At 69.9% G+C, this 56,074-nt stretch carries 51 protein-coding genes (1 of these 51 cut by a window edge); 25 read left to right on the plus strand and 26 right to left on the minus strand.

The features are described from left to right. Positions 1-194 precede the first annotated feature (194 nt). Positions 195-1,079 (minus strand): LysR substrate-binding domain-containing protein, encoded by an 885-nt coding sequence (locus VM685_RS08235; RefSeq protein WP_325459658.1) that lies wholly within the window; start codon positions 1,077-1,079, stop codon positions 195-197. 174 nt (positions 1,080-1,253) lie between these two features. Between VM685_RS08235 and sdhC the strand changes: the two genes are divergently transcribed. The 8 genes from sdhC (at position 1,254) to VM685_RS08275 (ending at position 7,299) form a co-directional block, all read left to right on the plus strand. Beyond that, positions 1,254-1,661: a succinate dehydrogenase, cytochrome b556 subunit gene (sdhC, locus tag VM685_RS08240; protein ID WP_325459659.1), complete on the plus strand. Its 408-nt coding sequence runs from the start codon at positions 1,254-1,256 to the stop codon at positions 1,659-1,661. Continuing rightward, positions 1,661-2,053, plus strand: coding sequence for a succinate dehydrogenase, hydrophobic membrane anchor protein (gene sdhD, locus VM685_RS08245; RefSeq protein WP_325459660.1), 393 nt, complete (start codon positions 1,661-1,663; stop codon positions 2,051-2,053). The genes sdhC and sdhD overlap by 1 nt, the downstream gene beginning before the upstream one ends. A 4-nt stretch (positions 2,054-2,057) precedes the next feature. After that, the gene (sdhA, locus tag VM685_RS08250) at positions 2,058-3,845 is read left to right on the plus strand and encodes a succinate dehydrogenase flavoprotein subunit (RefSeq protein ID WP_325459661.1); all 1,788 of its coding nucleotides are present in this window, start codon (positions 2,058-2,060) and stop codon (positions 3,843-3,845) included. Positions 3,846-3,858: 13 nt separating this feature from the next. Further along, a complete protein-coding gene (locus VM685_RS08255) occupies positions 3,859-4,641 on the plus strand; it encodes a succinate dehydrogenase iron-sulfur subunit (protein WP_325459662.1) in 783 nt (260 codons plus the stop codon). A 58-nt stretch (positions 4,642-4,699) separates the two neighbouring features. Further along, positions 4,700-5,929 (plus strand): NAD(P)/FAD-dependent oxidoreductase, encoded by a 1,230-nt coding sequence (locus VM685_RS08260; RefSeq protein ID WP_325459663.1) that lies wholly within the window; start codon positions 4,700-4,702, stop codon positions 5,927-5,929. Between the two features lie 30 nt (positions 5,930-5,959). Further along, complete coding sequence (locus tag VM685_RS08265) at positions 5,960-6,280, plus strand: 2Fe-2S iron-sulfur cluster-binding protein (RefSeq protein WP_325459664.1); 321 nt, start codon at positions 5,960-5,962, stop codon at positions 6,278-6,280. 216 nt (positions 6,281-6,496) lie between these two features. Beyond that, the gene (locus tag VM685_RS08270) at positions 6,497-6,874 is read left to right on the plus strand and encodes a VOC family protein (RefSeq protein ID WP_325459665.1); all 378 of its coding nucleotides are present in this window, start codon (positions 6,497-6,499) and stop codon (positions 6,872-6,874) included. A 209-nt stretch (positions 6,875-7,083) separates the two neighbouring features. Then, complete coding sequence (locus VM685_RS08275; protein WP_325459666.1) at positions 7,084-7,299, plus strand: hypothetical protein; 216 nt, start codon at positions 7,084-7,086, stop codon at positions 7,297-7,299. On the opposite strand, the gene VM685_RS08280 is transcribed toward VM685_RS08275, so the two are convergent. From VM685_RS08280 to VM685_RS08300, 5 genes are all read right to left on the minus strand, one after another. Further along, entirely contained in the window at positions 7,296-7,751 is a 456-nt protein-coding gene (locus VM685_RS08280) for a hypothetical protein (protein WP_325459667.1), read from the minus strand. The two genes, VM685_RS08275 and VM685_RS08280, sit on opposite strands and share 4 nt — an antisense overlap. A gap of 154 nt (positions 7,752-7,905) precedes the next feature. After that, positions 7,906-8,673 (minus strand): LytTR family DNA-binding domain-containing protein, encoded by a 768-nt coding sequence (locus VM685_RS08285; RefSeq protein ID WP_325459668.1) that lies wholly within the window; start codon positions 8,671-8,673, stop codon positions 7,906-7,908. A gap of 122 nt (positions 8,674-8,795) precedes the next feature. Further along, positions 8,796-9,188: a hypothetical protein gene (locus VM685_RS08290; RefSeq protein WP_325459669.1), complete on the minus strand. Its 393-nt coding sequence runs from the start codon at positions 9,186-9,188 to the stop codon at positions 8,796-8,798. Between the two features lie 346 nt (positions 9,189-9,534). Further along, complete coding sequence (locus tag VM685_RS08295) at positions 9,535-12,336, minus strand: BPTD_3080 family restriction endonuclease (RefSeq protein WP_325459670.1); 2,802 nt, start codon at positions 12,334-12,336, stop codon at positions 9,535-9,537. 4 nt (positions 12,337-12,340) lie between these two features. Continuing rightward, complete coding sequence (locus VM685_RS08300; RefSeq protein ID WP_325459671.1) at positions 12,341-15,034, minus strand: site-specific DNA-methyltransferase; 2,694 nt, start codon at positions 15,032-15,034, stop codon at positions 12,341-12,343. 86 nt (positions 15,035-15,120) lie between these two features. Here VM685_RS08300 and VM685_RS08305 point away from each other — a divergent pair, with 86 nt between their 5' ends. Beyond that, positions 15,121-15,834: a DUF2339 domain-containing protein gene (locus VM685_RS08305; RefSeq protein ID WP_325459672.1), complete on the plus strand. Its 714-nt coding sequence runs from the start codon at positions 15,121-15,123 to the stop codon at positions 15,832-15,834. Here VM685_RS08305 and VM685_RS08310 read toward each other — a convergent pair. Both VM685_RS08310 and VM685_RS08315 read right to left on the minus strand, forming a co-directional pair. Next, a complete protein-coding gene (locus VM685_RS08310; protein ID WP_325459673.1) occupies positions 15,831-16,310 on the minus strand; it encodes a Dps family protein in 480 nt (159 codons plus the stop codon). The genes VM685_RS08305 and VM685_RS08310 overlap by 4 nt on opposite strands. A 17-nt stretch (positions 16,311-16,327) precedes the next feature. Beyond that, positions 16,328-16,555 (minus strand): DUF2061 domain-containing protein, encoded by a 228-nt coding sequence (locus tag VM685_RS08315; RefSeq protein ID WP_325459674.1) that lies wholly within the window; start codon positions 16,553-16,555, stop codon positions 16,328-16,330. A gap of 207 nt (positions 16,556-16,762) precedes the next feature. Here VM685_RS08315 and VM685_RS08320 point away from each other — a divergent pair, with 207 nt between their 5' ends. Together VM685_RS08320 and VM685_RS08325 are read left to right on the plus strand one after the other, a co-directional pair. Next, positions 16,763-18,025: an LLM class flavin-dependent oxidoreductase gene (locus VM685_RS08320; protein ID WP_325459675.1), complete on the plus strand. Its 1,263-nt coding sequence runs from the start codon at positions 16,763-16,765 to the stop codon at positions 18,023-18,025. A gap of 11 nt (positions 18,026-18,036) precedes the next feature. Then, complete coding sequence (locus tag VM685_RS08325) at positions 18,037-18,816, plus strand: alpha/beta fold hydrolase (RefSeq protein ID WP_325459676.1); 780 nt, start codon at positions 18,037-18,039, stop codon at positions 18,814-18,816. Between the two features lie 6 nt (positions 18,817-18,822). Here the strand turns inward: VM685_RS08325 and VM685_RS08330 are convergent, their stop codons facing one another. Then, positions 18,823-19,539, minus strand: coding sequence for a CPBP family intramembrane glutamic endopeptidase, BDIM_20840 family (locus VM685_RS08330; protein WP_325459677.1), 717 nt, complete (start codon positions 19,537-19,539; stop codon positions 18,823-18,825). An 80-nt stretch (positions 19,540-19,619) separates the two neighbouring features. Beyond that, positions 19,620-20,684 carry a helix-turn-helix domain-containing protein gene (locus VM685_RS08335; RefSeq protein ID WP_325459678.1) on the minus strand — a complete coding sequence of 355 codons (1,065 nt, stop codon included), beginning with the start codon at positions 20,682-20,684 and terminating at the stop codon, positions 19,620-19,622. A gap of 99 nt (positions 20,685-20,783) precedes the next feature. Here VM685_RS08335 and VM685_RS08340 point away from each other — a divergent pair, with 99 nt between their 5' ends. Continuing rightward, positions 20,784-21,380, plus strand: coding sequence for an alpha-ketoglutarate-dependent dioxygenase AlkB (locus VM685_RS08340; protein WP_325459679.1), 597 nt, complete (start codon positions 20,784-20,786; stop codon positions 21,378-21,380). Here the strand turns inward: VM685_RS08340 and VM685_RS08345 are convergent. Further along, entirely contained in the window at positions 21,377-21,571 is a 195-nt protein-coding gene (locus tag VM685_RS08345; RefSeq protein ID WP_325459680.1) for a hypothetical protein, read from the minus strand. The genes VM685_RS08340 and VM685_RS08345 overlap by 4 nt on opposite strands. Before the next feature lie 198 nt (positions 21,572-21,769). Here VM685_RS08345 and VM685_RS08350 point away from each other — a divergent pair, with 198 nt between their 5' ends. The 5 genes from VM685_RS08350 to VM685_RS08370 all read left to right on the plus strand — a co-directional run bounded on the left by VM685_RS08350 (position 21,770) and on the right by VM685_RS08370 (position 26,561). Beyond that, on the plus strand, positions 21,770-22,186 hold the full coding sequence (locus VM685_RS08350) for a rubrerythrin family protein (RefSeq protein ID WP_325459681.1): 417 nt from the start codon (positions 21,770-21,772) through the stop codon (positions 22,184-22,186). Positions 22,187-22,267: 81 nt separating this feature from the next. Beyond that, positions 22,268-23,653, plus strand: a complete 1,386-nt coding sequence (locus VM685_RS08355; protein WP_325459682.1) for a heterodisulfide reductase-related iron-sulfur binding cluster — start codon at positions 22,268-22,270, stop codon at positions 23,651-23,653. 2 nt (positions 23,654-23,655) lie between these two features. Next, the gene (locus VM685_RS08360; protein ID WP_325459683.1) at positions 23,656-24,249 is read left to right on the plus strand and encodes a DUF3501 family protein; all 594 of its coding nucleotides are present in this window, start codon (positions 23,656-23,658) and stop codon (positions 24,247-24,249) included. Positions 24,250-24,306: 57 nt separating this feature from the next. Then, the gene (locus VM685_RS08365) at positions 24,307-25,512 is read left to right on the plus strand and encodes a parallel beta-helix domain-containing protein (protein WP_325459684.1); all 1,206 of its coding nucleotides are present in this window, start codon (positions 24,307-24,309) and stop codon (positions 25,510-25,512) included. Then, the gene (locus tag VM685_RS08370; RefSeq protein WP_325459685.1) at positions 25,509-26,561 is read left to right on the plus strand and encodes an SO2930 family diheme c-type cytochrome; all 1,053 of its coding nucleotides are present in this window, start codon (positions 25,509-25,511) and stop codon (positions 26,559-26,561) included. The genes VM685_RS08365 and VM685_RS08370 overlap by 4 nt, the downstream gene beginning before the upstream one ends. A 6-nt stretch (positions 26,562-26,567) precedes the next feature. Here VM685_RS08370 and VM685_RS08375 read toward each other — a convergent pair whose 3' ends face one another. The 6 genes from VM685_RS08375 to VM685_RS08400 form a co-directional block, all read right to left on the minus strand. Next, positions 26,568-27,857: a L,D-transpeptidase family protein gene (locus VM685_RS08375; protein WP_325459686.1), complete on the minus strand. Its 1,290-nt coding sequence runs from the start codon at positions 27,855-27,857 to the stop codon at positions 26,568-26,570. A 155-nt stretch (positions 27,858-28,012) separates the two neighbouring features. Beyond that, complete coding sequence (locus VM685_RS08380; RefSeq protein WP_325459687.1) at positions 28,013-28,219, minus strand: hypothetical protein; 207 nt, start codon at positions 28,217-28,219, stop codon at positions 28,013-28,015. Positions 28,220-28,323: 104 nt separating this feature from the next. Further along, positions 28,324-30,402: a PQQ-dependent dehydrogenase, methanol/ethanol family gene (locus VM685_RS08385; protein ID WP_325459688.1), complete on the minus strand. Its 2,079-nt coding sequence runs from the start codon at positions 30,400-30,402 to the stop codon at positions 28,324-28,326. Positions 30,403-30,456: 54 nt separating this feature from the next. After that, positions 30,457-31,398: a hypothetical protein gene (locus VM685_RS08390; protein ID WP_325459689.1), complete on the minus strand. Its 942-nt coding sequence runs from the start codon at positions 31,396-31,398 to the stop codon at positions 30,457-30,459. Between the two features lie 122 nt (positions 31,399-31,520). After that, positions 31,521-32,726, minus strand: a complete 1,206-nt coding sequence (locus VM685_RS08395) for an acetyl-CoA C-acyltransferase (RefSeq protein ID WP_325459690.1) — start codon at positions 32,724-32,726, stop codon at positions 31,521-31,523. A 144-nt stretch (positions 32,727-32,870) separates the two neighbouring features. After that, the gene (locus VM685_RS08400; protein ID WP_325459691.1) at positions 32,871-34,946 is read right to left on the minus strand and encodes a 3-hydroxyacyl-CoA dehydrogenase NAD-binding domain-containing protein; all 2,076 of its coding nucleotides are present in this window, start codon (positions 34,944-34,946) and stop codon (positions 32,871-32,873) included. Between the two features lie 144 nt (positions 34,947-35,090). Here VM685_RS08400 and VM685_RS08405 point away from each other — a divergent pair, with 144 nt between their 5' ends. From VM685_RS08405 to VM685_RS08420, 4 genes are all read left to right on the plus strand, one after another. Continuing rightward, a complete protein-coding gene (locus VM685_RS08405; RefSeq protein WP_325459692.1) occupies positions 35,091-35,870 on the plus strand; it encodes an SDR family oxidoreductase in 780 nt (259 codons plus the stop codon). A gap of 71 nt (positions 35,871-35,941) precedes the next feature. After that, positions 35,942-38,938, plus strand: coding sequence for an intermembrane phospholipid transport protein YdbH family protein (locus tag VM685_RS08410; protein ID WP_325459693.1), 2,997 nt, complete (start codon positions 35,942-35,944; stop codon positions 38,936-38,938). A 37-nt stretch (positions 38,939-38,975) separates the two neighbouring features. Beyond that, the gene (locus VM685_RS08415) at positions 38,976-39,173 is read left to right on the plus strand and encodes a YnbE family lipoprotein (protein ID WP_325459694.1); all 198 of its coding nucleotides are present in this window, start codon (positions 38,976-38,978) and stop codon (positions 39,171-39,173) included. Between the two features lie 14 nt (positions 39,174-39,187). Further along, a complete protein-coding gene (locus tag VM685_RS08420) occupies positions 39,188-39,550 on the plus strand; it encodes a YdbL family protein (protein ID WP_325459695.1) in 363 nt (120 codons plus the stop codon). A 1-nt stretch (position 39,551) separates the two neighbouring features. Here the strand turns inward: VM685_RS08420 and VM685_RS08425 are convergent, their stop codons facing one another. The 4 genes from VM685_RS08425 to VM685_RS08440 all read right to left on the minus strand — a co-directional run bounded on the left by VM685_RS08425 (position 39,552) and on the right by VM685_RS08440 (position 44,997). Continuing rightward, positions 39,552-41,261, minus strand: coding sequence for an ATP-binding protein (locus VM685_RS08425; protein WP_325459696.1), 1,710 nt, complete (start codon positions 41,259-41,261; stop codon positions 39,552-39,554). Between the two features lie 190 nt (positions 41,262-41,451). Further along, positions 41,452-43,050: a malate synthase A gene (aceB, locus tag VM685_RS08430; protein ID WP_325459697.1), complete on the minus strand. Its 1,599-nt coding sequence runs from the start codon at positions 43,048-43,050 to the stop codon at positions 41,452-41,454. Between the two features lie 125 nt (positions 43,051-43,175). Beyond that, on the minus strand, positions 43,176-43,382 hold the full coding sequence (locus VM685_RS08435; RefSeq protein ID WP_325459698.1) for a DUF4170 domain-containing protein: 207 nt from the start codon (positions 43,380-43,382) through the stop codon (positions 43,176-43,178). A gap of 22 nt (positions 43,383-43,404) precedes the next feature. Next, positions 43,405-44,997 carry an isocitrate lyase gene (locus VM685_RS08440; protein ID WP_325459699.1) on the minus strand — a complete coding sequence of 531 codons (1,593 nt, stop codon included), beginning with the start codon at positions 44,995-44,997 and terminating at the stop codon, positions 43,405-43,407. A 154-nt stretch (positions 44,998-45,151) separates the two neighbouring features. Between VM685_RS08440 and VM685_RS08445 the strand changes: the two genes are divergently transcribed. Then, on the plus strand, positions 45,152-46,591 hold the full coding sequence (locus VM685_RS08445; RefSeq protein WP_325459700.1) for a helix-turn-helix domain-containing protein: 1,440 nt from the start codon (positions 45,152-45,154) through the stop codon (positions 46,589-46,591). 70 nt (positions 46,592-46,661) lie between these two features. Beyond that, the gene (locus tag VM685_RS08450) at positions 46,662-47,891 is read left to right on the plus strand and encodes a TetR/AcrR family transcriptional regulator (RefSeq protein ID WP_325459701.1); all 1,230 of its coding nucleotides are present in this window, start codon (positions 46,662-46,664) and stop codon (positions 47,889-47,891) included. 3 nt (positions 47,892-47,894) lie between these two features. Here the strand turns inward: VM685_RS08450 and VM685_RS08455 are convergent, their stop codons facing one another. From VM685_RS08455 to VM685_RS08475, 5 genes are all read right to left on the minus strand, one after another. Then, complete coding sequence (locus tag VM685_RS08455; RefSeq protein WP_325459702.1) at positions 47,895-48,212, minus strand: low affinity iron permease family protein; 318 nt, start codon at positions 48,210-48,212, stop codon at positions 47,895-47,897. Positions 48,213-48,246: 34 nt separating this feature from the next. Continuing rightward, positions 48,247-49,731 carry an MFS transporter gene (locus VM685_RS08460; protein ID WP_325459703.1) on the minus strand — a complete coding sequence of 495 codons (1,485 nt, stop codon included), beginning with the start codon at positions 49,729-49,731 and terminating at the stop codon, positions 48,247-48,249. A 78-nt stretch (positions 49,732-49,809) separates the two neighbouring features. Next, positions 49,810-51,324, minus strand: coding sequence for an MFS transporter (locus tag VM685_RS08465; protein WP_325459704.1), 1,515 nt, complete (start codon positions 51,322-51,324; stop codon positions 49,810-49,812). A gap of 191 nt (positions 51,325-51,515) precedes the next feature. Then, complete coding sequence (locus VM685_RS08470) at positions 51,516-54,044, minus strand: TonB-dependent receptor (protein WP_325459705.1); 2,529 nt, start codon at positions 54,042-54,044, stop codon at positions 51,516-51,518. A 254-nt stretch (positions 54,045-54,298) separates the two neighbouring features. Beyond that, on the minus strand, positions 54,299-55,288 hold the full coding sequence (locus VM685_RS08475; RefSeq protein WP_325459706.1) for an NAD(P)H-quinone oxidoreductase: 990 nt from the start codon (positions 55,286-55,288) through the stop codon (positions 54,299-54,301). Between the two features lie 90 nt (positions 55,289-55,378). Here VM685_RS08475 and VM685_RS08480 point away from each other — a divergent pair, with 90 nt between their 5' ends. Together VM685_RS08480 and VM685_RS08485 are read left to right on the plus strand one after the other, a co-directional pair. After that, complete coding sequence (locus VM685_RS08480; protein WP_325459707.1) at positions 55,379-55,585, plus strand: DUF1192 domain-containing protein; 207 nt, start codon at positions 55,379-55,381, stop codon at positions 55,583-55,585. 97 nt (positions 55,586-55,682) lie between these two features. Continuing rightward, positions 55,683-56,074, plus strand: partial view of a DUF1465 family protein gene (locus tag VM685_RS08485; RefSeq protein ID WP_325459708.1) — the 5' portion only. Its footprint extends 118 nt past the window's final position; 392 of the gene's 510 nt are visible here — the first part of the coding sequence; the start codon lies at positions 55,683-55,685; its stop codon lies beyond the right edge, outside the window.

Consider the following 56,074-nt stretch of genomic DNA (forward strand, 5'->3'; position numbering starts at 1 on the left):
GCGCCCTGCACTCACCACCATCCCTACCCTTCCTCCATCGAGGAGGAAGGGGCGCCTGTCCCTGAGACTCTCCGCCACGCGGCGGCGCCGCGGACCACAGCCCTCCTCCTCGATGGAGGAGGGTTGGGTGGTGGTGGGGCCACTGAGGTGACGGTCTGGCGCGAGTGGGCGCCGACGTCCGAGAAGGGGCGAGCTCACCCCGCCCGCAAGCTCTCCACCAGCTCCCGCGCGTAGGGCCGAAGCTCGTCCATCGCGCGGACCACGATGTTCAGCTCGCGCACCGCCCAGTCGTCGGTCAGCTCCACCACCTCCAGCGCCGTGGTCTTCACCGCCCGGCTGGCGGTGGTCTGCGGCACGATGCCGACGCCCACGCCGCACTCCACCAGCCGGCAGACCGCGTCGAAGCTCCGGAGCTGCACGCGCAGGCGCAGCGGCCGGCCCTCCCGCGCGGAGCGGGCGGTGAGGAAGCGCTGGATCGAGCTCGCCCGGTCCAGGCCCACGAAGTCGTGCTCCAGCACCTCGGCGAAGGCGACGCGGCCCCGCGCCGCCAGCGGGTGGCCCTTGGCGGTCACCACCACGAAGCGGTCGGTGCGGAACGGATAGGCGGCCAGCGCGCCGACCTCCACCGTGCCGGCCACGATGCCCACGTCGCCGACGCCCTCGGCGATCAGCCCGACGATCTCGTCGGAGAGCCGCTCCTCCAGGTCGACGCTGACGTGCGGATGGTCGGCGAGGAACGAGGACAGCGCCTCGGGCAGGAATTCGGTCAGCGCATTGGTGTTGGCCAGCACCTTCACCTGGCCGGAGACCCCGCCGGCGAAGGCGCCCAGGTCCTCCCGCATCCGCGCGCTCTGGGCGAGGATGGCGCGGGCGTGCTTCAGCAGCAGCCGGCCGGCCGGGGTCGGCGTCACCCCCTGGCGCGAGCGGGCCAGCAGCGAGGCCCCAAGACTCAGCTCCATGCCGCGGATGCGCGTCGAGGCCGCCGCCAGCGCCAGGGCGGACTTCTCCGCGCCTGCCGTGATGGACCCCGCGTCAACCACTTCGCAGAACAGTCTGAGGTCGGTGAGGTCGAACCGCATCCTTCGCCTTTCGCGAAGGAACCCTACAGCAAAGACGCATTGCGCGGCGAGCCGAAAACAAGATGGTTCGGCCTTTGCGAAGGTAGCCCCCGTCTGGCCCGCCTTTAATTGACAGCATTCAGGGGCGGCCTAAAACCGGGGCCGCTTCCACGACAAAGAGCGAGCGGCAAGGACATGACCGACGCCACCAGGGCCCCGCGCGAGCGCCCGCTATCGCCACACCTCCAGGTCTGGCGCTGGCACATCACCATGTGGACCTCGATCCTGCACCGGGCGACGGGCGTGGCGCTGTATGTCGGCGCCCTGATCGTCGCCGCCTGGGCGGTGTCGCTCGCCAGCGGGCCGGAGGCCTATGCGACCTTCAAGGCCGTGCTCGGCTCGCCGCTCGGCAAGCTGGTCATGTTCGGCCTGACCCTGGCGGTCTTCTACCACCTGGCGAACGGCATCCGGCACGTGGTCTGGGACCTGGGCCACGGCCTGGACGTCAAGACCGCCAACGCCACCGCGGTGGTGGTCTTCGCCTTCACGGTCGCCGCCACCCTCGCCGTCTGGATCATCGCCGCCATGACGGGGGCGCTCTGATGGCCAGCTATCGCACCCCGCTCGGCCGCGCCCGCGGCCTGGGCGCCGCCAAGCACGGCGTCGGGACCTGGATCGGCGAGCGGGTGGGCGGCGTCGCCCTCGTCCCGCTGACGCTGTGGGGCGTGTTCGCCACCCTCAGGCTCGCCGCCCACGACTACGCCTTCGCCGTGGCCTGGATCGGCCAGCCGGTGAACGCCACGCTCATGGTGCTGCTGCTGGCGATCAGCTTCTGGCACATGCACACCGGCCTGCGGGTGATCGTGGAGGACTACATCCACAAGACCCTGTCCAAGGCCGGCCTGCTGCTCCTCAACCTCTTCGTCTGCGGCCTCGCCGGTGCGCTGGCGGTGCTCTCCATCCTGAAAGTCGCGTTCAGCGGCGGGGTCTACTGAAGCCATGGCGGCCTACGAATTCATCGACCACAAGTTCGACGTCGTCGTCGTCGGCGCCGGCGGCTCCGGCCTCCGCGCCGCGCTGGGCTGCGCCCAGGCCGGCCTGAAGACGGCCTGCGTGACCAAGGTCTTCCCGACCCGCTCGCACACCGTCGCGGCCCAGGGCGGCATCTCGGCCAGCCTCGGCAACATGAGCGAGGACGACTGGCGCTGGCACATGTACGACACCGTCAAGGGGTCGGACTGGCTGGGCGACCAGGACGCCATCGAATACCTCTGCCGCAACGCGCCGGCCGCCGTGTACGAACTGGAGCACTGGGGCGTGCCGTTCTCGCGGACGCCCGAGGGCAAGATCTACCAGCGGGCCTTCGGCGGCATGACCCGCAACTTCGGCGAGGCGCCGATCCAGCGCACCTGCGCCGCGGCCGACCGCACCGGCCACGCCATGCTGCACACCATGTACGGGCAGTCCCTGGCCAACGACACCGAGTTCTTCATCGAGTACTTCGCCCTCGACCTGATCATGGACGAAGGCGTCTGCCGGGGCGTCACCGCCTGGAAGCTCGACGACGGCACCCTGCACCGCTTCCAGGCCCAGCTCGTGATCCTGGCCACCGGCGGCTACGGCCGGGCCTACTTCTCCTGCACCAGCGCCCACACCTGCACCGGCGACGGCAACGCCATGGTGCTGCGCGCCGGCCTGCCGCTGCAGGACATGGAGTTCGTGCAGTTCCACCCCACCGGCATCTACGGGGCCGGCTGCCTGATCACCGAAGGCGCGAGAGGCGAAGGCGGGTATCTCACCAACTCCGAGGGCGAGCGGTTCATGGAGCGCTATGCGCCGTCCGTGAAGGACCTCGCGCCGCGCGACATGGTCTCGCGCGCCATGACCATCGAAATCCGCGAAGGGCGCGGCGTGGGCCCGAAGAAGGACCACATCTTCCTGCACCTCGACCACCTGGATCCGGCGATCCTGGCCGAGCGCCTGCCGGGCATCTCCGAGAGCGCCAAGATCTTCGCCGGCGTCGACGTCACCAAGGAGCCGATCCCGGTTCTGCCGACCGTCCACTACAACATGGGCGGCATCCCGACGAACTTCTACTCCGAGGTCGTCACCAAGGCCGGCAAGAACCCCGACCAGACGGTGCCCGGGCTGATGGCCGTGGGCGAGGCCGCCTGCGTCAGCGTCCACGGCGCCAACCGCCTGGGCTCCAACAGCCTCATCGACCTGGTGGTGTTCGGCCGCTCCGCCGCGCTGCGCGCCGCCGACACCATCAAGGCCGGCGCCAGCCAGCCGGAACTCAAGCCGCACATGACCGAGCGCCACCTCGCCCGGTTCGACCGGCTGCGCCACGCTTTGGGCTCGACGCCGACGGCCGCCCTGCGCCTCGAGATGCAGCAGGCCATGCAGGAGGACGCCGCCGTCTTCCGCACCGGCGAGAGCCTCGTCTCCGGCGTCAAGCGGCTCGCCGCCGTCCACGCCAAGCGCGGCGACATCAAGGTCACCGACCGCGGCCTGATCTGGAACACCGACCTGATGGAGACCCTGGAGTTCGACAACCTCGTCGGCCAGGCCACCGTCACCGTCAACGGCGCCGCCAACCGCACCGAGAGCCGCGGGGCGCATGCCCGCGAGGACTTCGCCGACCGCGACGACAAGGGCTGGATGAAGCACACGCTCGCCTGGTTCGACGACGCCACCGGCAAGGTGAAGATCGACTACCGCCCGGTGCACAACTTCACCATGACCAACGACATCGCCTACATCCCGCCCAAGGCGCGGGTGTACTGAGGACGCGCGCCCCATGGCCCAGTTCGTACTGCCGAAGAATTCCCGCATCACCGCCGGCAAGCACTATCCGGCGCCGGCCGGCGCGGGGCGGACCAAGACGTTCAAGATCTACCGCTGGGACCCCGAAACCGGCGACAACCCGCGCTGGGACACCTACGAGGTGGACGTCGACGCCTGCGGCCCCATGGTCCTGGACGTCCTCATCCACATCAAGAACACCATGGACCCGACGCTGGCCTTCCGCCGCTCGTGCCGGGAGGGCGTCTGCGGCTCCTGCGCCATGAACATCGGCGGCCGCAACACGCTGGCCTGCACCCACGGCTGGGAGGAAGTGCCCGGCAAGGAGTGCCAGATCGGCCCGCTGCCGGCCACCGCCGTGGTCAAGGACCTGGTCCCGGACCTGACCCTGTTCTACGCCCAGTACGCCTCCATCAAGCCCTGGCTGCAGACCGAGACACCCGAGCCGCAGACCGAGTGGAAGCAGTCGCCTGAGGACCGCGAGAAGCTCGACGGCCTCTACGAGTGCATCCTCTGCGCCTGCTGCTCCACGAGCTGCCCGAGCTACTGGTGGAACCAGGAGAAGTACCTGGGCCCCGCCGCCCTGCTGCACGCCTACCGCTGGATCATCGATTCCCGCGACGAGGCGACCGGCGAGCGGCTGGACGAGCTGGAGGATCCCTTCAAGCTCTACCGCTGCCACACCATCATGAACTGCGCCCAGGTCTGCCCCAAGGGCCTGAACCCGGCCAAGGCCATCGCCGAGATCAAGAAGTCGCTCGCCGAACGGGTGAGCTGACCTCCGCCCGGCGGGTTCAAGTTGACGCCGGCGTCACTTTTGGGCATCGGGTAGGGCAATGTCGGGACCAGGCGAGCATGTGGTGATCCTCGGCGCGGGCCACGCCGGCGGCACGGCCGCCGCGCTGCTGCGCCAGTACGGCCACGAGGGCCCGATCACCCTGGTGGGCGACGAGCCGATCGCCCCCTACCAGCGCCCGCCGCTCTCCAAGGCCTGGCTGAAGGGCGAGGCCGACGCCGACGCGCTGGCGCTGAAGCCGCTGGAGTTCTACGCCGAGCACGCCATCGACTTCCGGCCCGGCGTCCGCGCCGTGAAGATCACCCGCGGCGCGAAGACCGTGGAGCTCTCCGACGGCTCCACCCTCACCTACGACAAGCTGATCCTCGCCACCGGCGCGCGGGCCATCGCGCTGCCCATCCCCGGCGCGGAGCTTTCCGGCGTCATGGCGCTGCGCACCGCCGCCGACGCCGAGGCGCTGAAGGCGGCGCTCGGTCCCGGCAAGCGGCTGGCCGTGGTCGGCGGCGGCTACATCGGCCTGGAGGTCGCCGCCTCCGGCCGCGCGCTCGGCGCCGAGGTCACCGTGCTGGAGCGCGAGAGCCGCATCCTGGCCCGCGTCGCCTGCCAGGCGCTCTCCGACTTCTTCCAGGCCTACCACCAGAAGCACGGCGTCGCCTTCGAGCTCGGCTGCTCGGTCACCGGCTTCGTGGGCGAGGCCGGCCGCGTCACCGGGGTCACCCTGGCCGACGGCCGCACCATCCCCTGCGACGCCGCTGTGGTCGGCGTCGGCGCCGCGCCCAACGACGAGCTCGCCGCCGACTGTGGCCTCGAGACCGCCCGCGGGGTGGTCGTCGACCTCGACGCCCGCACCTCCGATCCCGACATCTTCGCCATCGGCGACGTCGCCCACCGGCCGATGCCGATCTACGACCGCATGTTCCGCATGGAGAGCGTGCCCAACGCGCTCGAGCAGGCCAAGCAGGCCGCGTCCGCCATCACCGGCCGCCCGCGGCCGGCGGGCGAGTGCCCCTGGCAGTGGTCCGACCAGTACGACCTCAAGCTGCAGATCGCCGGCTACGCCTTCGACGTGGACGAGATCCTGGTGCGCGGCGACCCCGCCTCGGGCAGGTTCGCCGTCTTCCACCTGAAGGGCGACCAGGTCCAGGCGGTGGAGGCGATCAACGCCCCGCCGGAATTCATGATGGGCAAGATGCTCATCCTCAACCGCAAGCCGGTCGACAAGGCGAGGCTTGCGGACCCGAACGTTTCCATGAAAGAGGTCGCCGCCTAGAAGAGCGGCCGCCTAAGGGGCAGGACAGAGATGGCCAAGATCACCTACATCGAGCACGACGGAACCGAGCACGCCATCGAGGTGAAGACCGGCCTCACCGTCATGGAAGGCGCGGTGAAGAACAACATCCCGGGCATCGACGCCGACTGCGGCGGGGCCTGCGCCTGCGCCACCTGCCACGTCTACGTCGACGAGGCCTGGACCGCCAAGACCGGGACCAAGTCGGCCATGGAGGAGTCCATGCTCGACTTCGCCGAGGGCGTGGAGCCGAACTCGCGCCTCTCCTGCCAGATCAAGGTCACCGACGACCTCGACGGCCTCGTGGTCCGCATGCCCGAGAGCCAGCACTAGAGCCCGTCAGCCTCCCCCTGCGCCGCAAGCAAAGGCGCCCTTCCTCCTCGATGGAGGAAGGGGAGGGATGGTGGTGAGGGCAGGGCATCGGGCGAAGGGCGCTTTCGGCGCCGGCGCCTCCAGGAGCCATCTGCCTCACCTCACTGTCCGCACCACCACCCAACCCTCCTCCATCGAGGAGGAGGGCTTGAGAAGAACCCAGGAGGAAACCCCGGCATGTTCTCGCACATCATGGTCGGCACGAACGACCTCGACCGCGCCAAGGCCTTCTATGACGCGACCTTCGCCGCGCTCGGCGTGAACCCCGGCTTCGTGGACCGCCACCGGGTCTTCTGGCGCTCGCCCACCGGCGTCTTCTCCGCCTCCCTGCCGATCGACGGCCAGCCGGCCTGCCACGCCAACGGCGGCACCGTGGGCTTCGCCTGCGCCTCGCCCGAGCAGGTGGACGCCTGGCACGCCGCGGGGCTTTCCGCCGGCGGCGCCGCCATCGAGGACCCCCCGGGCGTCCGCGAAGGCCCCTCGGGGAAGATGTACCTCGCCTACCTGCGCGACCCCGACGGCAACAAGCTCTGCGGCCTCTACCGCTACCCGTAGCGCCCTGAACCCTCCCCCTCCGGGGGAGGGCAGGGTGAGGGCGGCGGAGGACGCGGAAACCGCGCTCCCGCGGGACCCGCGTGGTCTCCCCCGCACGCCCCCCCTGCGACCCACCGCCGCCTCCGTAGCGCCCCGGATTGCGGGCCCGCCGCCGCGGGACCATCTCCTTGCCAAGCGCGCCCGACCGCGCGCGCGAGTGGAACCGCGTCATGTCCCTGTCCAGCTACGCCGACGTCTTCAACCTCCCGGTCCCCGAGGCCCCGGCCGAGCCCGTCGCCCCCGGCGACCTCGTGCGCACCGGCCCCAACCTCTTCCCCCACTACGAGGTTCTCGCCGTCTCCGGCGACAAGGCCTGGCTGCGCAACGTCCAGACCGGCGAGGACCACCTGGCCGCCGTGGACCGCTGCCGCAAGGTCGAGGGCTAGCGAGCGGACGCCCCGCCCGCCCGCTGCGGCCGGCGCTGCGCCACCATCGGGTACAGCACGCCGCCGTGGTAGGTGACGGTCCCGCACATCCGGTCCCCCGCGGCGGAGAGCGCGGCGTCATAGGCGACGTCGCCCTCGCCCGAGCCCACGATCATCCGCACCTTCCCGCCGCTCACCGCCAGGCTCCGCACGACCACGGGCGCGGTCCGCACGGGCGTCAGCGTCCCGGCATGGCGCCCGTCGAGCCGGCCGATCGTCAGCAGGCCGAAGCTCGGCGCGCCGCCCACGTCCATGTAGAAGTCCCACAGCCCGGACAGGTCCGGCTCGCTCGCGGCCGCGCCTGAGGGTCCGGGGGCGCAGCTCGTCGTCAGGACGGTGGTGACCTGCGCCTGCCCCGCGGCGGGCATGGCGGCGGCGAGCATGAAGGCGCAGGCGAAAAGCGGGTGTCGCATCGGATCTCCGGTGGAGCGGGCTGGGGTTCGCCGCCCTCTCCCTCGGCCCGCCGGTCCCGGCAACGGCCCAATCCGCCAACGCCATTCGCGCGCCGGCATTTTGCGGCAACGCCACAGCCGCCGGGGGCCCGGCGTCCCGGCACCGCCCGCGCGGTCAGCCGCCCGGCGCCTCGAGCCCCGCGCGGACCGCCGCGAGATAGGTCCGGCCGACCGGCACGGTCAGGCCTCCCGTCAGCTCGATGAGCGTCCGGTCACCCTCCCGGCGCCACCCGGCCACCGCCTGGCGCGCCACCCACCAGCGCCGGTGCGCCCGCAAGCCCAGCCGCGGCGGCAGGATCTGCACCGCCTCGCTAAGCTGCATGGAGATCAGCGCCGAGCCCCGAGGCGTGTGGACCATCAGGTAATGGTCCTGCGCCTCCAGGGCCAGGAGCTCCCGCCCCAGCCGCTCGGGCACGCGCGCGAAGAACCGCTCGGCGTCCGGCTCCTCCTCCGGCCGCGCGGCGCCGCCGGCCGCCAGCACCGGCCACGCGGCGATGGCGGCGATGACCAGCTGCACCGACGCCACCGAAAGATAGAGCGACACCAGCCGTCCCGGCGGCGTCGAGCGCCCGAACACCACCTCGAGCGCCCAGGCGACGACGAACATCATCGGCAGCGTCGAGACCAGGCCCACGACGACCGCCGCCGCGACGCCGGGCAGGCGGGCGAACGCCGCCGCGGGCCGCAGGACCTGCAGGGTCGCCACCGCCAGCCCGTAGCCCGCCGCCACCAGGGCGAACCAGAAGGCGTAGCGCTGCGGCGGCGCGAGCGACTGGAACGAGCCGAACGGCCCCGCGAACCCCAGGAAGACCCCGAGCGCGACCGCCCCGCAGAGGCTGGTGAAGAACGGCGAGGCCCAGGCCCGAAGGGAGATCGATGGCATCTTGCGTCGCTGACGAAAGCCCACCGCACGCTAGGGGCGCCCCCCGCCCATGTCGAGCCGAGCCGAGCCGGGCCGAGCCGAGCCGAGCGGAGGGGAGCCTGGCGCCCGCTGGAGCGCCGGCCTCAGAACACCGTCAGCTGCTCGTTGGTCCGCCGCCAGAACTGCGGCGTCTCGTAGTTCTCGTCGAGGATCACCGCCCGCTTGCGGCGGATCAGCACCCGCGCCGACGAGCGGATCCCGAACGGCTCGTAGTTGTAGACGTCCACCTGCCAGTGGATGACGTTCGCCCCCGTGGGCTTCATGTCCGCGGAGATGTCCACCACCAGCTCGTGGGTCCCCAGCCTGTCGGGCACGTCGAACACGTGCTCGGGCCCGTCGTTCACCCGCACCCGCATCGCCTTCTCGAAGCCGCTGGTCTGCGGCCCGTGCGACCAGTAGCGCAGCGTCGCCGTGTATTCCGGGCTGTCGTCCCGGGGCGCCGCCGCCAGCTTCGCGATGTGGTCCTGGATGTCCATGGGGTCTCCTGAAGGGGTCAAGCGTCCGTCCGCCACTCCGGCCGGCCCCGCATCCTCTGTCAATCGCCCCCGCCGCCCCCGTGACGCCCATCACACGCGCGCCCCTCTCCCTCCGGGAGAGGGCAGGGTGAGGGCGACGCCGGCCGCGCCGCCCCCCTCCCGTGGGACCCGATCGCGCCCCCGCCGCCCCACACCCCCCGTGTCATCCCGGAAGCCGCGCCAGCGGCTATCCGGGACTAGAGCCCCCACAAAGGCGTTCCGGTCCCCCTCCGCAGCCGCCCAGCCGCCGCGGAATGGGCGCGGGAGGTGAGGCTCGGGCGGGGACGCTGGCGGAGGACTGCGCGCGTTAGGCTGCAGGTTCGGCTACGGTGACCTTTGCGTGCCCGCTGACGATGTCCTGCACATCAGCCGGCTGGAAGGCGACATCCCAGGCCCACTGTCCAAATCCGCCGAAGCTGTTCACCGCATTGACCCATTCGTTCAGTGCGTCGCGCTTGGCCTTGTTCTGTGGGCTATCGGTTCCCTTGATTTCCAGAACAAGCGTCTTGCCGCCAGATAGCCGGACGAGAAAGTCGGGCACAAACCGCCGTCGCGACCCAGCCCACAGGTACTGAATCTGAAATCCTAGATGATCGTTCTTCGCGTAGGCGACCACATCATCCCGGCTCTCGAAGATATTCGCCGCGTGGCCCTCCCAAGAGGAATCGCCGACCAGATGGCTGATGTGCGACTTGATCGCGGGGAAGCAGGGCTTCGTCGTGTACCACGTCCTCATCTGGCCCGTGGCGCCGATCGGGTTTTCCTCGTCGAAGACGGGGGTGAGGCGTTCCGTATTCTGCTCGCTCACGTGACGCAGCACGTGCTGGACAACCAGGTCGATGTTCAACGCGATCAGGATTCGGCGACGCAGAGGGTCCGAATGGAAGATGGACGGTATGTCCACCAGCTTGGAGTTCAAGAAGCTCTCGACGATGCGCACCAGTTGCACCGCGAGGTACTCCTCGGTCCCGGAGAAGCTCCGCCGCAATTCCGCGAAAGCCTTGCGAGCGGCCTGAAATACAAGCCGCTGCAGGCGAAATCCGTCGGGAAGGCGCTCCAGATCGATCGCGGTCACCTTGCCCATGTCCGTCGCGCCGCCGAGGGCGGGCGCCAGTTCGGCGCTGATTGGCGTCGCGGCCGGATCAAGAACCAGAACAGGCACCTTGGTCCAATCCACCGTGAGCTGCGGTTTCACGACCGTTTCCACGCGCAGCACGTTCGGCCACTTGATCTCTAGTCGGGCCCGATCGGGGATCACCTCGATCTGGGTGGTCGGCCTCGGAGGTGGAGGCGCCTCGCCACCTTCGCCCGTCTCCGAAATGGAGAGCGGGACGCCGAAGACGTTCACGTATTCAGGCAGGAACAGCCCGTTCTCATCCGTGTCGTAGGAGACCCTGCGGAGACCCCGGCCAACCACCTGCTCGCACAGCAACTGAGAGGTGAACGCGCGCAAGCCCATGATGTGCGTCACGTTCTTGGCGTCCCAGCCCTCGGACAGCATCGCGACAGAAACGACGTTCTGCAGATCCTGCCCGGCTGCGCCCCGCTTGCCGACATTGTCGACGATCGCGCGCAGCAGCTCTTCCTTCTTCATCCCGAGTAGCTGCTGTTTCCGCGTCTCCGGCAGGTCGGCGGCGCCGACGATAGCCTTCAACCGGTTCTCGTAGTCCTTGTCGGACGTGGCGGTTTCGCCGATCTCCGCCTTCTCCAGCACCTTTGAGTCCACACGCAAGGTCCTGTTCGGAGCGTGCAACTCGGGCCAGTGGGCGTCGCCCTTGTTGAAATAGTGCTCGATCCTCGCCGCCGTCTCCGTGCGGTTGCAGACCGTCAGCATCACGGGTGGAGAATGATGACCTGCGGCGCTCCACTGCCTCTGTGTCTCCCGCCAGTCGGCCCCGAGAAGCGTGTAGGCGTCCTGCACAAGCTTCGGCAGGGCCTCGTGCGGTTCGGCGTTCGCCCTGTTCAGGTCCTCGGATACCGAAGGGTCGCGGTAGATGTGATAGAGCTTCGACCGTAGCGTACGGGCATCGGGCAAGGCATCGTCGCGCACCACCACGCGCGGCGTCTTCACCAGTCCAGCCTCGATCGCGTCGTTCAGGCCGAAATCCGAGACGATCCAGTCGAACAGCGCAGTGTCCGTGCTCTTCTTGCCGGTCGGTGCGAACGGCGTCGCGGAGAGGTCGAAGCAGCGCTGGATTCGGCGCGTCTTGTGAATGCGATCGAGCCCCTCGATCCAGCGGGTCGCTTCATCAAGGTCGATGCCCTGTTCGGCAGCCACCTTCTTGCTGATCTTCACTTCCGGCGGTTTGCGATAGGCGTGGTGCGCCTCATCGTTGATGACGATGATGTCTTTGTGGGCGGCGAGCTTGCCAAGGACGCGGCGTGTGAACGCTTCGTCCGACTCCCGGCCCTTCTTCACGACCGAGCGCTCCTGCTCCTTCAGGGGCATCAGGGTGTGCCAGTTCTCGATCAGCACGTCGGCCTGGTTGAGCTTCTGGCGCAGCGCCTCGGACGGACAGAGGTTGAACTCGTCGTAGTAGCTGCCCTCGCTTGGCAGCAGCACCTGCAGACGCTCTTTCACCGTCAGGCCGGGCGCCACGATGAACACCGCCCGGCTGAAGTCCTTGTTCCGCTTGGGGTAGGTCAGCGCGTTCAGCGCCTGCCACGTGATGATCATGGCCATCACGGTGGTCTTGCCCGCCCCCGTGGCCATCTTGTTGCAGAGTCGCTCCCACGGGCCGCCATCGCGGGGGATCGCAACGCCTTGCTTGTAGGCTTCGGCGCCCTCCACCCACCAGATCAGGGTTTCGATGGCTTCGAGCTGACAGAAATAGAATGGGTGCTGGCGCGCCTCGGCGTCATGCCAGTGATCCAGCAGCTTGCGCGTGACGATCGTCACGCCAGGCCAGCCGTCCGCTCGCCAGGCGTCCACGCGGGCGCGGATCGTATTCACCAGGTCCAGAACCTCGGTGCGTTTGGTGTGGTTGCGCGCGTCGAAGACCTCGTAACTCGCCGGTCGCCGCTCGGGCTTGATCTCCAGCTTGCCGCCCTTGCCTTCGACCCAGTGCTGAGCCGGACACGCGAACGGCGTGTTGATGATGAGGGACACGGGCCTATGCCTCGAGCGGCATGATCTTGAGGGACTCGATCCCGCGGTCGTCCACGATCTTGACCGCGATCCGCCGGTTCTCGCCCGCCTCGAACGGCAGCGAGACGGTGCCGTGGAACTGCTCCAGCAGGTCCTCGTCCAACTCGGCCCGCACCGTCCTGCGCAGGCGATTCCAGCCGCCTTTCGCATCCGCCATCGGGAAAAACACCTGGTGCGGCATTAGGGACCGGTTGTCGTAGTCCACGTCCAGCGACCACATCGCGATCTGCTTCTTGCCGCCGGAGACGAGGTCGCCCGCCTTCGGGTCGAAGTAATCGAAGCCGTTCACCTCGACCTCCCACAGCCCGTCCTTGCGCTTGCGCAGTTCTACGTCGGGCTGCCCCATCAGCCAGAAGGACTGGTTGGAGGCCCGCTTCTTCTTCAGATCCTCGGTCAGGAGATCGGTGTTCATCTGCGCCTTGAGGAGCGTGACGCCGGGCCAGTTCACCTCGTCGATGTCCTTCGCGGCCTCGGGATCAAAGGTGAAGGCGCAGAACAGGATGAACCTGGGGGAGGGGCGCAGCGTCTCGGCTTCGGTGAGCGCCAGCTCGACCTGCCGTTGCTCCAGCGCCGCGTGTTCAGGGCCGAAGCTCACGACCACACGCTCGCCCGTCTCGGCCAGCGAGCCGCTGGCGTGGATGTGCTTTAGGCCGGGCAAGGTCTCGAATTCGGCGAACCGGAGCATGGCGCCGCCCTTGCCGCGGACGCCCGTTTTCAACAGTTCGTCCCGCCACAGGGCCTGGCGCGACGTCTCACCTGAGCGGGCGACGGTCTCATCCGCCTGTTCGGGTGGCGTGCTCTCATCCAACGAGAGGACAGTCGGCGCCGGCACCGCCTCGACCGAGAAGGGTCCGCAGATGCGCAGCTTCGACTTGTCGATGCGCGGTTTGTCGTAGAGCGTTTCCGGCTCGGCATGGTCGGCGATGGACTGGTCCATACGACGTTGCATCGCCTGCCGGGCGGCGTGGAAGGCCTCGAAGGGCGCGCGGGCGGCTTCCGGCCAATCCTCCGGCCAATCGAAGGGCACCTCCCATTCGTGCAGGGTGTCGCCCTTGTCGAAGTCCACGGGCCTACCCTTGCGCACCCCCTGCGTAGGCTTGAGGGGCTTTGGCGGGGCAGCGCCCAGCGCGGCGTTAAGGTCCGCCAGCGCCGATGCGATCTTTGGGTGATCTTCGTCGTAGATCGTGTCGATGTCTGGGTTGTTGGCGATACTCTTCAGTGCGACATGCGGGAACGTTTCGTAGTCGAAACCTGCCTGAAGCCCCTCGTGGGGATGGCGAAGGCTGTAATAGTCGAAGCTGGCGGTCATCAGCCGCTGCTTGGCGAGGGTGATCGCTACACGGGATGTGTCGCAGGTGATCCAACGGCGCCCCCACTTCTCAGCGACAACCGCTGTGGTGCCCGAGCCGCATGTGGGATCTAGAACTAGGTCAGACGGATCTGTCGTCATCAGGAGGCAGCGTTCTATCGCGCTCGCAATCGTCTGAACGACGTAGAGTTTTCCTTCGCCAAACGCATTCTGACGGGTATCAGCCCACAACGCATTGAGCGCCCTTAGGCGTCCATTGTCCCTGTATGACTTCCACCACAACGAGTTGCCCTGATTGTGAAACCGTCCAGAGCGTAGAACTCGCGGCATTCCATCATCAACGCTCGTGGACCATCCCCGGCTTCCACTCGGGGAGAACTCCATCCCAAAGGCCGGGAAGCGTTTCCTGCTCTTTTCGTCGCCGGATTGTGAACTCGGGTCCTGAAGCTTCAGAATCCGTCCCTCAGGGATGGGTTCTTCCCCCATCTTTTGTTTGACTGAGAGATCGTGCAGTTCCCCGGTCGGAGTTTCCACAAAAACATAGCGCTCGGTTGGGTTATCAATTGCAGGGGTAACCACGTAGAGTTTATTATGCTTCAGGTGAGATTTGTCTTTTCCGTACCAAAGGATATAATCTGTTATCTGCGCGAGCAGTCCTGACGTCTGTCCTGTGGTCGCGCTATATGATATAAGGCCGGCATAATTGTGGGCGCCAAATACGTCGTCCATCAATTCTCGGGCATGGTGCAGATTTTCATCTGAAATTTGTAAGAAGATAGATCCGCTATCTTTCAGTAATTCTCGCGCTAGAATCAACCGGTCGCGAAGATAGGTAAGATAGGAGTGAATTCCGAGTTCCCAGGTGTCCCGAAACGCCTTGATCATCTCGGGTTCTTGAGTGAGATCCTCGTCTGATCGATCCTTCACGTCGCGCTTGTTTGTGAAGGGCTGGAAGTTCGACCCGTATTTAATCCCATAGGGTGGGTCGATGTAGATCGTCTGCACCTTCCCACCCATGCTCTCCTTGGTCAGGAGCGAGTTCATCACAAGGAGGCTGTCGCCGGCCACCAGCCGGTTCGACCAGCCCTTTTCGTGGTGGTAGAAATCTAGCGCGTGGCGCAGAGGCAGGTTCTCGAATGGCGCCGCGAACAGGTCCGGTTGCCGCCACTGCGTCGCGGCGTCCTTACCCTTCAGCCGTTTCGCCGCATTTGCCAGGACCGTAGCCGCGTCGACCCTTTCATGGACATGGAGCGAGACGGTATCGATCTCGAAGCTCGTCCGCTCAGCCTTGCCGGTCCAGTTCAGATAGGGCGCCTGCAACCGCTTCAGCTCCTGCAGCGCATCCTTCATCCGCTCGGGGTCGTCGCTGGCGAGCGCATCGCCTGTTCCAGGGGCCGAGCCTCGAGGACGGCCGCGACCCGATCGGACGGGCCGAGGTGGCGGCCTACGCCGTGGCGGCCCTGCTTGGCGCGCGCCTGCTGGACTGGGCGGCCGTCCAGGCCAGCCTGCGGGCCTGGACCATCTCGCCGATCGCCGACCTCGTGCGCCGTGTCGCGGTCGTTTCGGCCTCGGCCGCGATCGTCTTCGCCGCGCTGGTCTTCGGCCTTGCCGCCAGCCCCTGGTGGGGCCCGATCGACCGGCCGCTGGACGGCGCGGGCGCGACCGCCCTGCTGTTCGGCCTCTATGCGGCCGGCGCCGCGGTCCTGCTTTGGCTGGTCCGGATGGCGGAGGCCGCGGGGCAGGCGGGACTCGCCCGCGCCGCCCGGGTCTGCGCCGTGCTCACCGTCTTCGCGATCCTAACGCTGGTCGTGCGCCTGGGCTTCCACGGCTACGACATGCGGCCCAGCCTGCAGGAGGCGAGCCTGGAGACCTGGGCCTTCTCGGCCGCCTGGGGCCTCTACGGCTTCGCCCTGCTGGTGTTCGCCGCGGCGCGCCGCGAGGCCGACCTGCGCTGGGCCGGGCTCGTGGTGCTGCTGGCCACCACGGCGAAGATCTTCCTCTTCGACATGGCGCGCCTGGAAGGCGTGGTCCGCGCGGGCTCGTTCCTGGCGGTGGGCGCCCTGCTGCTCGCCGCCGCCGTGCTCGCCCGGCGGCTGTCGGGGGACGGCTCGGTGCTCGGCTTCGGGCGCAAGGCCCCCGCGGAGCGCTAGCGCGCGCCGAGGCTCGCGCGCAGCATCCAGGCGTGCTTCTCGTGCGCGGTCAGGCGGTCGGAGAGGAGGCTGGTGGTCACCTCGTCCCCCGCGGCCTGGGCGGCCGGCAGCACGCCGCGGGCGGTGCGGATCAGGGTCTCGTGATCCTTCGACAGCTCGGCCAGCATGCCCTCGGCGTCCTGCTCGGGGTCGCCGTCCTGGATGCCCGAGAGGTTGGCGAAGGTGCGGTAGCCCTGCGGCGCCGTCGCCCCCAGCGCCTTGATGCGCTCGGCGACGTCGTCGATGGCGTTCCACATCTCGGTGTACTGATCCATGAACAGCGCGTGCAGCGAAGCGAAGTTCGGACCGCGCACGTTCCAATGATAGCCGTGCGTCTTCAGGTAGACGGCGTAGGTGTCGGCCAGGAGTCGGGAGAGGCCCGCGGCCACGTCTTCGCGGGACCGGGCGTCGAGGCCGGTGTCGATGCTGACGGACATGATGCTCTCCTTCTTGATCAGGCGGCCGTCGCCGCGCCGTCGGCGGGCTGGGATGCGGCGCGCTCGCGGCGGCCGATCCGCTCCCACACGCGCTCGTGCACGGCAAAGGCCAGGGTCTGGAAGATGGGCTCGATCAGGCCGATGGCCAGGGCGGCCCGCCAGTCACGGGTGAGCGCGTAGGCCACGGTGATCGCCACCACGAGGTGCATGATCGAGTAGCTGACGGTCTTCTTGGCGGTGCGCATGGCGGCGCTCCTGTTGCGAACGGTTCGCAATATAACCCCTGACAATCGAAATTCCAAGATCAATCGAAACTTTCTTAGATCGCCGGAACGGGCGGCCGGGGGCGCGGTTCCGACGGCGCAGCCAGTCGGCGCTTGGCGCCGGGAGCCAGCCGGTTATCGTCGTTCAGTCGGACCGCCCATCAGAGGCGGCCGCGGGAGGACGACGCCATGAAGTTCACCTGGTTCAACCTGATGCCGTGGCCGCACCTGCCGGACGACTTCCGGGAGAAGCACCGCTCGGTGTGGGTGGACATCGACCAGAGGCTGTTCGACCCGGCGAAGAGCCACGAGGTCTACAACACCTACATGGACCTGCTGGAGTACGCCGGCACGCTCGGGTTCGACGGCATCGGGGTCAACGAGCACCACCAGAACGGCTACGGCATCATGCCCAGCCCCAACATCATCGCCGCGGGCCTGGCCCGCCGGACGAGCGATGCGGCCCTGGTCGTGCTGGGCAATTCCATCGCCCTCTACAACCCGCCCGTCCGCGTGGCCGAGGAGTTCGCCATGCTGGACTGCATCTCGGGCGGGCGGCTGGTGGCGGGCTTCCCGGTCGGCACCTCCATGGACACCAACTACTGCTACGGCCAGATCCCCAGCCTGACGCGGGAGAAGTACGCCGAGGCGCACGACCTGATCATCAAGGCCTGGACCACGCGCGACCCGTTCGCCTTCAACGGCCGCTACAACAAGCTCAGGCACGTCAACATCTGGCCCCGGCCGATCCAGCAGCCGCACCCGCCGGTGCACATCCCCGGCGGCGGCTCGGTCGAGACCTACGACTTCTGCATCGACAACACCTATTCCTACTCCTACCTCAGCTTCTCCGGGTACCTGCGGGCCCAGGCGCTGATGGACGGCTACTGGCGGCGGGTGGAGGAGCGCGGGGCGCCGGACAACAGCCCCTACCGGGCCGGCTTCGCCCAGACGATCTGCGTGGCCGAGACCGACGAGGAGGCCGAGCGGCTCTATTCCGAGCACGTCAGCTACTTCTACAACCGCTGCCTGCACGTCTATCCGGGCTTCGCCGACGCGCCGGGCTACCGCACCATCAAGACCATCCAGTCGGGGGCGCTGTCGCAGTACGCCCCGCCGAAGGGCGGCTATGCGACGCTGACCTGGAAGGAGCTGACCGAGCAGGGCCACGTCATTGCCGGCAGCCCGGAGACCGTGCGCCAGCGCATGGAAGACCTGATCAAGGGCCTGCGCGTGGGCAACATCTTCTGCTTGATGCACGTGGGCGACATGCCGGCCGACAAGTGCATGTACTCGACCCGCCTGTTTGCCGAGAAGGTGATGCCCAAGCTGCGCAACATCTTCCCGGACTACGCCGACGACGACCGCTTCTGGTGCAAGCCGCTGGAGAAGCGGGTGATCCCAGGCTCGCTCCCCGCCGCGCCGGCCCGCGCGCCGATCCCGGCCGAGTGAAGGAGGCGGACATGCTCGAACTGAAGACCGTCCAGACCCACCACGTCCCCGTCCGCTACATCGAAGGCGGCGCGGGGCCGGAGCTCGTCTTCCTGCACGGCGCGGGCGGGGTGACCCCGGAAGACCCGCTGCTGAACACCCTGGCGCGCGACCACCGCGTGATCGCCCCGCTGGTCCCCGGCTACGGGGACAGCGAGGAGGCGCCGGCTATCCGCGACATGCTGGACTTCACCCTGCACACCTGGGACGTGCTGGACGCGCTGGGCGTCCGCGACCCGATCCTGGTGGGCCATTCCATGGGCGGGATGATCGCCGCCGAGATGGCGGCGGTGCAGCCGCACGACGTCTCGCGCCTGGCGCTGATCGCGCCTGCCGGCCTGTGGGACGACGACCATCCGATCGCCGACCTGTTCGCCACCCTGCCCTACGAGATGCCGGCCCTGCTGTTCCACGACGCGGCGGCGGGGGCGGCCCTGCTGACGGCCGGGCGCAACGTCGAGGATCCCGGCTTCCTGCAGCAGTACCTGGTGACCAACGCCCGCCAGCTCGGCATGGCCGGGCGGATCCTGTTCCCGATCCCCGAGCGGGGGCTGAAGGACCGGCTCTACCGCATCCGAGCGAGGACGGTGATCGTGTGGGGCGACAGCGACCGCCTTATCCCGCCGGTCTATGCGCACGCCTTCAAGAAAGGCATCGCCGGGGCGGAGCTGGTCTCCATCCCCGAGGCCGGCCACATGGTGGTGCTGGAGCAGACGGAAGCCGTCGCGGCGGCGATCGCCCGCCTGGGCTGACGGCGCCTAGACCACCAGGGTGATGGCGTTGCCGAAGTTGTGCAGCAGGACGGGCAGCAGCACGCTGCGGGTCCGCAGGGCCAGCCACACCGCGATGAACGAGGGTCCTGCGGTGAGCAGCATGGTCAGCGGATCGAACTGGAAGCCGCTCTTCGAGTAGCCGAAGGCGTGCGCCAGGCCGAACAGGGCGCAGGAGACCACCGCGCCCCAGCTCCAGTCCACGCCCAGGATCCGCCTGCGCGCCGGAAAGGCGCGGAACAGCGCCAGCAGCAGGACTCCGCGGTAGAACGGCTCCTCCTCCAGTCCGGGCAGTGAGAGCTGGAAGGCGACGGTCTCGGCCGAGGCCGGTTCGGTCGGGAACGCCAGGGCGAGCCCCAGGAAGACCGCGACGTAGGCGACCGAGACGAGCAGGACCGGCCTCCAGCCGTCCTCGGCCTGGGGCAAGGCCGAGCCCGAGGCGCGCCAGCCGAAGGCCGGCAGGGAGGCCACGGCCAGCGTGCCGGCCAGCGCCAGCAGCTTGCCCTGCCAGTTCCAGTCCGCCCCGGGCAGGAGGTCGGGGAGCAGGCCGTAGGCGCGGGTGAGCAGCAGGTCGTTGAGCAGGACCAGCCCCGCGGCGACGCTGAGCCAGCGGACGGACACGCCGCCGCGCTCCACGAGCGCGACCAGTCCGCCCGCGGCGAGCAGGATCGCCAGGACGCCCGAGATGCCGATGATGCCGTTCAAGGTCTCGCCTCCGCCGTTGCAGGGGGTAGGCATAGGGCGGTGCTGGCGGGCGGGCCCCTCAGAAGCCGGCCGAAGGCGCCTCAGAACATGGCCGTCGCGCGACCGGGCGATGTTTCGAGCTCGGCGAGCGCGGCGTCCCGGAAGGCGCTGGGCGTGCGGCCCTCGACCTCGCGGAACACGCGGTTGAACGAGGGCAGCGAGGCGAAGCCGCTGTCGAGGGCGATGGCGATCAGCTTCTCGCCCCGTCGCGCGGGGTCGGCCAGCCGCCGGCGCGCCTCGGCGACCCGGTAGCTGTTCAGGAAGGTGCGGAAGTGATCGTAGCCCAGCTTCCGGTTGATCAGCCGCCGCACGACCTTCTCGGGCGCGCCCATGGCCTCCACGAAGTCCGCGAAGGTGAGTTCCGGGTCCAGGTAGACTCGGTCCGCCTCCATCAGCCGCCGGAGGCGGGCGAGGACCGGATCGGCCTGGACGTCCGTATCCACTGAGCTTGGGACACTTCTGGCGCGCGCCGCCGGTTCGCGTCGGGGCGCCAGGTTGATGAGCCAGACGGTGAAGGCCAGCAGGGCGCCGTTCTGCGCCATCGAGAACGCCTGCGGCTGCCAGTCGATGCCGAGCAAGAGGTCGACCGCGATGTCGGCCGCCAGTTGCCCGCCGAGCGCGACCACGACGGGCCGGCGCACGCTCCGGCGGCCGTCGACGAGATCGCCCTCGCGATCCCGAAGCAGGCGCCAGGCGAGGTGTCCCACCATGAGGAGGCCCAGGGCGAGCAGGACCCAGGAAAGCCCCACCTGCGCCAGCCGCTCGCCGAACAGGCCGCGGTCTGCCGAGGCGACGGCGATCCACGCCGTCCCGATCGCCAGCACCGGCCCGCGTGGCCGGAAGCTGGCGTCGAAAACCGCCAGACAGAACCACCACAGGAAGACCGCCGCATACCCGGCCAGGATCACGGCCAGGGACCCCAGCGGCCCGCCGAGCTGCAGGCGTGGGTCCGGCGTGTTGCCCGCCAGGAAGCCGCTGAGGCAGACGGCGAGCGGGATGAAGAGGGCGCGTGCGCGTCCCAGTCGGCTGCGCGAGGTCGCGGCCGCCAGGAGCAGGAGGGTCGCCCCGGCGACCCTGATGATCACGTCCAGCTGGTCCGGCGGCATGGGCGCATCTACCGATGGCCAAGCGTCCCGCACAAGCCGGCCGCGCCGGTCGGCCGCGGATGCTGCAGGCCGCGGCGAGAGTTCCCATATGGGCGTGCCATGCCGCATTCGTCGTCTTCGCAACCCGATCTCTTCGGGACGCCCGAGCCCGGGCTTCCGGACGGCTTCGCCTACCGGCCCGACTTCCTGTCACCGCAGGAGGAGCAGGTCATCGCGGCCGAGCTCGCGACGCTGCCGTTCGAGCCTTTCCAGTTCCGCGGCTACGAGGCGCGCCGGCGGGTGGTGTCGTTCGGCTACCGCTACGACTTCAACTCCGCGCGGCTGGAGGCGGCCGAGCCGATCCCGGAGTGGCTCGAGCCGGCGCGCGAGCGGGCGGAGGCCTTCGCCGGCGTCGCGTCGGGCGGCCTGCAGCAGCTGCTGATCAACGAGTACCTGCCCGGCGCGCCGATCGGCTGGCACCGCGACCGTCCGCAGTTCGAGAAGGTGGTGGGGATATCTGTGCTCGCGCCCTGCGTCTTCCGCCTGCGGCGGCGCGTGGGCTCAGGCTTCGAGCGCCGGTCGCTCACGCTGGCGCCGCGGTCGGCCTATCTGATCTCAGCCGAGGCGCGCGAGCAGTGGGAGCACTCGATCCCGCCGGTGACCGAGCACCGCTACTCCATCACCTTCCGGAGCTTCCGAACCGGAAAGGCGCCCTAGGAGGGCTTCACCTGGCCGGTCTCGCGGCGGGCGCGCTCCAGCTCCTCGCCCTCGGGCCCGTCGAGCGCGTCCTCGGCCTCCTGGGCCTTCTGCTCGACCTTGCCGCTCTTGGCGAACTCGTGCTGTTCCTGCTGGTAGCGGCGGCCGGCGTCGTAGTTGCCTTCGCCCTGGATCTGGTTCTTGTCGCCCATGGTGGAGCTCCTTCGCGTCCGCCAAGGAAACCCCGCCCGGGGAACGCGGTTCCGCCGCTGCCCGCGGCGCATAGGGTCGCTCTATTCGCCTCATAGATTAAAGCGATTTGCCCTATCTGGCGGCAGGTCCATAGTCGAGGGAGCGACCCTGCGACCGGAGCGTCAGTCAGCCGGCGCGGGCGCCAAGGGAGAACCACAATGAGCCTCGCGAGCAGCAAGACCATCGAGAACCTGAAGGCCGCCTTCGCCGGCGAGAGCCAGGCGAACCGCCGGTACCTCTACTTCGCCCAGAAGGCCGACGTGGAGGGCTACAACGACGTGGCCGCCGTGTTCCGCTCCACCGCCGAGGGCGAGACCGGCCACGCACACGGCCACCTGGAGTTCATGGAGGACGTGGGCGACCCGGCCACCGGCCTGCCGATCGGCGGCACCGCCGACAACCTCAAGGCCGCCATCGCCGGCGAGACGCACGAGTACACGGACATGTACCCGGGCATGGCCCGCACGGCGCGCGAGGAAGGCTTCGACGAGATCGCCGACTGGTTCGAGACCCTGGCCAAGGCCGAGAAGTCCCACGCCGGCCGCTTCCAGCGGGCCCTCGAGGCCCTGGACTAGCCAGCGCCCGACCAGGACGGCCGCCCCGCCCCGGCATCTCCGGCCCGGGGGCGGTCGTCCGCCTGAACAGGAGGGCGGCGCGTGAGCGACGACATCAAGCCGGCCGTTGCGGCCGAGGCCGCGCGCGAGGGCAGCCTGGACGCGCCCCTGCGCCACCCGATCGCCTGGCGCGACGACGACTACTACGACCTGGAGAAGGTGCACGCCGAGCTGCAGCGGCAGTTCGACGTCTGTCACACCTGCCGGCGCTGCTTCAACCTGTGCGACAGCTTCCCCAGGCTGTTCGAGGCGATCGACGAGAGCGCCACCGGCGAGATCGACTCCATCGGCAAGGCGGAGCACGACCACGTCGAGGAGGCCTGCACGCTCTGCGACATGTGCTTCCTGACCAAGTGCCCCTATGTCCCGCCGCATCCGTTCGACCTGGACATCCCGCACCTGATCCTGCGCTACCGGGCGGCCAAGGCGCGGCACGGCCACCGCGAGTTCGTGCGCGAACAGCTCGGCCGGACCGACCGCAACGGCAAGCTCGCCAAGCCGGTGGCGCCGATCGCCAACTGGGCGACGGCGCGGAAGAACACCCCGCTGCGCAAGCTGCTGGAGGCCATCGCCCGCATCGACGCCGAGGTCGAGCTGCCGAAGTACCATTCGCGGACCGCGGGCGACCGGCTGCGGAAGGATCCCATGCGGCCCGATCCGGCAGGGCCGGCGTTCGGCCAGCGGAAGGTGGCGCTCTACGCCACCTGCTTCGTCGACTACAACCAGCCCGACACGGCGGTCGCGGCGGCCCGGGTGCTGGCCCTGCAGGGCTGCCAGGTGCAGTTCGTCTATCCGGAATGCTGCGGCATGCCCCAGCTCGAGGCGGGCAACCTCGCCGACGTGGCCGGCCGGGCCGAGCGGGTGGCGGCCCACTTCGCGCCGCTGATCGACGACGGCTGGGACGTGGTGGCGCTCACCGCCTCCTGCGGCCTGATGATGAAGTTCGAGTGGCCGCTGCTGCTCCCCGAGAACCCGCTGGTGGGCAAGCTCGCCCACGCCGCCCACGACGTCAGCGAGTACATGGTCGAGCTGGCGCGGACCTATGGGCTGGCCCAGGGGCTGCAGCCGGTGCCGGGCGGGGTCACCGTCCACCACGCCTGCCATGCCCGGGCGCAGAACATGGGCGCGAAGTCCGCCGAGATGCTGCGGCTGATCCCCGACACCACCGTCAACCTGGTGGAGCGGTGCTCCGGCCACGGCGGCACCTTCGGGGTGATGAAGGAGACGCATCAGGTCGCCCGCAAGGTGGGCCGCCCCGCCGCCCGCCAGATCGCCGCCAAGGGGGCCGAGACCCTCTGCTCGGACTGCCCGCTGGCCTGCAAGCACCTGGGGCAGCTGCTCTCGGCCGAGACCGGGGCGGACGCGTCCGCCCCGCCGCGGCAGGCCCATCCGATCGAGATCTTCGCCCGCGCCTACGGAGCCGTCTGACCATGCCCGCCGAGACCCGCCGGGTGACCCCCGAGGACCTGCTGCCCGACCAGGAATACGCCCGCGTGCGCCGCGAGCGCCGCCAGGCCCTGCTGCCGATCAAGCGGCTGCGGCGGGTGGAGCTGGGGCCGGTCTGCACGGTCTATTTCGAGTGCTACGAGACCATGCTCTTCCAGATCCAGGAGATGCTGCTCACCGAGAAGGGCGGCGCCGAGCAGGTGCCGGACGAACTGGCCGCCTACAATCCGCTGATCCCGCAGGGCCAGGAGCTGGTGGCAACGGTGATGTTCGAGATCGACGATCCCGTCCGCCGCGAGCAGACGCTGGCCCGCCTGGGCGGGGTCGAGGACCGCTTCTTCCTGCAGATCGGCGGCGAGCGGGTGGCCGGCGCGCCGGAGGGCGACGTGGAGCGGACCCGGGAAGACGGCAAGACCTCCTCGGTGCACTTCCTGCGCTTCCCGCTGAAGCCCGAGCACATCGCCGTGTTCCGCGATCCCGCGACCACGATCATGATCGGCTGCGATCACGAACGCTACAGCCACCTGGCGGGCCTGACCCCGGCCACCCGCGCCGAGCTCGCCCGGGATTTCGCCTGAGGTTGCGCAGCGGCTGAACAGCGTTCACCTTGCCCGCAAAACGGGGAGGAACAACGCATGATCCGGCACGCGCTCTTTGCGGCCACGGCCCTCATGGCGGCCACGGCGGTCCAGGCCAAGACCCTGACGGTGACGCCCGGCGGCGACGCCCAGGAGAAGGTCCAGACCGCGCTGCTGGACGCCAAGCCCGGGGACGTGGTGGAGATCGCCGCCGGCCGCTACGAGCTCTCCGACGGGCTCTCGCTGGACGTGGACAACGTCACGGTGAAGGGGGCGGGGCCGGATGCCACGGTGCTCTCCTTCAAGGACCAGAAGGGCGCGGGCGAGGGCCTGCTGATCACCTCCGATCGCGTCACCGTCCGCGACCTCGGGGTCGAGGACACCCGCGGCGACGGGCTGAAGGCCAAGGGCTCGGACCGCATCAGCTTCGTGAACGTCCGCGTGGAATGGACCGGTGGGCCCAAGGAGACGAACGGCGCCTACGGCGTCTATCCGGTCTCCTCGACCAATGTGCTGATCGACAAGGCGGTGGTGAAGGGCGCGTCCGACGCCGGGATCTACGTCGGCCAGTCGAAGAACATCGTGGTCAAGAACAGCCGCGCCGAGTTCAACGTGGCGGGCATCGAGATCGAGAACTCCTACAACGCCGACGTCTTCGACAATGTGGCCACCCGCAACACCGGCGGCATCTTGGTGTTCGACCTGCCGAACCTGCCGCAGATGGGCGGCCATTCGCACCGCATCTACCGCAACCGCATCGTCCAGAACGACACGCCGAACTTCGCGCCCAAGGGCAACATCGTGGCCAGCGTGCCGGTGGGCACTGGCGTCATGGTCATGGCCAACAAGAACGTCCACGTCTTCGACAACGAGATCGACGGCAACCAGTCGGCGGCGGTGATGCTGGTCAGCTACACCCAGAAGTTCGACGACAAGACCTACAACCCCCTGCCTCGGGACGTGGTGGTGCGCGGCAACCGGATGGGCAAGAACGGCTACGACCCGAAGTTCGCCGGGGCCGAGATCCTGGCCAAGGCGGTCGGCGGGACCATCCCGCCGGTGCTGTGGGACGGCGTGACCGCCCATGCGCAGAACAGCGACGCGGTGCGCGTGCGGATCGAGGACGGGCCGGTGTTGAACCTCCGGCTCAAGGGACCGGGCCAGCTGATGAGCGCCGACCCGACGGTGACGCCCACCGCGGGTGACGCTGCGATCGCCGAGCCGAAGGCGGTGGTGCTGCCGGCGGAGCAGGCCGGGCTTTGAGGCGTCTTCTCGCGAGCCTGGCGGCGCTGCTCAGCCTGGGCGCCGCGCCCGCGCCGGGCGGGGTGAAGATGGACGTCCTGCTGGCCGAGACGCCGGCGCCGACGCTGGACGCCTACGGCCTCTTCGTGGACTCCGGCGGCCGGACGCCGAGCCCGCGGGTGATCCCCTATGCGCTGAACACGCCGCTGTTCAGCGACTACGCCGAGAAGGCCCGCTACGTCTTCGTGCCCGAAGGCAAGGCGGCCCGGTACGCCGCCGAGGGCGCGCTGGCCTTTCCCGTGGGCACGGCGCTGGTGAAGACCTTCGCCTATCCGGCCGATCTGCGCCGGCCGACCGAGGACGTGCGCTTCATCGAGACCCGGCTGCTGATCCGCAAGGCCGACGGCTGGGCGGCCTACGCCTATGTCTGGAACGCCGAGCAGACCCAGGCCGTGCTGAAGCGGGCCGGCGCGCGGCTGCCGGTCAGCGTGGTGGATGCGGCCGGCAGGCGGCGCGACATCGACTACGCCGTGCCGAACCAGAACCAGTGCAAGGAATGCCACCAGGTCCGCGAGGCGATCGCCCCGATCGGGCCCCGCGCGCGCAACCTGAACGGCGACTTCTCCTACGCCGATGGCCGCGAGAACCAGCTGGCGCGCTGGACGCGCCTGGGCATCCTGGCGGGCGCGCCGGAGCCGAAGGCGGTTCCGCGGACGGCGGTCTGGGACGACTCTGCCGAGCCCTTGGCGGCGCGGGCTCGCGCCTACCTGGACGCCAACTGCGCTCACTGCCACAACCCGGCGGGGATCGCGTCGAACTCCGGCCTCTTCCTGCAGCTGGAGGAGACCCGGGCGGCCAACCTCGGGGTCGGCAAGCGGCCGGTGGCGGCGGGCCGGGGCTCCGGCGACCTGGAGGTCTCCATCGAGCCCGGCCACCCGGAGCGCTCGATCCTGGTGCACCGCATGGCCTCGTCGGAGCCGGGGGTGATGATGCCTGAGCTCGGCCGCAGCCTCGTCCACGACGAGGGCGTGGCGCTCATCCGCGACTATGTAACCAGCCTGAAGCCCTGAGCGGCCTCAGCGACCCGCCTGGGCCAGGGCGGAGCCGCCGCCCTGGAGCTGGGCGAGCAGGGGCGCGTCGCGGCCGTAGATGTCCTCGCGCAGCGCCAGGCCGCCGCCGCTCGGCATGGCGGTGAAGTAGGTGATGTAGACCGGTACGGGCTTCTCCAGCTCCACCTGCTGCTCGATCTCCGCGCTGGCCGCCTTTTCGAGCGCCGTGTCGCCGAGGAGCTGGGTGGCCAGGGCCACGGCGTCCTCCAGACGAACGCAGCCGGAGCTGACGTAGCGGGCCTCTTCGCCGAACACCGCCTTGTTGGGCGTGTCGTGCAGGTAGATGCCGAGCGGGTTCGGCAGCATCAGCTTGACCTTGCCCATCATGTTGCGCGGGCCTGGGCGCTGGCGCACCCGCACCTCGAGGTCGCCCCGGTGGATGGCCTGCCAGTCGAGCGTCGTGGGATCGAGCTCGGGGGCGTCGTCCTCGTAGCCCGCGAACACCGCCATGCCCTCCGTCTCCAGGTAGCCGAGGCCCTGGTCGAGCACGTTCTGGGCGACCGTGGTGCGGACCAGGTCGGCGGGGACGTTCCAGTAGGGGTTGAAGATGGCGTGGCGGATCAGGCCGGTCATCAGCGGCGTCGGCTGGCTGGGCTTGCCCACGGCCACCCGCATGGCGGTGCGCAGCTCGCCGTCCTCGTACAGCCAGAGCTGGCGCGCGGCCGTGTCCACCAGGATGAAGCGGTCGCCGAACTCCGCCGGCAGGGGGCGGGCGCGCTCCAGGTTGGCGAGGATCAGCCCCTCCTCCGCGGGGTCGGCGTCGCCGGCGGCGGCCCGGGCCCGGTGGGCGGCGAGGGCGCGGCGGAAGCCGTCATAGATCGGGTTCATGCGGGTGAGCGCGGTGAGATCGGGCGCTTCGCCCTTCGCCGCCTGGTCGAGCAAGGCGCGGGCGCTCAGCGGCGGCGGTGCGACCTGCGGATCGACGAAGGCGGGCCGGGCGTCGCCGCGGCCCTGGCGCAGGTCGATGACATAGGCGGCGAGGGCGCGGGACAGCAGGAGCTCGGCCTCGGCCAGACGGGCCGGTTCGCCGCCCGCGGCGGCGTCGAGGGCGGCGGCCAGCTCGTCCGGGCGGTAGCGCTCGGGATCCAGGCCGTCGGCAGCGGCGTCGCGGACGCGCTCCAGCAGGGCCCGCGCCTCAGGCTTGAGGCCGCCGTCGATCCAGATCGGGGCATGGCCGCGCGCGGCGTAGAAGGCGGCGAGGTCGCCCTCGTCGGCGGCGGGCGCCACCAGGCGGTAGCGCACCTCGGCGCGCAGCACGGTGTCGGCGACCGCCGAGCCCGAATAGGGATCCGGCAGCTGGGCAAGCGCAACCGCAGGCGCGGCAGCGGCGGCCAGGCCGAGCGAGGTCAGTATCGTGGCGGCGAGAAGCGCGCCCGGTCGGCGACCGGACGCGCTGGTCGAGGGGGCTATGGTCAGCCCCGCTCGCCGGTGCTCGGAGCCGGAGCCGGGGCCGGCGCGGGGGCCGGTTCGGGCATCGGCGCCGGAGCGGGCTCGGCGGCGGCCGGAGCGGTGTCCGCGACCGGAGCAGCCGTGCCGGTGTCGGCGGCCATCTCGTCGTTGTTGCTGGCGCAGGCGCTCAGGAGCCCCGCAGCCGCGACCGCGCAAACGATGAAGCGCATGTTCTTCTCCTCATGTCGTGAAGCGACGCCGTGTAATTTTTCACGGCCCGGCTTGGTTCCGCCGTTCTGCGAAATGAGGCGAAGGTCTCGTAGAGGTGATCGGCCTACTGAGCGTGCGTGGGCGCCTCCGCCCCGGCTGCGGCCTGCGCCTTCAGCCGTGCCCGCCACAGCAGATAGGCCCGCAGGTCCTCCGCCTGCGCCTCGCCGAAGTGGCGGCGGAAGCCGGCCATGCCGTTCGCCTTGAGCGCTCCGTCGAGCACGATCGCCCGGAAGCCCTCCGACTCCAGGATCGCGGGCGAGCGAGCGAGGTTCGGCAGATAGGGACCGGCCTTGTGGCAGGCGGAGCAGTACTGGTCGTAGACCACCGCGCCGCGGTCCGCGTCGCCGGCCGAGGGCGTGGCGAGCGACAAGTCCAGCACCGCCGGAACGACGTCCTGCGGATAGGCCGGGGGCTTCGCCGCGCCGCCCAGCCGGAAGACCAGGAGCCGGCCCTTGCGCCGCGCCTGGTCGCCGCCGCCCGCCCCGCCGGCGCCGACCATCAGCGCCAGGTGCTGTTCGCCGTCGGCGTCGTAGGTCATGGCCGGTGCGATCACATTGGCGCCGGTGTCATGAGCCCAGAGCGCCTGGCCGGTGGCCGCGTCATAGGCGGTGAAACGCGACCCCACGGCGTGGAAGACGAGCCCGCCATCGGTGGCGAGCACGCCGCTGGTCCAGGACCGGTCGAAGGGGACCTTCCACCGCGCCCGCCGGGCCACCGGGTCCCAGGCGATCAGCTCGCCGCGCGCGGCGGCGCGGGCGCCTGGGCGCACCAGCTTCGCCTTGGGCCCGTCGGGATAGCGCCGCATGCCGGTGTTCCAGAGGCCGGGCGAGAAGCGGAAGTCCTGCGGGTCGGCGTAGTTTCCCCGGCCGAGCTGGGCGGGGATGTAGACGAGGCCGGTCCTGGGCGAGAACGCCATGGGCTGCCAGTTGTGGCCGCCGAGCGCGCCCGACATCTGGCTGCTGACGGCCCCGTTCTCGTAGCGGGCGAAAGGCGCCTCCACGGGGCGTCCAGTCGCGAGGTCCACCCGCTCGGCCCAGTCCACGGGCACGTACTTGTCGGCCGAAAGCAGCTTACCCGTGGCGGCGTCGAGCACATAGAAGAAGCCGTTCTTCGGCGCCTGCATGACCACCCGACGCGGGCTCCCGCCCACGGGCAGGTCGGCCAGCATGATGTGCTGGGTGGCGGTGTAGTCCCAGCTGTCGCCCGGCGTGGTCTGGTAGTGCCAGACGTATTCGCCGGTCTCGGGCTTCAGGGCGACGATGGAGGACAGGAAGAGGTTGTCGCCCTTCCCGCCCGAACGGAGCTTGTGGTTCCAGGGATTGCCGTTGCCGACGCCCACGAAGACCAGGCCGGTCTTCGGGTCGTAGGTGATGGCGTCCCAGACCGTGCCGCCGCCGCCGCTCTGCTTCCAGGCGCCGTCGCTCCAGGTGGCGGCGGCCTTCGCCTGCAGCACCTTGTCGGAGGCGGCCCCGTCGGCGCGGCCGGCGGGATGGGGCGTGGTGTAGAAGCGCCAGGCGAGCTTGCCGCTGGCCGCGTCATAGGCCGAGACGTAGCCGCGCACGCCGTACTCGGCGCCGCCGTTGCCGATCAGCACCTTGCCCCTCACGACCCGCGGCGCGCCGGTGATGGTGTAGGGCCGGGAGGTGTCGGTGGTCTGGACGGTCCAGGCGGGCTTTCCCGTCTTCGCGTCCAGCGCGACGAGGCGCCCGTCGAGGGTCCCGACGTAGAGCCGGCCTTTCCAGAGGGCCGCGCCGCGGTTGACCACGTCGCAGCAGGCGTTGAAGCCGGCCTCGCCGGGCACCTTGGGGTCGTAGCTCCACAGCCGGGCGCCGGTTCTGGCGTCGAAGGCGTGGACCTTGGACCAGGCGGTGGTGGTGTAGAGCACGCCGTCGTGGACGAGCGGGGTGGCCTCCTGGCCGCGATCGGTGTCGAACTCGGCCCACCAGGCGACGCCGAGCCGCCCGACGCTCGCCCGGTCGATCTGCTTCAGGGGCGAGAAGCGCTGCTCGTCGTAGGTGCGGCCGTAGGTCAGCCACTCGCCCGGATCGGCCTTCTCGATCGCCGCGCCGTCGACGCCCTTGCCGCACGCCGCCAGCGCCAGCCCGACGCACAGCGCCGCGGCCAGCCGCACCACCCGTTCCATACGCGCTTCCCCCGCACCTTTGCCGGGAAGCTTCGCAGAGGATGGGCGACGCGGCTACTCGCCGTAGGGCGAGCGGGTGGAGATCGGCGCCTCGGGATCGGCCGGGGGCGGGGTGGCCGGCGTTGGGGCCGGCGTTGGCGGGGGTGGCGGTGCGGCGACCACCGGCGGCGGGACCACCAGCGGGGCGGGCGTCACGGCGGGCGGCGCGGGCTCGGGCGCGGCGGCCTCCGCCGGCGCCGGCTCGGCGGCCGCACGGCGGACCGCGCGCCGGGGCGCGGCGGCGGCCGTGCGCACCGGCGCGCTTTCCACCGAGCCGCGCAGCGTGGGCGCCGGTGCGGCCGCTTGCGTCGTCGAGATGGGCGCGGAGACCGCATCCGCAGCCGTGGACGGCGGGGTCACCGTCGCCGGCGCCGTGGCGGCGAGCACCTCGGCCGGCACCGTGGGGGGCGGCGGCTCGCGGGTCAGCACCCAGGCCGTCACGGCGATGCCGGCCGCGCCCGCGGCGAGGCTGGCTGCCAGCGGCAGGCGCGCCGCGAGGCCACGCCGCTTCGCCGGCCGGCGGATGGGCGGCGCGGCGAGGGGCGCGGCTTGCGCCTCGACGCCCGGCGCCGGCCTCGGCGCTTCAGCGACCGGCTGCGGAGGGGGCGTGGCCTCAGGGGCGGGCTCTGGCGCAGGGCGCGCGACCTCCGGCTGCGGCTGCGGGCGCGCCACGGGCGGGCCCATCGGGATCGCCGAGCCCGAGAAGATCGAGGTGGCCCGGGTGGGCGGCCGCCGCGTGATCGGCTGGGCCGCCGCGGATTGCGCCGCCGGCATGGGCGTCGGCGCGGCCGCCGCCGGCTGAGGCGCCGGTTGGGGCGTCGGCTCCGGCGCGGCCTGCGGCCGGGGCGGCGGCGCGGCGGCCTTCGGCAGGGCGCCCACGCGGAACGGCTGCTGCGGCATGGCCGGCCAGGCGCTCGGCCGGGCGTAGGGATTGGACGGGGTGTCCCGCTCAGACATTCGCGAAGTCTCCAGCGCTTGCGCCACCTTGCCAAGGAGTTCGGCGCTTCTGTGACGCTGCGCAACGGAAAAGGGCCGCCCCTCGCGGGACGGCCCCTTAACTCAGCCGTGGATCGGCGAGATCAGAAGATCTCGAACAGGCCGGCCGCGCCCATGCCGCCGCCGACGCACATGGTGACGACGCCGTACTTGGCCCCGCGGCGCTTGCCCTCGTACATCAGGTGGGCGGTGCAGCGGGCGCCGGTCATGCCGTAGGGGTGGCCGATGGAGATCGAGCCGCCGGAGACGTTGAGCTTCTCGTTGGGGATGCCCAGCTTGTCGCGGCAGTAGAGCACCTGCGAGGCGAAGGCCTCGTTCAGCTCCCAGATGTCGATGTCGTCGATGGTGAGGCCGTTGCGCTCCAGGAGCTTCGGGATCGCGAACACCGGGCCGATGCCCATCTCCTCCGGGCCGCAGCCGGCCACGGCCATGCCGCGGTAGGCGCCCAGCGCCTCGAGGCCGCGCTTCTCGGCCTCCTTGCGCTCCATGAGCAGCACGGCGGCGGCGCCGTCGGAGAGCTGGCTGGCGTTGCCGGCGGTGACGAACTTGCCTTCCGGCACATAGCGGCCGCCGCGGAACACCGGCTGGAGCTTCTGGAGGTCGGCGAGTGTGGTCTGCGGGCGGTTGCCCTCGTCGGCGGAGATGGTGATCTCCTTGTCGGCCGTCTCGCCGGTCTCCTTGTTGACCAGCACCTTCATGACGGTGGTGACCGGCACGATCTCGTTGGCGAAGCGGCCCTCGGCCTGGGCCTGGGCGGTGCGCTGCTGGGACTGCAGCGCATAGTCGTCCTGCGCCTCGCGGGAGACGCCGTAGCGCTCGGCGACGATCTCGGCGGTCTCGATCATCGAGGTGGCGAGCTCGGGCACGTGGTCGCGCAGCCAGGGGTCGCCGGCCATGAAGCGGTTGATCTTGTCGTTCTGCACCAGGCTGATCGACTCGATGCCCGCGCCGATGGCGATCGGGGCGCCGTCGTTGATGATGTACTTCGCGGCCATGGAGACGCCCATCAGGCCCGAGGAGCACTGGCGGTCGATGGTCATGCCGGAGACGGTGTTCGGCAGGCCGGCGCGCAGGGCCGCCTGGCGGGCGATGTTGTTGCCGGTCGTGCCCTGCTGCAGGGCCGAGCCCATGGCGACGTCGTCGATCTCGCCGGGATCCACGCCCGCCTGCTCGACCACCGCGCGGATGGCCTCGGCGCCGAGCGTCGCGCCGTAGGTGTTGTTGAACGCGCCGCGGTAGGCCTTGCCGATGGGGGTCCGCTTGGCGGCGACGATGACGGCTTCACGCATGGGGAGGTGTCCTGCTCAGTTGCAATGTAAGGCCGCTCACCCCGGCGAAAGCCGGGGCCCAAGCCGAGCCCGCCGCGCCGGCTCCGAAGCCGGGGGATAGGCTGCTTGGGTCCCGGCTTCCGCCGGGATGAGCGGTAGTTTCGATCAGCGGCCGAAGTCGGCGATCTTCTTGCCGTCGGCGACCAGCTTCTCGAGCGTCGCGGCGGGCTTGAAGTCGTCGCCCATGGCGCCCTGGAACTCCTTCATCTTGGCCAGCACCTTGTCGGCGCCGACCTGGTCTCCGTAGAACATCGGGCCGCCGCGGTAGACGGGCCAGCCGTAGCCGTTGACCCAGACCACGTCGATGTCGGACGGGCGGATGGCCTTGCCCTCCTCGAGGATCTTCAGGCCCTCGTTGATCATCGGATAGACGCAGCGCTCGAGGATCTCCTCGTCGGAGACCTTGCGGGGGTTGCGGCCCGACTTGACGATGAAGTCGTTGATGATCTTCTCGGTGACGGGCGAGGGCTTGGCGTTCCGGTTCTCGTCGTAGTCGTAGTAGCCCGCGCCGGTCTTCTGGCCGCGGCGGTCCATCTCGCAGAGCACGTCGCGGATGGTCTCGCCCTTGGAGTTCTCCTTCACCCAGCCGATGTCGAGGCCGGCCAGGTCGCTCATGGCGAACGGGCCCATGGGGAAGCCGAAGTCGTAGAGCACGCGGTCGATGTCCCAGGGCATGGCGCCTTCCATGACCAGCTTCTGGGCCTCGCGCTGGCGCTGGCTGAGCATGCGGTTGCCGATGAAGCCCGGGCAGACGCCGGCCAGGACGGCGATCTTGCCGATCTGCTTGGCCAGCTTCATGGACGTGGCGATCACGTCCTTGGCGGTCTTCTCGCCGCGGATCACTTCCAGAAGCTTCATGACGTTGGCCGGCGAGAAGAAGTGCAGGCCGATGACGTCTTCGGGACGCGAGGTCGCCGAGGCGATCTCGTCGACGTTCAGGTAGCTGGTGTTGGTGGCCAGGATCGCGCCCGGCTTGGCGATCTTGTCGAGGGAGGCGAAGACCTCCTTCTTGATGTCCATGCGCTCGAACACGGCCTCGATGATCAGGTCGCAGTCGGCGAGGTCGGCGCGGTCGAGCGAGCCGGTCAGCAGGCTCATGCGCTGCTCGGTCTGCTCGGGCTTGGCGCCGCGCGAGCGCTCGTAGTTCTTGCGGATGGTGGAGAGGCCGCGGTCCAGGGCGTCCTGCTTCAGCTCGACGATGGTCACCGGGATGCCGACGTTGGCGAAGTTCATCGCGATGCCGCCGCCCATGGTGCCGGCGCCCAGGACGCCGACCTTCCTGATCGGCCGCGTCGCGGTGTCGTCCGGCACGTCGGGGATCTTCTGCGCCTGGCGCTCGGCGAAGAAGTAGTAGCGCTGGGCCGCCGACTGGGAGCCCATCATCAGCTCCATGAACAGCTTGCGCTCGACGGCCAGGCCCTCGTCGAAGCTGGCCGAGTTCACGGCGGCCTCGACGCACTGGATGTTGTACTCCGGCGCCAGGAAGCCGCGGAACTTGCGGGCGTTGGCCTTGCGGAAGTCGGCGAAGATCTCCGGCTTGCCCTTCGCGGCCTCCAGCTTGGCGTTGTTGTCGCGCACCTTCACCAGCGGACGGCCCTCGGCCACCAGCTTGCGGGCGAAGGCCACGGCGCCGTCCTTCAGCTTGCCTTCCTCGACCAGCTCGTCGACCAGGCCCATCTCCAGGGCCTCCTTGGCCGGCGCGTGGCGACCGGAGGTCATCATCTCCAGCGCCTTCTCGACGCCGGCGATGCGCGGCAGGCGCTGGGTGCCGCCGGCGCCCGGCAGCAGGCCCAGGTTCACCTCCGGCAGGCCCAGGCGGGCGGACGGCACGGCCACGCGGTAGTGGGCGCACAGCGCCACTTCCAGGCCGCCGCCGAGCGCGGTGCCGTGGATCGCGGCGACCACCGGCTTGGGCGAGTTCTCCATCATGCCCTGGACGTCGGGCAGGCTCGCGCCCTTCATGGCGCCGCCGAATTCGGTGATGTCGGCGCCGGCGATGAAGGTGCGGCCCTCGCAGATCAGGACGATGGCCTTGGCGTCGCTGGCGATGGCCTGCTTGAAGCCTTCGTAGAGGCCGTCCCGGACATTGGCCGACAGGGCGTTCACCGGTGGCGAGTTCAGCGTCACGATGGCGACGTCGCCGTCCTGCGTGAGCGTGGTCACCGAATTGATCTCGGTCATGTGAAACGTCCCTCGATAATGGATGGCGGGCCGCTCTTTGCCTTGGCGGCCGTGGAATTCAAACGCTTGTTATAGGCCTCGCCGGGCCCTACCAAGTCAACCGGCCCAAGCACAAGGGCCCAGCAAAGGGGAGGTCTCGAAGAGATGGCTCAGGATCTGTTCTCACTCGACGGGAAGGTGGCGCTGGTCACCGGCGGCTCGCGCGGCATCGGCAAGATGATCGCAAAGGGCTTCCTCGAGGCCGGCTGCCGCAAGGTCTACATCACCGCCCGCAAGGCCGAGGCGTGCGACGCCACCGCCGCCGAGCTCGGGCCGCAGTGCGTGTCCCTGCCCCAGGACCTGTCCACGATGGAGGGCATCAAGGCCTTCGTCGCGCGCTACCTCGAACACGAGGACAAGCTCGACATCCTGCTCAACAACGCCGGCGCGGCCTGGGGCGCGGACTTCGACGAATTCCCGGAGAGCGGCTGGGACAAGGTGATGAACCTGAACCTGAAGTCGCCCTTCTTCCTGACCCAGGCGCTGCACGCGACGCTGACGAAGTCGGCGAGCCAAGAGCGGCCGGCCAAGGTGATCAACATCGCCTCGATCGACGGCATCCGGCTCAACCCGCAGGAGACCTACTCCTACCACGCCTCGAAGGCCGGGCTGATCTACCTGACCCGCCGGATGGCAGCGCGCCTGATCCAGGACAACATCGTGATGAGCGCCATCGCGCCGGGCGCCTTCGCCTCGGACATGAACCGGGTGGCGCGCGACCAGGGCGACCAGGTCGCCAAGCGCATCCCGTCGCGCCGCATCGGCACGGACGAGGACATGCAGGGCGTGGCCATCTACCTGGCCTCGCGGGCCGGGGATTATGTGGTCGGCGAGACCATCGCGGTGGACGGCGGGGTGGCGCTGGCGAGCTTCGGCGGGCTCTGAGCGGCGCGCCGGGCGCCATGGTTTGGCTCGGTTTGCGGTATCAGGGGTTGAACAGCTGAGCCGAGCCGCCCTTGACCGACGCCAAGCCCCCCGTCCCCTCCAGAGCCCCGCGCCGCACGCTGCGCCTGATCCTGGTGGTGATCGGCGTGGGGATTCTGGTCGCGGCGCTGGCGCTCTATGCGGCGCGGCGGGTGATCGCCCGCGAGGCGCTGACCGGCTGGCTACAGTCCAAGGGCATCGCCTCGGAAGCGGAGATCGAGGCGTTCGGCCTGACCGGGGCCACGGCGCGGCTGCGGATCGGCGACCCGGCCAACCCTGACTTCACCGCCGAGCGGGTGGAGGTGGGCTACGCGCTGCGTGGCTTCGGCGTGGAGGTGGGCTCGGTGAAGCTCACCCGGCCGGTGCTGCGGGCCAGCGTCCGGAAGGGGAAGCTGAGCGCGGGCGTGCTCGACCCGCTGATCGAGGAATTCCGCCGCCGGCCGCCACGGCCGGAGGCGAAGAAGCCGCGCATCGAGATCGACGATGGCGAACTGCGGCTGGCCACCGACTACGGCCCGGTGCGGCTGACCGCCGACGCGCTCGTCAACGACGGCAGGCTGATGTCACTAAGCGCCGCCTCGGCGCCTGCGCGGCTGAAGGGCCGCGACTTCGAGGTGGCGACGGGCGCGGGCGTGCTGCGGGTCACGACCCGCGGAGCGCGGACCACGGCGAGCCTGGACGCGCCGGTGGCGCAGGCGCGAGCCGGGGGCGCGGCGCTGACGACCGGGCGCCTGCGGATCACCGCCGAGGCGCCCTATCCGGACCTGCAGAAGAAGCGCAGCGACGGGCCGCTGACGATCCGCGCGAGCCTCACGGGACGCCGGCTGGCGCTGGGCGAGCAGGGGCTGGACGACGCCGAGCTTACCGCGGCCTTCACAGGCGACAGCGCGGGCTGGATCCCCGACCTGACTGTGCGCGGCCGCGCGAGCGCCGAACTGCGCGCAGGCGGCGCCGACGTGGCGGGCGGCACGACCGGGCTGATCCGGGCGGGGCTCGCCGCGCCGGACCTCGTCTGGACCCGCAAGGGCGGCGACGCGGTGGCGGCCACGGTGCGCCTGACCGGCGCGGGCCAGGCGATCGCCGTGTCGGACCTGCGGCTGGCGAGCGTCTCGGCGACGCTGGAGGGGCCGGCGGCCTGGCGCAAGGGCGAGGCCTCCGTCCGGCTGGTCGGGGGGATCGAGGGCCGCGGCGGCTGGCTGGGGCTCGGCGCGCCGACCGCGGCGGATTCGCCGGAGATCGCGGCCGTTAAGCTCGGGGTGCGCAGCTTCCGGGCGGCGGCGACCGGGGTCACGGCCCGCTACGCGGGCGGCGCCCTGCAGCTCGGGCTCTCGGGGCCGGCGCGCCTCAACCCCACGGCGGGCGGCGAGGCGAGGCTGGCGCCGCGCGGGGGCGGCTGGACGCTGGCGGTGGTCGGCGGAGGCCTGCCGAAGGTGGACGCCGACATCCGCCGCTTCGCGCTGGCGGACGGGGGGGCGACGGCGGTCGGCCGGGTGAAGGCTGCGCTGTCCATCGGGCCGATCCAGCAGGGGGTGTTCGACGCCTCGGGCACGCTACGCATGGGCGAAGGCGTGCGGTTCACCGGCGACCGCTGCGCGAGCGTGACGGCGGCCCGGCTGGAACTCGGCGAGAACGACGTGGAAGGCCTCTCCGGGCGCGTCTGCCCGGTGGCCGGCGATCCGCTGCTGACCTTGAACGGCGGCGACTGGCGGATCGGCGGGCGGGCCGAGGACGCGGCGGCGAGCGTGCCCTTCCTGCAGGCCCGGGTGGCGGAAGCCGACGGGCGGGTGGTGATGGGGCTGTCCCGCGGCCGGCTGCACGCCACCGCGGCGATCGCCGACGCGCTCGTCGCGGACACGGCCCCGGAGACCCGCTTCCATCCGCTCCGGATGAGCGGCCGCGCCCTGCTGGCGCGCGACGTCTGGACCTCCGACCTCGCCTTCCGAACGCCGGCGGGCCAGCCGGTCGCCGCCGCGCGGCTGGGCCACCAGTCGCTGAGCGGGGCTGGCGGCGTGGAGATCGACACGGGCCTGCTCGCCTTCGCCGACGGCGGCCTGCAGCCGGAACAGCTCTCGCCGCTCGCCGCGGCTGTGGGATCGCCCGCGGCGGGCTCGGCGCGCTTCGCCGGCGGTTTCCAGTGGACCCAGGCCGGCGTCACGAGCGGCGGGACCCTCACGGTTCCGCGCCTGGACTTCACCAGCCCGGCAGGCCGGGTGACGGGCCTCTCGGGCGAGGTGGCGTTCACCAGCCTCGCTCCCCTCATCGCTGCGCCCGGCCAGGTCCTGCGCGCCGAGTCGGTGGACGCGGTCCTGCCGCTGACCGGCGTCACCGCCACCTTCGCCCTGGAGGAAGGCGGCCTCCTCATCTCGGGCGGCGAGGCCGCGGTGGGCGGCGGCCGGGTGACGGTGGAGAGCGTGCGGATCCCGTTGGGGCCCGACGAGCCGGCCCGCGGCGTGCTGAACTTCGAGGGCGTGCAGCTGCACGACGTGGTCGAGGCCTCGCCGTTCGGCGACAAGGTGGAGTTCGACGCCCGGGTGAGCGGGCGGGTGCCGTTCGAGGTGAAGGGCCAGCAGGTGCGCATCCTCGGCGGCTCGCTCAGGGCCATCCAGCCGGGCCGCATCTCCATCCAGCGTGCGGCCCTGACCGGGGTGGCCGCCCAGGGCGAGGTCGCCACGCCAGGCGCGCCGGCCGCCGTCGCGCCGGAGCCCTCCACCGACACCTTCACCGACTTCGCCTACCAGGCGATGGAGAACCTGGCCTTCGACACCCTCGACGCCACCATCGAGAGCCGGCCCAACGGCCGGCTGGGCGTGATCTTCCACATCGTCGGGCGGCACGATCCGCCGAAGAAGCAGGAGATCCGCCTGGGCCTGATGGACCTGATCCGGCGGGACTTCATGAACCGCAAGCTGCCGCTGCCCTCCGGGACCGGCGTGAACCTGACGCTGGACACGACGCTGAACCTGGACGATCTCCTGAAGGACTTCGCCGACTACCAGCGGCTGCGCAGTTCACCCCCGGTTCAGCCGTGAACCGCCAAGAGGAGGCCGGAGACTTGGAGACGACCGCATGATCGCCCAGAACCGATCACTGGCCGCCGCCCTGGGAGCGCTCGCGCTCACCGGCGCAGGCCTTGCCGCCTGCACGCCCACCATCCGGGTGGATGTGAAGCCGATCACCATCTACGCCAAGCTGGACGCTGACGTCCGCTTGCGGCTGGACGAGGAAGTGAAGGCCTTGATCCAGCAGAACCCGAACCTCTTCTGAGGCGTCTGAAAGACATGCAGGGACGTGAACTCATCGGGATCGGCGCGGCCGTCATGGCGGCGCTGGTCCTCCCCTCCGCCGCCGTCGCCCAGTCGGCGGCCGCGAAGGCCACCGTGGACCGGGCCAAGGCCGCCGGGATCGTCGGCGAGCAGTCCGACGGCTTCCTGGGCTTCGTGACCGACGCCGCCGACCCGGCCATCCGCCAGGCGGTGGCCGAGATCAACGCCGGCCGCGCGCAGGTCTACCGCGAGGCGGCGGCCCGCGCCGGCACGACGCCGGAAGCGGCGGGCGCGGCGGCCTATGTCCAGGTGGTCCAGGGCCGCCTGAAGCCCGGCGAATACTACCGGCCGAACGGCGGCGGCTGGGTGCGCAAGTAGCCTAGCCCGCCCGGGCTGCCAGGTCGGCGGCCGGGGCGCGGTCGATCGCCTCGCCGATCGCCTGCAGCAGGCGGGCGAGCTCCAGCGGCTTGGAGACGAAGCCGTCCATCCCGCAGGCCAGGTATTCCTTCACCTGGTGCGACATGGCGTTGGCGGTGAGCGCCACGATCGGCGTGGGCGCGCGGCCGGCCTCGCGCTCGCGGGCGCGGATCTCGCGGGTGGCCGTGGGCCCGTCCATGTCCGGCATCTGGACGTCCATCAGGATCACGTCCCAGGGCTCGCGGGCCCAGGCGGCCACCGCGTCGCGGCCGTTGTCGACCAGGGTCACCTCGAAGCCGAGCTGGCCCAGCATGGCCTTCAGCACCGCCTGGTTCATCTGGTGGTCCTCGGCGGCGAGGATCCGCAGGGGCCGGTCGAAGGCCGCCGTGGGCGGCTCCGGCGCGGCGGGCGCGGCCTCCACGGCGCGGGCCAGCGGCAGGCGCACGGTGAAGACCGATCCGCGACCCACCGTGCTCTCGACCTCGATGGTCCCGCCCATCAGCGTGCAGAGCTCCCGGCAGATGGAGAGGCCCAGGCCGGTGCCGCCGTAGCGGCGGGTGGTGGAGGCGTCGGCCTGCACGAACTTGTCGAACAGGGCGCTCAGCCGCCCGGGCGGGATGCCGGGCCCCGTGTCGGCGACCGTGATGGTGACCGCGCCGCCGAGTTCGCGGATCGTCGCCTGCACCTGGCCGTGCTCGGTGAACTTCGCGGCGTTCGCCAAAAGGTTGGAGAGGATCTGGCGGATACGCGTCGGGTCCCCCGCCCAGAGGCCGCGGGCGGAGGCCTCGGTGGTGACGGCGAGGCGCACGCCCTTGGTCGCGCAGAGCGCCTGGAACGAGGCCTCCAGGTCCCGGCCCAGCGCCTCGAAATCGATGACGCCGGCCTCGAGTTCGACCTTGCCGGCCTCGATCTTGGAGAGGTCGAGCACGTCGTTGAGCAGGGCCAGCAGGGCCTCGCCGGATCGGCGGATGATCTGCAGCCGCTCGCGCTGGTCGTCCGGCAGGTCGCCGGCGGCCATGGCCTGTGCCATGCCGAGCACGCCGTTCAGGGGGGTGCGGATCTCGTGGCTCATGTTCGCCAGGAAGGCGCTCTTGGCGGCGCTCGCCTCCTTCGCCTCGCGCAGGGCCGTCAGCCCCACGGCCCGCAGGATGAAGGCCGCGGTCAGCAGCAGGATGGTGCCCGTGGCCACGGCGAAGGTCTCGGCCGGGGAGGCCCCCCGGAGCCAGGCGAAGGGCGGCAGGGCCAGGCACAGGAGAGCCGTCGGAAGGGCGCTGGCGCAGAAGGCTGCGCGCGAGGACCGGCTGACGGCCGCGGCGTTGAGCAGGGCCCCCGTCAGGATCAGCACGCCCACCATCATGGTCCAGGGCTGGTCCGACAGAAGCGCGCTGAGCGCCAGCACGTCGAAGATCCCATTGGCCAGGAACATCAGCGCCAGAGGCGGGCCGGCGGCGGCCTGGCGGCCGGCCTCCAGCCGCCGGGCCATGCGGCCGGCCCACTGGTATTCGGCGAACTGCACGGCGTACCAGCCCGCCAGCCAGGCCACCGCGGGCGCCCAGCCGAGCAGTGGACCCAGGCCCACGGCCATCCCCAGCCCGATCGCCACCCGCAGGCCGATCTGCTGGCGCCGGGACACGACGGCCTCGACGAGATCAGGCTGCGCGAGCTTGAACATCCGGCCACACTAAGCCCTCGCGATTAAGGCTCCGTTGCGGGCGACGGGCAGGCCTTGCCCCTTAAGCTGCTGAGTTAGCGCGGAAATCGGGAAGCGCGGGAAAGGGTGCGGGTGGGGAGCGGCGACCATGCTCCCCACCCGGTCCAAAGCCGTCCGCCCGTCCATCCCCTCGGCGGCGGGCGGTTCGGCCTCAGAGGGCGCGGTAGGCCGGGAGCGTCAGGAACTCCTCAAAGGAGTCCGAGAGGCTCATGTCGGTGAAGATCTTCACGGCCTCGGCGAAGCGGCCGCCGTCGAAGGCCTGGGCCGGCAGGGTCTGGCGCAGGGCCGCCATCTCCTCGTCGAGCAGCTGGCGGAACAGCTCCGGCGTCACCTCGCGGCCGTCGGCCAGCGTCGCCTTGTGGCGGATCCACTGCCAGATCTGCGCGCGGCTGATCTCGGCGGTCGCGGCGTCCTCCATCAGGTTGTAGAGCGGCACGGCGCCCTTACCCCTGAGCCAGGCCTCGATGTACTGGACGCCCACGCGGATGTTCTCGCGCAGGCCGGCTTCCGTGCGCTGGCCCTCGTGGACGCGCAGCAGGTCCTCACGGGTGACGGTGACGTCCTCGCGCAGCTTGGAAAGCTGGTTCGGGGTCGGCATCAGCCGGTCGAAGACCTCCATGGCCACCGGGACGAGGTCCGGGTGGGCGACCCAGGTGCCGTCGTGGCCGTTGCCCGCCTCCCGCTCCTTGTCCGCGCGGACCTTGGCGAAGGCGGCCTCGTTGGCGGCCGGATCGCCCTTCACCGGGATCTGGGCCGCCATGCCGCCCATGGCGAAGGCGCCCCGGCGGTGGCAGGTCTGGATGAGCTTCAGCGAGTAGGCGTTCAGGAACGCGCTGCCCATGGTCATCACCGAGCGGTCGGGGGTGAGCGCCTCCGGCTGGGCCTTCAGGCGCTTGATGAACGAGAAGATGTAGTCCCAGCGGCCGCAGTTCAGGCCTGCCATGTGGTCGCGCAGTTCGTAGAGGATCTCCTCCATCTCGAAGGCGGCCGGCAGGGTCTCGATCAGCACCGTGACCTTGATCGTGCCGTTGGGGACGCCGAGCGCCTGCTGCGCATAGACGAAGACCTCGTTCCAGAGGCGCGCCTCCAGGTGGCTCTCCATCTTCGGCAGGTAGAAGTAGGGGCCCGTGCCGGCGGCCAGCGTCGCCTTGGCGTTGTGGAAGAAATACAGGCCGAAGTCGAAGAGCGAACCGCTCATCTCCTCGCCGTCCACCAGGGCGTGGGCCTCGGGCAGGTGCCAGCCGCGCGGCCGGACGATCAAGGTCGCGACCTGGTCCTTCAGGGCGTAGCTCTTGCCGCTGGCCGGGTCGGTGAAGCCGAGCTTCCCGGCCCAGCGGTCCTTCAGGTTGACCTGGCCCTCCAGCATGTTCTGCCAGGTGGGCGAGGAGGCGTCCTCGAAGTCGGCCATGAACACCTTCGCCCCGGAGTTCAGGGCGTTGATGATCATCTTGCGGTCGACCGGGCCGGTGATCTCCACGCGGCGGTCCTGCAGGTCGGCGGGGATCGGCGCGACCTTCCAGTCGCCGTCGCGCACGGCCTTGGTCTCGGCCAGGAAGTCGGGCCGGGCGCCGGCGTCGAAGCGGGTCTGGCGCTCTTCGCGCAGCGCCAGGAGCTCGAGGCGGCGATCGTTGAACCGGCGGTGCAGCTCGGCCAGGAACGCCAGCGCCTCGGGCGTCAGCACCTCGGCGGCGCGGCCTTCGACAGGTCCGTTCAGCTGGACGGCGGGGCGGGCGGCGACATCGACGGACATGGGCAGGCTCCGGAGCCGGGAAATGGGGGCGAGGGCGGCTTCAGCCTTCGCGAAAAAACAACCCCCCGCCAAGGGTCACGGAGAAAACACGGCGGGGGGCTTCTTGAGGTCTTGGTGGACGATCCTCAGGCGGGCAGGACGAGCTGCTCGGAGGCGATGGCGTACCTGGCGGTGGCGCAGGCGCGGGTCTCTTCCGAGACCCGCTTCCACGCCGCCTTCGCCTCGTCGCGCGTCTCGAAGGGGCCCATCACCTGAGGGGCGCCGCTCTTCAGCGTCTTGAAGGCCAGGCAGCTGTACTCGCCGCCGACAACCCAGAACCGTTCCTTGGTCATCGCAACTCTCACCAGCTTGGTCTTAGGCGAACTGGTTCATCGTGTTGTGGACGCCGCCGGCCTTGAGGGCCGCTTCGCCCGCGAAGTACTCCTTGTGGTCGTCGCCCACGTCCGAGCCGGACATGTTCTGGTGCTTCACGCACGGGACGCCCTTGCGGATCTCCTCGCGCTGGACGCCCAGGACGTAGCCCAGCATGCCCTGCTCGCCGAAGTACTCCTTGGCCAGGTTGTCGGTGCTGAGCGCGGCCGTGTGGTAGGTCGGCAGCGTGATCAGGTGGTGGAAGATGCCGGCGCGCTTGGCGCCGTCCGCCTGGAAGCTGCGGATCTTCTGGTCGGCCTCTATGCCGAGCGGCGTGGTGTCGTACTCGGCGCTCATCAGCTTGGCCTTGTCGTAGGCGGAGACGTCCTTGCCGGCCTTCGCCCACTCCTCGAACACCTGCTCGCGGAACTTCAGCGTCCAGTTGAAGGACGGGCTGTTGTTGTAGGCGAGCTTGGCGTTCGGCATGACCTCGCGGATGCGGTCTACCATGCCGGCGATCTGCTCCACGTGCGGCTTCTCGGTCTCGATCCACAGCAGGTCTGCGCCGTTCTGCAGCGAGGTGATGCAGTCGAGCACGCAGCGGTCCTCGCCGGTGCCGGCGCGGAACTGGAAGAGGTTGGACGGCAGGCGCTTCGGACGCAGCAGCTTGCCGTTGCGGTTCAGGACCACGTCGCCGTTCTTCATGTCGGCCGGCGCGATCTCCTCGCAGTCCAGGAAGCTGTTGTACTGGTCGCCGAGGTCGCCCGGGGTCTTGGAGACGGCGATCTGCTTGGTCAGGCCCGCGCCGAGCGAGTCGGTGCGCGCCACGATGACGCCGTTGTCGACGCCCAGTTCGAGGAAGGCGTAGCGGACCGCGCGGAGCTTCTGGATGAAGTCCTCGTGCGGAACGGTGACCTTGCCGTCCTGGTGGCCGCACTGCTTCTCGTCGGAGACCTGGTTCTCGATCTGGATGGCGCAGGCGCCGGCCTCGATCATCTTCTTGGCCAGCAGGTAGGTGGCCTCGGCGTTGCCGAAGCCCGCGTCGATGTCGGCGATGATCGGGACCACGTGGGTCTCGAAGTTGTCGATCTTGTCCTGGAGCTGCTGCTCCTTGGCCTTGTCGCCGGCCTTGCGGGCGGCGTCGAGGTCGCGGAACAGGCCGCCCAGCTCACGGGCGTCGGCCTGCTTCAGGAAGGTGTAGATCTCCTCGATCAGCGCCGGGACCGAGGTCTTCTCGTGCATCGACTGGTCCGGCAGCGGGCCGAACTCGGAGCGCAGGGCCGCGATCATCCAGCCCGACAGGTAGATGTAGCGGCGCTTGGTCGAGCCGAAGTGCCGCTTCACGGCGATCATCTTCTGCTGGGCGACGAAGCCGTGCCAGCAGCCGAGGCTCTGGGTGTACTTGGAGGAGTCGGCGTCATAGGCCGCCATGTCCTCGCGCATGATCGAGGCGGTGTACTTGGCGATCTCCAGGCCGGTCTTGAACCGGTTCTGCAGGCGCATGCGGGCCACGGCTTCGGGATCGATTCCGTCCCACGTGCCGTTCTTGCTCTGGATGAGCTGGCCCATCTCGATAATGTGGTCCTGGTAAGCCATGTGCCTCTTCCACGGATTGACTGGCGCTTTGACAAGCGTTCGAGGCCTTTAACGCTTGAAATCCAAAGCGGGAAAGCGCCGCCGTGTTGGCAAAAGGCGTGTCTGTAACAGCTCGCCATTGTCATAGTTGTAAATCTGTGACAAACACACAGCCATGGCTCTCGCCTCGACAGACCGGAAGCTGTTCCTCGGCGCCCGCATGAAGCGCCTGCGCCGGGAGCTGGGGCTGACCCAGACCCGGATGGCCGAGGACCTTGGGGTCTCCCCCAGCTACCTCAACCTCCTTGAGCGCAACCAGCGGCCGGTGACGGCCCAGGTGCTGCTCAGGCTGGCCGAGGCCTACGACCTCGATCTGAAGACCCTGTCGTCGGACCCGGAGTCGGCCAGCGCCACGGGCCTGTCGGAAGTGTTCTCCGACCAGATGTTCCGCGACCTGGGCGTCGCCCGCCACGAGATCGCCGAGGTGGCGGATTCCGCGCCCGGCGTGTCGGAGGCGATCGTGCGGCTCTACCGCGCCTACCTCGACCAGCGCCGCATCGCCGACCTTGGCGGCGTCGGGCGGCCGGAGGACGGCACCCTGGTGCAGCCGGTGGTCACGCCGTCGGACTGGGTGCGGGACTACATCCAGGCCCAGAAGAACCACTTCGCCGACCTGGAGGACGCCGCCGACGCATTGTCGGCCGAGCTGAAGTCCGAGCCGCAGGACTTCCCGCAGGCCGCCCGCGAGCGGCTGGCCCGGAACTTCGGCGTGCAGGTGCGGGTGGTGCCGGTGGACGTCCTGCCCGAGAGCGTCCGGCGGTTCGACTACCACAGGAAGCGGCTGTTCCTGTCGGAGGTGCTGACCGGGGCCGGGCGCAACTTCAGCCTGGCCTACCAGCTGGCGCTGCTGGAGCACCGCGAACTCCTGGAGACCCTGGCCGACAAGGCCGCGCCGCCGGACCGGCCGACCCGCAATCTCCTGAAGGTCAGCCTGGCCAACTACCTGGCCGCCGCGGTGCTGATGCCCTACGGGGCCTTCTACGAGGCGGCCGAGCGCACGGCCTACGACATCGAACTGGTCCGCGCCCGCTTCGGGGTGTCGTTCGAGCAGGCCTGCCATCGGCTGACGACCCTGGCCCGGCCCGGGACGCGGGGGGTGCCGTTCTTCATGGTGCGGGTGGATTCGGCGGGCAACATCTCCAAGCGGTTCGCCGGCTCGGCCTTCCCGTTCTCGCGGTTCGGCGGCGCCTGCCCCAGGTGGAACATCCACTCCAGCTTCCGCACGCCCGGGCGGATCATCACCCAGATCATCGAGACGCCGGACGGCCAGCGCTACTTCACCATCGCGCGCACCGTGGCGCGGGTGGCGCGGCCCTTCGCCTCGGAGGAGTCGGACCTCGCCATCGGCATGGGCTGCGAGCTGAAGTACGCCGAGCGGCTGGTCTATTCGCGCGGGCTCGACCTGCGCGATCCGGTGGCCACGGGAATCGGGCCCGCCTGCCGGATCTGCGAGCGCCCGGCCTGTCCGCAGCGCGCCGCGGAGCCGATCAGCCGGACGCTTACCGTCGACGACTTCACCAAGTCGATCACGCCCTATCCCTTCGCCTCGACCTGACTGAGAGCGGTACCCACTGGCGCGCCCGTGTTTCACGTGCGCAAAATGCCGGACCAGTTGGGGGAGACGTATGGCGCAGCGTAGCGCGGCCCGAGCCACGGACCGTTTTGAGCGTAAGCGGGAGGCGATCCTCGACGCGGCCACGGAGATCCTCAACCGCAAGGGCGTTAAGGGCCTGACCCTGGGCGTGGCCGCCGCCGCCGTGGACCTCTCCACCACCAGCGTCACCTACTATTTCAAGCGCAAGGACGACCTGGCCGCCGCCTGCATGATGCGCGGCATCGAGGCCATGCATTGGTGCATGGAGCAGGCCCTCCTGGAGTCCACCCGCGAGGCCCGGCTGCACCGCCTTCTCACTTTGCACCTGGAGCGGCTGCGGCTGACGGCGGTGAACGAGGCGCCGCCGTTGCCGGTGCTCTCCGACCTGAGGGCGCTGAACCAGCCGCGCCGGGGCGAGGTGCGGAAGGCCTACGGCAAGATGTTCCGCAAGCTGCGGGAGATCTTCGAATCCCCCGACCTCGACTGGCTGACCCGCGGCCGCCGCACGGCGCGGACCCACATGCTGCTCGAGCAGCTCCTGTGGGCGCCCGCCTGGATCGGCAAGTACGACCCCGAGGACTACGACCGCGTCCGCGACCGCATGTACGATATCCTGGTCGAGGGCATGGCGGCCGAGCGCTCGACCTGGGGCCCCGCGCCGATCCCGGTCTCCGAGCTCGCGCCGCGCGACCGTCAGGAGATGAGCCGCGAGACCTTCCTCCTGGCCGCCACCCGGCTGATCAATTCCCGCGGCTACAAGGGCGCCTCGGTGGACAAGATCTCCGCCGAGCTGAACGTCACCAAGGGCAGCTTCTACCACCACAACGACGCCAAGGACGACCTGGTGGTCGCCTGCTTCGACCGCACCTTCGAGGTGATGACGCGGGTGCAGCGCCTGGCCATGGCCCTGCCGGGCGACCAGTGGACCCACCTGTCGAGCGCGGCCGCGGCGCTGGCCGAGTACCAGCTCTCCGAGCACGGGCCGTTGCTGCGGGTCTCGGCGCTGACCGCCCTTCCCGAGCCGATACGCCGCCAGATGGTGCAGCACTCCGACCGGGTGTCGGACCGCTTCGCCTCGATGATCTCGGACGGCATAGCCGAGGGCTCGATCCGGCCGGTGGACCCGTTCATCGCCGCGCAGATGCTGAACGCCACCCTGAACGCAGGCGCCGAGCTCGGCTATTGGGTCCCGGGCGTCAGCCAGAAGGCCGCGCCGGCGGTGTTCGCCCGGCCGCTGCTGATGGGCATCTTCGGAAAATAGGTCCTAAGTCGCGGCGCGGTGCGCCTCGATCTCCTCCGGCTCACGCTCGTCGAGGCCGCTCAGCTCCTCGCGGGCGCCCTCCTGGGCGCGCAACAGCTCGTCGAGCTTGGCCTGGATGGCCTGCGTGTCCCGGTGTTCGGCGCGCTGGATGAACAGGGTCATCATCCAGGTGGCGAGCGTCGCCACCCCGTGCATGTCCAGGCTGTGCCGGTCGAAGACGATCCAGGCCAGGGTGTAGAGCCCCAGCACCACGAAGGCCGCCGGGCGCGCCGTGAACACGCCGAGGCTGGTGAGGCCGCGTCTGACCGGATGGTCCGCCATTCGCCGCCAACGCGGGGCCGGCGCGGCCGTTCCGTCAGGGGGAGAGCTTCGCCGTCGACGAAGGCGGCTCCCCGTGCTCCGCGAGCTCGGTCGCCGCCGCCAGGCGGGCCAGCGACTCCTCGTGGCTGCGCCGGCTGATCCGGTATCCGGCCAGGCAGACCAGAGCGATCACATACAGGGCCCCGAGCACCGGGACGTAGGTGGCGCCCAGGCGATGGAGCACGTCGGCCGGCACTTGGCCCGGCTGGGCGCCCTGCGGAAACTGCACGAAGCCCAGCAGCATGCCGGAGGCGAAGATGCCCACTCCGCTCACCGCCTTCTGGATGAAGGCGGCGGCGGCGAAGAACAGCCCCTCCTGCCGCCGGCCCGTGCGCAGCTCGGAGTCCTCCACCACGTCGGCGATCATCGAGTTCAGCAGGATCGCGCCGGCCGTGCCCATGGCGGTCGAGATCACGTTCTGCACGAAGATCAGGGGATAGATCCCGCCCCACGCGTTGCCCGGCAGAACGCCGGTCAGGCGCAGCATGATTGGGGTGGCGCCGACCAGCAGGGAGGCGATGATCATCGCCATGGCGGAGGGCCGCTTGTTGAACCGCCGCGACACCGTCGGCGCCAGGATCGCGCCAATGATCGCCGCGGTCAGGCTGGAAAACGAGAAGTAGGCGATCTGCTCGCGGGAGAACTCCCAGAAATAGGTCGACATGTAGGTGGAGATCGAGAACAGCAGCCCCACCGCCATGGAGAAGAACAGGTAGGCGCCCAGCAGCGCCAGGAACGACCGGTTGGCGAGCGTGCCGAACATCTCGCGCACCAACACTCCCAGGGTGGCCTCGCGGTGCGGGGCCTCGCGCAGGCGGGGGATCTCGCGATGGGTGCCGAGCGCCGACACGAGGATGGCCACGGCCATGATGATCGCCGCGGCGAAGCCGTAGGTCGAATAGCCGGCGGGGTTGAGCTGGCCCACCGGGTGCTCGGCGTCGGGCTTGAGGAACACCATCCAGGCGGCGAAGTAGATAGCCAAGCCGCCGATCCAGGAGAACAGCATCCGCCAGGAGAGCAGGCGGGTGCGCTCGTCGTAGTCGGTGGTCAGCTCCGCGGCGAGCGCCTGCGAGGGGATTTCGTAGACCGTGATGAAGCTGCGGATCAGGATCGCCACCACGATCAGGTAGACGAACAGGGCGTCGTGGCCCCAGCCGGCCGGCGGGTTCCAGAGGAGGACGTAGCTGACCGCGACGGGGATCGCCGCGGCGTACATGAAGGGGTGGCGGCGGCCCCACCTGGAGCGCCAATTGTCCGAGACCTGGCCGACGATGGGGTCGATGAAGGCGTCGACGCAGAGCGCGATCATGATCGCCAGGCCGACGGTCTGGGCCGGCAGGCCCATGACCTGGTTGTAGAAGATCAGCAGGAAGTAGTTGAAGCCGTTGTCCTTCACCCCGAAGGCGATGGTCCCCGACCCGTAGAACAGCCGCGTCGGCAGGCTGAGGCGACGCGCGGTCGGGTTCACGGCGGCTGTCACGAGGTCCCCTCTCCTCCGGCGGCCGTTCGGCCTGCCTTTGACCTAACGGTGCGGGCCGCCCAGACCGACGTCAACCGGTCACGGCTTTATGGGTGCGGGCTCACCGGGCAGGGCGGGCGGGGCCTCGGGATCATCGGCGATCTGCTCGGCGGCGGCGGCCGAAACCTCGCGCAGGCGACGCAGGTTCTCCTCGTGCATCTTCCGGGTGATGTTGAAGGCCAGCAGGCAGAGGATCGCCAGGCCGTAGAGACCGACGAGGGTCGGGATGTAGGCGAGGCCCAGGCTGCGCAGGGTCTCCGGCGCGATCTGCGAGCGCTCCGCCTTCTCCGGGAAGTCCACGAACGCCAGCACGCCGGTGGCGATGAACACCCCCATGCCGGAGATCACCTTGCGGAACAGGTTCTGGGCCGAGAGCAGCAGGCCCTCCGACCGGCGGCCGGTCTTCACCTCCGCGTCCTCGACCACGTCGGCGATGATGGAGAACAGCAGCACCCCGGTGGCGGCCGCCAGCGTCGCGTTGATGATCTCCTCGCCGTAGAGCAGGACCAGCAGCTCGGGGGAGCCGTTCTCGGGCGCGAGGCCCAGGAGCCGCAGGGACACGGGCGTGATGTGGACCAGAACGGCCGTGGCGAAGACGGTGATCACGCCCCACTTCTTGCCGAGGTAGCGGCCGACGATGGGCGCGAGGAACACGCCCATGAAACCGCCGATGACGCTGAAGGTGGCCAGGGTTGCGAGCTGCGACTGGCGCAGTTCCCAGAAGTAGAGGCCGAAATAGATCTCCAGCCCGTTGCGCGCCCCGACCGCGATGGCGATCAGCATGGCGGCGACGGTGGTGACGATGAAGGCGCGGTTGTTCAGGGTGGCGGCCACCTCGCGCAGCATGGCGGGGATGGTGATCTGGCGCGCCGGAGCCTGGTGCAGGTGCGGGATGTGCTTCGCCGTGCCCAGGGTCGATACGAGGATCGTCGTGAAGATGATGATCGCCCCGGTGAGCGAGTAGGCGAAGTAGCCGTCGCGGGCCAGCACCCCGCCGGTGCCGTCCGGCCGCTCCTTCAGGAAGACCTGATAGGCCAGGATCGTCATGCCGAGACCGCCCGCCACCATGAAGAAGTGCCGCATGGAGAGCAGGATGGTGCGCTCGTCGTAGTCGCGGGCCAGCTCGGGGGCGAGCGCCTGGTGCGGCAGCTCGAAGAAGGTGTCGAACACGCGGACGGAGATGACGCAGACGGCGAGGTAGGCTGCCAGCGCGCCATCGCTCCAGCCCACCGGCGGGTTCCACAATAGGTAGAACGAGGCCGCGTAAGGAAGCGCAGAGGCCAGCATGAAGGGATGGCGCCGGCCCCAGCGGGAGCGGAAGTTGTCCGAGATCTGGCCGACGATCGGATCCAGGACCGCGTCCACCACGAGCGCCGCCATGAGGATCGCGCCCACCGTCTCCGGCGGCAGGCCCACCACCTGGTTGTAGAAGATCACCAGGAAGGTGGAGAGCGCGCGCAGCTTGAGGTTGGTGGCGGCGGCGCCGACGGCGTAGAGCAGCTTCGTGCCGAGGCCAGGGCGCCGCCATTCCGCGGGGCTCGCGGTTGCGGTCATGGTTTCCTCCCGCCGCGATGGAGCGGCCAAATTCCCTAGATCGGCGGCTCTGGCGACCGCCGTAATGACCGGACGGTGCGGGCGGTCTGCCGCAGCGTCAACGGATTTGATCTTTCAGCCCCGACACACGGCCGCAAAGAAAAGGGCGCGCCGCGGACGGCGCGCCCCTCGATGACCGTCCTCGCGGCGGCCTAGAAGCGGTACTGGACCTCCACGCCGTAGGTGCGTGGTGGGACGTAGGAGATGGTGCGGTTGACGAAGCCGGTGTTCGGGCCGGTGTTGATCCGGGTGCCGTCGGCGCCGCTCACGCCTTCCTGCTCGAAGATGTTCTTCACGTAGCCGATGACCGTGAAACGGTCGTCGATGTCGTTCCAGAGCACGCGGGCGTCGGTCTGCTGCCAGCTCTTCGCCTGGTTGTAGTAGCGGTTGAAGATCGAATAGTAGGTGTCGTCGCGCCACACCCAGGTGAGCGAGCCGGTGAGCGAGCCCGCGGCCATCTCCCGGGTGTAGTTGACGTTGACCGTCACCCGGTGAGGGGTCGACGACGGTAGCTTGGCGCCCTTCAGGTCCTGGTTCAGCGCACCCGTCGCCGGCAGCGGCGTGGGGTTGCCCGCGAGCACGACGCCTTCCTGGATGCCGCGCGGGTCCTCCGGATCCTGGAAGCAGCACGCCTCCCGCAGCTCGGAGTTCAGGTAGGAGTAGTTGGCCAGGATCTGCAGGTTGTCGATCGGCTGCCAGATCGTCTCCACCTCGAAGCCGACGATCCGCGCCTTCGGCATGTTGAAGAAGCGGGTGACGTTCAGGTCCGTGAGCGGGTCGCGGCCGGTGATCGGGATCTGGATGTCCTGGTAGTCGTAATAGAAGGCCGAGGCGTTGGCCTGCAGTTGCCCGCCGAAGGTCTTCTTCAGGCCGACCTCGTAGGCGTCGATCGTCTCTTCCTCGGTGGTGACGTTGGGGGCGAGCGTGGTGGTGCCCGAGTTGAAGCCGCCCGCCTTGTAGCCGCGGGTGTACTTGGCATAGGCCAGGGTGTCCGGGTCCGGCTGCCAGTCGAGGCCGAGCGTGCCGGTGACCCCGCTCCAGTTGTTCTTCAGGCCCCGGTGGCGGAGGCCCGTCGTCGGGTCGGTGTAGGCCGGCAGGTAGACCGACGGGTCACTGCTGGCGCCCGGAGAGGCGACCGCCGTCACGTCTACGGCGCGGCCGGAGACGCGGCTGATCGGGCAGGTGGCGGTGAACAGGCAGAACAGCCGCGCGCTCTCGAACGACCGCTTGCGGTCGTAGGTGTAGCGCAGGCCGGCGGTCGCCTTCAGGGTCTCCGTGACCTGCCAGTCCAGCTGTCCGAACGCGGCATAGGATTCGCTGACGTTCGAGGAGCTGCCGTAGGCGTAGCGGCGGAGCGGATTGGGCGCCGCGGCGACGAGCTGGGTCGCCGGGTTGGTGGAGAACAGGGTCGGGTTCTCGAAGCGCGGGTCATCTGGGTGCCGCGCGTCCGAGAGCGTGTAGTTGGACCCTTCGCGGAACTGGTAAAGGCCGAGCAGCCACTGCATCGCGCCGTCGTGGGTCGAGGCGAAGTTCAGCTCGTTCGAGAACCACCACACCTCTTCCTGATACTGGTTGTGCCGCCGCGGATAGTAGAGCGGCGATGAGGTGGCGCTGATCGGCAGGTTGAACGGCGCCTGGCGCGAGGTGGCGTCGAGGTCGGTCTGCAGGCGGTAGTCGTAGTAGGTGTAGCCGCCGATGTACCTCACATCGAAGTTGTCGAGGTGCAGCGTCGCGTTGAGCGCGTAGCCGTTGTTCTCAAGGCTGATGTAGTTGCCGTCGTCGTTGTTGAAGCAGAACTGACATTCGGTGGCGGCCGTGCCGAGCGGCAGGCCCAGCGTGGCCGAGTTCGGCGTGAGCGCCGCCTGCAGCGGCGAGGTGACGTCGCGGATGCCGTAGAGAGCCGTCGTCCGGCCGCCCGGGCCGCGGCCCAGGTTGTGCCACTCGGCGGTGTCGGCCTTCAGCCACCACTCCAGCTTGCCGTCGCCGAGGCTGCCGTCCAGCTGGCCCTCGATCTGCCACTGGTCGCCGATCCCGCCCTCGTCGCGGCCGTTCGGGTTGAGGTTCTTGAAGTAGCCCTCGCCCTGCGAGCTGTAGGAGCCGGCCAGCCGGCCGCGGATGTTGCCGACCAGAGGTCCTGAGACCGCGGCTTCGGTGAACCAGTTGTCGTAGTTCGCGAGCCCGCCCCGCACCTCGGCGTAGAAGTCGTCCGTGGGCCGCTTGGAGATGATGTTGAGGGCGCCGCCGATCGAGTTACGGCCGTAGAGGGTGCCCTGAGGCCCGCGCAGGGCTTCCGTCCGCTCGATGAACAGGGTGGAACGGGCGAAGGCCGTCACCGACGAGGTGTAGACCCCGTCGTTGTACATGGCCACGCCGCCCTCTGAGGAGCGGTTGTTGGTGAAGCGGCCGATGCCGCGCATGGCGATGCGGTCGTTGTTCGTCGCGTAGGACAGGCCCGGCGTGAAGTTCGTGAGGTCCTGGACCGAGTTGATGCCGATCGTCTCGCGGCGTTCGTCGGTGAAGGCCGAGACGGCGACCGGCACGTCTTGAAGCGACTGCTCGCGCTTCTCGGCGGTGATGACCAGCTCCTCAATGGTGTTCGAGGATTGGGCCTGGGCGGCATTGGCGACCAGCGATGCGCCGACAAGCGCGCTCACCGCCAGAAGCTGGCGTTTGAAGACCATGTTCTCCTCCCCCGGAGTCAGTTCTGAGTTGGCGCTATTGGCTGCGCTCAAGCGTGACGGTGCGTCGCGCAGGACGCTGCGTCAACCGCTTCCGGAGGATTCTCGTACCTCCTGTTCGAATTATTCTGACGTAGACGTCACAAAGATGTCGCCGTTGGTCCCTGTGGCCGAGGGCGTTTTCCCGAGGGAAACAGGCGGGATCCCGCTTCGAAACTGCGGTGTGGGGTCCGCCGACTGTTTCAGGACCGAAGCGTCTAGTCGGCGAGGAGTACGACCTTGCCCACGTGGCTTCCGCCTTCCAGGTGCGCATGCGCTTTTGAGGCCTCGGTCAGCCGGAAGGTGGCGTCCACCGGCGGGGCCACGCGGCCCGCAGCGACCCACGGCCAGACCACCCGCTCGACCTCCGCGGCGAGGCGCGCCTTCTCGTCGGCGTCCCGCGGGCGGAGCGTCGAGCCGGTGACCACCGCCCGCTTCTGCATCAGCCGGAAGATCGGCAGGGCGACCTCGCCGCCGCCCTGGGCTGCGATGAAGACGATCCGGCCGCCGGTCTTCAGGGCGTCGAGCTCGCGGGCGAAGTAGTCGCCGCCGACCATGTCGAGGACCACGTCCACGCCGCCCTCGGCCTTGGCGACCTCGGCGAAGTCCCGGGCGGTGGCGTCGACGGCGACGTCGGCTCCCAGATCCAGGGCTTTCGCCGCCTTGTCCGCGCCGCGCGCGGTAGCGATCACCTTCGCCCCGGCGGACTTGGCCATCTGGATGGCGGTGACGCCGATGCCCGACGTGGCCCCGTGGACCATCAGGGTCTCGCCGGCTTTCAGGCCTCCGTGCTCGAAGACGTTGGCGTAGACGGTGAAGACGGTCTCCGGCAGGCCGGCGGCCTGCACGAAGTCGAGGCCCTGCGGTATCGGCAGGGCGTGGCGGGCGTCGACCGCGGCGTATTCCGCATAGCCGCCGCCGCCCAGCAGGGCGCAGACCCGGTCGCCCGCCCGCCAGCGGCCGGCGGCCTCGACCACCTCGCCGGCGATCTCCAGGCCCAGCGTCTCCGGCGCGCCCGGCGGCGGCGGATAGGCGCCCAGCCGCTGGACGATGTCGGGCCGGTTCACGCCGGCCGCGCGCACCCGCACGAGGATTTGGCCGGGGCCGGGCGTCGGTCGCGGAATCCGTACCGTTTTCAGCGCCTCCGCCGGTCCGCGGCCGCCCTCGACGGCGATGGCGGTCATGGTCTCGCCGTTCGATTGTGACATGGGTGTGTCTCCGCCGATCTTGCGCGCAAGCGCCTTGCGAGGTTGGATAGCGCCCGAGCGGGGGCCGGCAAAGGAGGCTCGCGAAAGCAAATGGAAGAACCGGCGGAAGTTCGGATCAGCCGCGGCCAGCGGCTGCTGGAAGCGGTTCGAGAGGATCTCGACCTGTTCGGCGTGGCTGAGCTCGAGGAGCGGATCGAGGTCCTGCAGTCGGAGATCGCCCGCGTCCGCGCGCAGATCGACCGCAAGCGGGCGGGCCGCGCGGCGGCCGATGCGCTCTTTTCGTCGCGGTCCGCTTGAGCCGGATTTGCGCTAGGATCTGGCACAGCGGTTGCACGCAGGCCGCAGAGCCGCCGGGCGAGTCCAACGGCGGGAAAGCTTAGGGCGACAAGAAAAGATGAGCGACATGACCGCCCCCTGGCGCAGCGACGTGATCCAGGACTTCGCGCGCTCGGAGCTGTTCGAGCGCACCTTCCAGGAAGGCATGGACCTGGTGGAGGAGACGGCCGCCTATCTCGACGGGGCCGGCCGCCAGGAATCCAAGCTCCTGTCCCGGAATGCGGCGCTGGCCTATGCGTCGGAGAGCATGCGGCTGACCACGCGGCTGATGCAGGTGGCCTCGTGGCTCCTGGTGCAGCGGGCGGTGCGCGAGGGCGACATGGCGCCGGACGCGGCCTGCGAGGACCGCTACCGGCTGGCCGCCGAGGAGGTCTGCCGTGGCGGCGAGGAGGTCTCGGCCGAGGATCTGCCGGCCGGCCTCATGCTGCTCCTGGACCGCTCCGAGCGGCT

The sequence above is a fragment of the Phenylobacterium sp. genome (assembly GCF_035539035.1).
Taxonomy (GTDB): domain Bacteria; phylum Pseudomonadota; class Alphaproteobacteria; order Caulobacterales; family Caulobacteraceae; genus Phenylobacterium.

Bases quoted from the DNA above. Each gene is read 5' to 3' on its own strand.
- VM685_RS08235 (WP_325459658.1), bottom strand. From the start codon at position 1,079: ATGCGGTTCGACCTCACCGACCTCAGACTGTTCTGCGAAGTGGTTGAC.
- sdhC (WP_325459659.1), top strand. From the start codon at position 1,254: ATGACCGACGCCACCAGGGCCCCGCGCGAGCGCCCGCTATCGCCACAC.
- sdhD (WP_325459660.1), top strand. From the start codon at position 1,661: ATGGCCAGCTATCGCACCCCGCTCGGCCGCGCCCGCGGCCTGGGCGCC.
- sdhA (WP_325459661.1), top strand. From the start codon at position 2,058: ATGGCGGCCTACGAATTCATCGACCACAAGTTCGACGTCGTCGTCGTC.
- VM685_RS08255 (WP_325459662.1), top strand. From the start codon at position 3,859: ATGGCCCAGTTCGTACTGCCGAAGAATTCCCGCATCACCGCCGGCAAG.
- VM685_RS08260 (WP_325459663.1), top strand. From the start codon at position 4,700: ATGTCGGGACCAGGCGAGCATGTGGTGATCCTCGGCGCGGGCCACGCC.
- VM685_RS08265 (WP_325459664.1), top strand. From the start codon at position 5,960: ATGGCCAAGATCACCTACATCGAGCACGACGGAACCGAGCACGCCATC.
- VM685_RS08270 (WP_325459665.1), top strand. From the start codon at position 6,497: ATGTTCTCGCACATCATGGTCGGCACGAACGACCTCGACCGCGCCAAG.
- VM685_RS08275 (WP_325459666.1), top strand. From the start codon at position 7,084: ATGTCCCTGTCCAGCTACGCCGACGTCTTCAACCTCCCGGTCCCCGAG.
- VM685_RS08280 (WP_325459667.1), bottom strand. From the start codon at position 7,751: ATGCGACACCCGCTTTTCGCCTGCGCCTTCATGCTCGCCGCCGCCATG.
- VM685_RS08285 (WP_325459668.1), bottom strand. From the start codon at position 8,673: ATGCCATCGATCTCCCTTCGGGCCTGGGCCTCGCCGTTCTTCACCAGC.
- VM685_RS08290 (WP_325459669.1), bottom strand. From the start codon at position 9,188: ATGGACATCCAGGACCACATCGCGAAGCTGGCGGCGGCGCCCCGGGAC.
- VM685_RS08300 (WP_325459671.1), bottom strand. From the start codon at position 15,034: ATGAAGGATGCGCTGCAGGAGCTGAAGCGGTTGCAGGCGCCCTATCTG.
- VM685_RS08310 (WP_325459673.1), bottom strand. From the start codon at position 16,310: ATGTCCGTCAGCATCGACACCGGCCTCGACGCCCGGTCCCGCGAAGAC.
- VM685_RS08315 (WP_325459674.1), bottom strand. From the start codon at position 16,555: ATGCGCACCGCCAAGAAGACCGTCAGCTACTCGATCATGCACCTCGTG.
- VM685_RS08320 (WP_325459675.1), top strand. From the start codon at position 16,763: ATGAAGTTCACCTGGTTCAACCTGATGCCGTGGCCGCACCTGCCGGAC.
- VM685_RS08325 (WP_325459676.1), top strand. From the start codon at position 18,037: ATGCTCGAACTGAAGACCGTCCAGACCCACCACGTCCCCGTCCGCTAC.
- VM685_RS08335 (WP_325459678.1), bottom strand. From the start codon at position 20,684: ATGCCGCCGGACCAGCTGGACGTGATCATCAGGGTCGCCGGGGCGACC.
- VM685_RS08340 (WP_325459679.1), top strand. From the start codon at position 20,784: ATGCCGCATTCGTCGTCTTCGCAACCCGATCTCTTCGGGACGCCCGAG.
- VM685_RS08345 (WP_325459680.1), bottom strand. From the start codon at position 21,571: ATGGGCGACAAGAACCAGATCCAGGGCGAAGGCAACTACGACGCCGGC.
- VM685_RS08350 (WP_325459681.1), top strand. From the start codon at position 21,770: ATGAGCCTCGCGAGCAGCAAGACCATCGAGAACCTGAAGGCCGCCTTC.
- VM685_RS08360 (WP_325459683.1), top strand. From the start codon at position 23,656: ATGCCCGCCGAGACCCGCCGGGTGACCCCCGAGGACCTGCTGCCCGAC.
- VM685_RS08365 (WP_325459684.1), top strand. From the start codon at position 24,307: ATGATCCGGCACGCGCTCTTTGCGGCCACGGCCCTCATGGCGGCCACG.
- VM685_RS08380 (WP_325459687.1), bottom strand. From the start codon at position 28,219: ATGCGCTTCATCGTTTGCGCGGTCGCGGCTGCGGGGCTCCTGAGCGCC.
- VM685_RS08385 (WP_325459688.1), bottom strand. From the start codon at position 30,402: ATGGAACGGGTGGTGCGGCTGGCCGCGGCGCTGTGCGTCGGGCTGGCG.
- VM685_RS08390 (WP_325459689.1), bottom strand. From the start codon at position 31,398: ATGTCTGAGCGGGACACCCCGTCCAATCCCTACGCCCGGCCGAGCGCC.
- VM685_RS08395 (WP_325459690.1), bottom strand. From the start codon at position 32,726: ATGCGTGAAGCCGTCATCGTCGCCGCCAAGCGGACCCCCATCGGCAAG.
- VM685_RS08400 (WP_325459691.1), bottom strand. From the start codon at position 34,946: ATGACCGAGATCAATTCGGTGACCACGCTCACGCAGGACGGCGACGTC.
- VM685_RS08405 (WP_325459692.1), top strand. From the start codon at position 35,091: ATGGCTCAGGATCTGTTCTCACTCGACGGGAAGGTGGCGCTGGTCACC.
- VM685_RS08415 (WP_325459694.1), top strand. From the start codon at position 38,976: ATGATCGCCCAGAACCGATCACTGGCCGCCGCCCTGGGAGCGCTCGCG.
- VM685_RS08420 (WP_325459695.1), top strand. From the start codon at position 39,188: ATGCAGGGACGTGAACTCATCGGGATCGGCGCGGCCGTCATGGCGGCG.
- VM685_RS08425 (WP_325459696.1), bottom strand. From the start codon at position 41,261: ATGTTCAAGCTCGCGCAGCCTGATCTCGTCGAGGCCGTCGTGTCCCGG.
- aceB (WP_325459697.1), bottom strand. From the start codon at position 43,050: ATGTCCGTCGATGTCGCCGCCCGCCCCGCCGTCCAGCTGAACGGACCT.
- VM685_RS08435 (WP_325459698.1), bottom strand. From the start codon at position 43,382: ATGACCAAGGAACGGTTCTGGGTTGTCGGCGGCGAGTACAGCTGCCTG.
- VM685_RS08440 (WP_325459699.1), bottom strand. From the start codon at position 44,997: ATGGCTTACCAGGACCACATTATCGAGATGGGCCAGCTCATCCAGAGC.
- VM685_RS08445 (WP_325459700.1), top strand. From the start codon at position 45,152: ATGGCTCTCGCCTCGACAGACCGGAAGCTGTTCCTCGGCGCCCGCATG.
- VM685_RS08450 (WP_325459701.1), top strand. From the start codon at position 46,662: ATGGCGCAGCGTAGCGCGGCCCGAGCCACGGACCGTTTTGAGCGTAAG.
- VM685_RS08455 (WP_325459702.1), bottom strand. From the start codon at position 48,212: ATGGCGGACCATCCGGTCAGACGCGGCCTCACCAGCCTCGGCGTGTTC.
- VM685_RS08465 (WP_325459704.1), bottom strand. From the start codon at position 51,324: ATGACCGCAACCGCGAGCCCCGCGGAATGGCGGCGCCCTGGCCTCGGC.
- VM685_RS08470 (WP_325459705.1), bottom strand. From the start codon at position 54,044: ATGGTCTTCAAACGCCAGCTTCTGGCGGTGAGCGCGCTTGTCGGCGCA.
- VM685_RS08475 (WP_325459706.1), bottom strand. From the start codon at position 55,288: ATGTCACAATCGAACGGCGAGACCATGACCGCCATCGCCGTCGAGGGC.
- VM685_RS08480 (WP_325459707.1), top strand. From the start codon at position 55,379: ATGGAAGAACCGGCGGAAGTTCGGATCAGCCGCGGCCAGCGGCTGCTG.